Annotated in this window: 52 protein-coding genes (2 of these 52 running past the window's edge); 18 read left to right on the top strand and 34 right to left on the bottom strand. The window is 61.0% G+C overall.

Features of this window, described 5'->3' with window-relative positions:
* The 4 genes in view from CK627_RS04100 to CK627_RS04085 are tightly spaced (each overlapping or abutting the next) and all read right to left on the bottom strand, a layout consistent with a single transcriptional unit that may run on beyond the window.
* A protein-coding gene (locus tag CK627_RS04100) for an ExbD/TolR family protein (RefSeq protein ID WP_011707897.1) crosses the window boundary here: on the bottom strand, positions 1-328 show its 5' portion. Its footprint begins 74 nt before the window's first position; the window shows 328 of its 402 coding nt (coding positions 1-328); it begins with the start codon at positions 326-328; its stop codon lies beyond the left edge, outside the window.
* Positions 325-855 (bottom strand): MotA/TolQ/ExbB proton channel family protein, encoded by a 531-nt coding sequence (locus CK627_RS04095; RefSeq protein WP_005307253.1) that lies wholly within the window; start codon positions 853-855, stop codon positions 325-327. The genes CK627_RS04100 and CK627_RS04095 overlap by 4 nt, the downstream gene beginning before the upstream one ends.
* A complete protein-coding gene (locus CK627_RS04090) occupies positions 852-2159 on the bottom strand; it encodes a MotA/TolQ/ExbB proton channel family protein (protein WP_095591740.1) in 1308 nt (435 codons plus the stop codon). Before CK627_RS04090 ends, CK627_RS04095 begins: the two co-directional genes overlap by 4 nt.
* Positions 2156-2917: a DUF3450 domain-containing protein gene (locus CK627_RS04085; protein WP_167385265.1), complete on the bottom strand. Its 762-nt coding sequence runs from the start codon at positions 2915-2917 to the stop codon at positions 2156-2158. Before CK627_RS04085 ends, CK627_RS04090 begins: the two co-directional genes overlap by 4 nt.
* Positions 2918-3126: 209 nt before the next feature.
* Here CK627_RS04085 and CK627_RS04080 point away from each other — a divergent pair, with 209 nt between their 5' ends.
* Positions 3127-3903 (top strand): helix-turn-helix transcriptional regulator, encoded by a 777-nt coding sequence (locus tag CK627_RS04080; protein WP_016352388.1) that lies wholly within the window; start codon positions 3127-3129, stop codon positions 3901-3903.
* Between the two features lie 69 nt (positions 3904-3972).
* Here the strand turns inward: CK627_RS04080 and glmS are convergent, their stop codons facing one another.
* Positions 3973-5805, bottom strand: coding sequence for a glutamine--fructose-6-phosphate transaminase (isomerizing) (glmS, locus tag CK627_RS04075; RefSeq protein ID WP_017785154.1), 1833 nt, complete (start codon positions 5803-5805; stop codon positions 3973-3975).
* A 51-nt stretch (positions 5806-5856) separates the two neighbouring features.
* On the bottom strand, positions 5857-6630 hold the full coding sequence (locus tag CK627_RS04070; RefSeq protein ID WP_005307234.1) for a DeoR/GlpR family DNA-binding transcription regulator: 774 nt from the start codon (positions 6628-6630) through the stop codon (positions 5857-5859).
* A 122-nt stretch (positions 6631-6752) separates the two neighbouring features.
* Here CK627_RS04070 and blrA point away from each other — a divergent pair, with 122 nt between their 5' ends.
* The 4 genes from blrA (at position 6753) to creD (ending at position 11233) form a co-directional block, all read left to right on the top strand.
* Positions 6753-7427 carry a beta-lactam response regulator transcription factor BlrA gene (gene blrA, locus CK627_RS04065; protein ID WP_095591739.1) on the top strand — a complete coding sequence of 225 codons (675 nt, stop codon included), beginning with the start codon at positions 6753-6755 and terminating at the stop codon, positions 7425-7427.
* A gap of 34 nt (positions 7428-7461) precedes the next feature.
* Complete coding sequence (blrB, locus tag CK627_RS04060) at positions 7462-8883, top strand: beta-lactam sensor histidine kinase BlrB (RefSeq protein WP_095591738.1); 1422 nt, start codon at positions 7462-7464, stop codon at positions 8881-8883.
* A 75-nt stretch (positions 8884-8958) separates the two neighbouring features.
* The gene (gene blaOXA / locus CK627_RS04055) at positions 8959-9753 is read left to right on the top strand and encodes an OXA-12 family class D beta-lactamase (protein WP_095591737.1); all 795 of its coding nucleotides are present in this window, start codon (positions 8959-8961) and stop codon (positions 9751-9753) included.
* Positions 9754-9871: 118 nt separating this feature from the next.
* Positions 9872-11233 carry a cell envelope integrity protein CreD gene (gene creD / locus CK627_RS04050; RefSeq protein ID WP_095591736.1) on the top strand — a complete coding sequence of 454 codons (1362 nt, stop codon included), beginning with the start codon at positions 9872-9874 and terminating at the stop codon, positions 11231-11233.
* A gap of 50 nt (positions 11234-11283) precedes the next feature.
* On the opposite strand, the gene glmU is transcribed toward creD, so the two are convergent.
* From glmU to mioC, 15 genes are all read right to left on the bottom strand, one after another.
* A complete protein-coding gene (gene glmU / locus CK627_RS04045; RefSeq protein ID WP_095591735.1) occupies positions 11284-12645 on the bottom strand; it encodes a bifunctional UDP-N-acetylglucosamine diphosphorylase/glucosamine-1-phosphate N-acetyltransferase GlmU in 1362 nt (453 codons plus the stop codon).
* A gap of 94 nt (positions 12646-12739) precedes the next feature.
* On the bottom strand, positions 12740-13168 hold the full coding sequence (locus CK627_RS04040; RefSeq protein ID WP_005307217.1) for a F0F1 ATP synthase subunit epsilon: 429 nt from the start codon (positions 13166-13168) through the stop codon (positions 12740-12742).
* Positions 13169-13186: 18 nt separating this feature from the next.
* On the bottom strand, positions 13187-14575 hold the full coding sequence (gene atpD / locus CK627_RS04035) for a F0F1 ATP synthase subunit beta (RefSeq protein ID WP_005307215.1): 1389 nt from the start codon (positions 14573-14575) through the stop codon (positions 13187-13189).
* A gap of 33 nt (positions 14576-14608) precedes the next feature.
* Positions 14609-15475 carry a F0F1 ATP synthase subunit gamma gene (gene atpG / locus CK627_RS04030; protein ID WP_005307212.1) on the bottom strand — a complete coding sequence of 289 codons (867 nt, stop codon included), beginning with the start codon at positions 15473-15475 and terminating at the stop codon, positions 14609-14611.
* A gap of 43 nt (positions 15476-15518) precedes the next feature.
* Positions 15519-17060, bottom strand: a complete 1542-nt coding sequence (gene atpA / locus CK627_RS04025; protein ID WP_005307210.1) for a F0F1 ATP synthase subunit alpha — start codon at positions 17058-17060, stop codon at positions 15519-15521.
* A gap of 15 nt (positions 17061-17075) precedes the next feature.
* Entirely contained in the window at positions 17076-17609 is a 534-nt protein-coding gene (gene atpH, locus CK627_RS04020; protein WP_010635592.1) for a F0F1 ATP synthase subunit delta, read from the bottom strand.
* Positions 17610-17622: 13 nt separating this feature from the next.
* A complete protein-coding gene (gene atpF, locus CK627_RS04015) occupies positions 17623-18093 on the bottom strand; it encodes a F0F1 ATP synthase subunit B (protein WP_005307207.1) in 471 nt (156 codons plus the stop codon).
* A gap of 52 nt (positions 18094-18145) precedes the next feature.
* Positions 18146-18388: a F0F1 ATP synthase subunit C gene (gene atpE, locus CK627_RS04010; RefSeq protein ID WP_005307205.1), complete on the bottom strand. Its 243-nt coding sequence runs from the start codon at positions 18386-18388 to the stop codon at positions 18146-18148.
* Positions 18389-18446: 58 nt separating this feature from the next.
* Positions 18447-19229 (bottom strand): F0F1 ATP synthase subunit A, encoded by a 783-nt coding sequence (gene atpB / locus CK627_RS04005; RefSeq protein WP_005307200.1) that lies wholly within the window; start codon positions 19227-19229, stop codon positions 18447-18449.
* 8 nt (positions 19230-19237) lie between these two features.
* A complete protein-coding gene (locus tag CK627_RS04000) occupies positions 19238-19648 on the bottom strand; it encodes an ATP synthase subunit I (RefSeq protein ID WP_024942393.1) in 411 nt (136 codons plus the stop codon).
* A 190-nt stretch (positions 19649-19838) separates the two neighbouring features.
* On the bottom strand, positions 19839-20753 hold the full coding sequence (locus CK627_RS03995; protein WP_017766621.1) for a ParB/RepB/Spo0J family partition protein: 915 nt from the start codon (positions 20751-20753) through the stop codon (positions 19839-19841).
* A complete protein-coding gene (locus CK627_RS03990; protein WP_005307193.1) occupies positions 20750-21553 on the bottom strand; it encodes a ParA family protein in 804 nt (267 codons plus the stop codon). Before CK627_RS03990 ends, CK627_RS03995 begins: the two co-directional genes overlap by 4 nt.
* Positions 21554-21579: 26 nt before the next feature.
* Positions 21580-22206 carry a 16S rRNA (guanine(527)-N(7))-methyltransferase RsmG gene (rsmG, locus tag CK627_RS03985; protein ID WP_095593452.1) on the bottom strand — a complete coding sequence of 209 codons (627 nt, stop codon included), beginning with the start codon at positions 22204-22206 and terminating at the stop codon, positions 21580-21582.
* Between the two features lie 20 nt (positions 22207-22226).
* Complete coding sequence (gene mnmG / locus CK627_RS03980) at positions 22227-24116, bottom strand: tRNA uridine-5-carboxymethylaminomethyl(34) synthesis enzyme MnmG (protein ID WP_095591734.1); 1890 nt, start codon at positions 24114-24116, stop codon at positions 22227-22229.
* A gap of 509 nt (positions 24117-24625) precedes the next feature.
* Positions 24626-25075 carry an FMN-binding protein MioC gene (gene mioC, locus CK627_RS03975; protein WP_167385264.1) on the bottom strand — a complete coding sequence of 150 codons (450 nt, stop codon included), beginning with the start codon at positions 25073-25075 and terminating at the stop codon, positions 24626-24628.
* 383 nt (positions 25076-25458) lie between these two features.
* Between mioC and CK627_RS03970 the strand changes: the two genes are divergently transcribed.
* The 5 genes from CK627_RS03970 to fhuB all read left to right on the top strand — a co-directional run bounded on the left by CK627_RS03970 (position 25459) and on the right by fhuB (position 32990).
* A complete protein-coding gene (locus CK627_RS03970) occupies positions 25459-27567 on the top strand; it encodes a TonB-dependent siderophore receptor (RefSeq protein WP_167385263.1) in 2109 nt (702 codons plus the stop codon).
* Between the two features lie 79 nt (positions 27568-27646).
* On the top strand, positions 27647-29305 hold the full coding sequence (locus tag CK627_RS03965) for a multidrug ABC transporter permease/ATP-binding protein (RefSeq protein WP_095591731.1): 1659 nt from the start codon (positions 27647-27649) through the stop codon (positions 29303-29305).
* Between the two features lie 22 nt (positions 29306-29327).
* Entirely contained in the window at positions 29328-30092 is a 765-nt protein-coding gene (locus CK627_RS03960; RefSeq protein ID WP_095591730.1) for an ATP-binding cassette domain-containing protein, read from the top strand.
* 34 nt (positions 30093-30126) lie between these two features.
* Positions 30127-31011: an ABC transporter substrate-binding protein gene (locus CK627_RS03955; protein ID WP_095593451.1), complete on the top strand. Its 885-nt coding sequence runs from the start codon at positions 30127-30129 to the stop codon at positions 31009-31011.
* On the top strand, positions 31008-32990 hold the full coding sequence (gene fhuB, locus CK627_RS03950) for a Fe(3+)-hydroxamate ABC transporter permease FhuB (RefSeq protein WP_095591729.1): 1983 nt from the start codon (positions 31008-31010) through the stop codon (positions 32988-32990). Before CK627_RS03955 ends, fhuB begins: the two co-directional genes overlap by 4 nt.
* 70 nt (positions 32991-33060) lie before the next feature.
* On the opposite strand, the gene mnmE is transcribed toward fhuB, so the two are convergent.
* The 8 genes from mnmE to CK627_RS03910 all read right to left on the bottom strand — a co-directional run bounded on the left by mnmE (position 33061) and on the right by CK627_RS03910 (position 39411).
* Entirely contained in the window at positions 33061-34422 is a 1362-nt protein-coding gene (mnmE, locus tag CK627_RS03945) for a tRNA uridine-5-carboxymethylaminomethyl(34) synthesis GTPase MnmE (RefSeq protein WP_029302505.1), read from the bottom strand.
* 109 nt (positions 34423-34531) lie between these two features.
* Positions 34532-36178: a membrane protein insertase YidC gene (yidC, locus tag CK627_RS03940; RefSeq protein ID WP_010635604.1), complete on the bottom strand. Its 1647-nt coding sequence runs from the start codon at positions 36176-36178 to the stop codon at positions 34532-34534.
* A gap of 5 nt (positions 36179-36183) precedes the next feature.
* Positions 36184-36432, bottom strand: a complete 249-nt coding sequence (gene yidD, locus CK627_RS03935; protein ID WP_010635605.1) for a membrane protein insertion efficiency factor YidD — start codon at positions 36430-36432, stop codon at positions 36184-36186.
* Positions 36399-36758: a ribonuclease P protein component gene (gene rnpA, locus CK627_RS03930; RefSeq protein ID WP_005307159.1), complete on the bottom strand. Its 360-nt coding sequence runs from the start codon at positions 36756-36758 to the stop codon at positions 36399-36401. Before rnpA ends, yidD begins: the two co-directional genes overlap by 34 nt.
* Positions 36758-36892, bottom strand: a complete 135-nt coding sequence (rpmH, locus tag CK627_RS03925; protein WP_005307156.1) for a 50S ribosomal protein L34 — start codon at positions 36890-36892, stop codon at positions 36758-36760. Before rpmH ends, rnpA begins: the two co-directional genes overlap by 1 nt.
* A gap of 269 nt (positions 36893-37161) precedes the next feature.
* Positions 37162-37896 carry an amino acid ABC transporter ATP-binding protein gene (locus tag CK627_RS03920; RefSeq protein ID WP_005307149.1) on the bottom strand — a complete coding sequence of 245 codons (735 nt, stop codon included), beginning with the start codon at positions 37894-37896 and terminating at the stop codon, positions 37162-37164.
* A gap of 87 nt (positions 37897-37983) precedes the next feature.
* Positions 37984-38652, bottom strand: coding sequence for an amino acid ABC transporter permease (locus CK627_RS03915; protein WP_005307147.1), 669 nt, complete (start codon positions 38650-38652; stop codon positions 37984-37986).
* Complete coding sequence (locus CK627_RS03910; protein ID WP_005307144.1) at positions 38653-39411, bottom strand: amino acid ABC transporter substrate-binding protein; 759 nt, start codon at positions 39409-39411, stop codon at positions 38653-38655. It abuts the gene before it with no gap.
* Between the two features lie 313 nt (positions 39412-39724).
* Between CK627_RS03910 and dnaA the strand changes: the two genes are divergently transcribed.
* The 4 genes from dnaA to gyrB all read left to right on the top strand — a co-directional run bounded on the left by dnaA (position 39725) and on the right by gyrB (position 45796).
* Complete coding sequence (gene dnaA / locus CK627_RS03905) at positions 39725-41095, top strand: chromosomal replication initiator protein DnaA (RefSeq protein WP_005307141.1); 1371 nt, start codon at positions 39725-39727, stop codon at positions 41093-41095.
* Between the two features lie 83 nt (positions 41096-41178).
* Positions 41179-42282 carry a DNA polymerase III subunit beta gene (dnaN, locus tag CK627_RS03900; RefSeq protein ID WP_005307138.1) on the top strand — a complete coding sequence of 368 codons (1104 nt, stop codon included), beginning with the start codon at positions 41179-41181 and terminating at the stop codon, positions 42280-42282.
* 2 nt (positions 42283-42284) lie between these two features.
* On the top strand, positions 42285-43388 hold the full coding sequence (gene recF, locus CK627_RS03895) for a DNA replication/repair protein RecF (protein ID WP_095591728.1): 1104 nt from the start codon (positions 42285-42287) through the stop codon (positions 43386-43388).
* A complete protein-coding gene (gene gyrB / locus CK627_RS03890; protein WP_017766631.1) occupies positions 43385-45796 on the top strand; it encodes a DNA topoisomerase (ATP-hydrolyzing) subunit B in 2412 nt (803 codons plus the stop codon). The genes recF and gyrB overlap by 4 nt, the downstream gene beginning before the upstream one ends.
* A gap of 102 nt (positions 45797-45898) precedes the next feature.
* Here the strand turns inward: gyrB and CK627_RS03885 are convergent, their stop codons facing one another.
* Together CK627_RS03885 and CK627_RS03880 are read right to left on the bottom strand one after the other, a co-directional pair.
* The gene (locus CK627_RS03885) at positions 45899-46276 is read right to left on the bottom strand and encodes a VOC family protein (protein WP_095591727.1); all 378 of its coding nucleotides are present in this window, start codon (positions 46274-46276) and stop codon (positions 45899-45901) included.
* A 66-nt stretch (positions 46277-46342) separates the two neighbouring features.
* Complete coding sequence (locus CK627_RS03880; protein ID WP_095591726.1) at positions 46343-47047, bottom strand: helix-turn-helix transcriptional regulator; 705 nt, start codon at positions 47045-47047, stop codon at positions 46343-46345.
* Positions 47048-47283: 236 nt separating this feature from the next.
* On the opposite strand from CK627_RS03880, the gene CK627_RS03875 reads away from it, so the two are divergent.
* Both CK627_RS03875 and CK627_RS03870 read left to right on the top strand, forming a co-directional pair.
* Positions 47284-47697 carry an Hsp20 family protein gene (locus CK627_RS03875; RefSeq protein WP_010635612.1) on the top strand — a complete coding sequence of 138 codons (414 nt, stop codon included), beginning with the start codon at positions 47284-47286 and terminating at the stop codon, positions 47695-47697.
* A 93-nt stretch (positions 47698-47790) separates the two neighbouring features.
* Positions 47791-48231, top strand: coding sequence for an Hsp20 family protein (locus CK627_RS03870; RefSeq protein WP_017766633.1), 441 nt, complete (start codon positions 47791-47793; stop codon positions 48229-48231).
* A gap of 74 nt (positions 48232-48305) precedes the next feature.
* Here the strand turns inward: CK627_RS03870 and CK627_RS03865 are convergent, their stop codons facing one another.
* Complete coding sequence (locus CK627_RS03865; RefSeq protein ID WP_095591725.1) at positions 48306-49556, bottom strand: valine--pyruvate transaminase; 1251 nt, start codon at positions 49554-49556, stop codon at positions 48306-48308.
* A 281-nt stretch (positions 49557-49837) separates the two neighbouring features.
* Here CK627_RS03865 and CK627_RS03860 point away from each other — a divergent pair, with 281 nt between their 5' ends.
* Positions 49838-50071, top strand: coding sequence for a hypothetical protein (locus tag CK627_RS03860; protein WP_042051608.1), 234 nt, complete (start codon positions 49838-49840; stop codon positions 50069-50071).
* On the opposite strand, the gene CK627_RS03855 is transcribed toward CK627_RS03860, so the two are convergent.
* A complete protein-coding gene (locus CK627_RS03855) occupies positions 50001-50825 on the bottom strand; it encodes an AraC family transcriptional regulator (RefSeq protein ID WP_042051607.1) in 825 nt (274 codons plus the stop codon). The two genes, CK627_RS03860 and CK627_RS03855, sit on opposite strands and share 71 nt — an antisense overlap.
* 92 nt (positions 50826-50917) lie before the next feature.
* Here CK627_RS03855 and CK627_RS03850 point away from each other — a divergent pair, with 92 nt between their 5' ends.
* Positions 50918-52045, top strand: a complete 1128-nt coding sequence (locus CK627_RS03850) for a multidrug effflux MFS transporter (protein ID WP_095591724.1) — start codon at positions 50918-50920, stop codon at positions 52043-52045.
* Positions 52046-52049: 4 nt separating this feature from the next.
* On the opposite strand, the gene CK627_RS03845 is transcribed toward CK627_RS03850, so the two are convergent.
* Positions 52050-52622 carry the 3' portion of a response regulator gene (locus tag CK627_RS03845; protein WP_095591723.1) on the bottom strand. The gene runs 111 nt beyond the window's last position, so only the last 573 of its 684 coding nucleotides appear in the window; its start codon lies off the right edge, out of view; it ends in the stop codon at positions 52050-52052.

The following is a 52622-nucleotide window of genomic DNA, read 5'->3' as shown; positions in this document are numbered from 1 at the left end:
TGCCGTGGGGAACCCGCTCGTCGGCCTGGATCACCAGGCTGGCATCGGGCTGTTCCGCCAGCAGGCGGGCGACGCTGGCCTGCACCCGCTCCACGTCGATCTGCTTGCGGTCGAGGAAGATCTGCCCCTGGGCGCCGATCGCCAGCATGATGCTGGAGGACTTCTGCGCCTTGGCCTGACTGGCCTGGGGCCTGTGCACCTCGAGCCCGGCTTCGCGCACGAAGGAGGTGGTGACAATAAAGAAGATCAGCATGATGAACACGATATCCAGCATGGGGGTCATGTCGATCTGCACTTCGTCACGCTGGCGTTTGGATTGCCGTCTCATTGCATTACCTTCTCTTCTCGCAGGCCGTCCCGGGTCTTGGCCAGCGCACGCTTGGCCTGGCTCTCGAGCCGGCTGAGTAACAACACGCCGGAGAGCGCGACCACCATGCCAGCCATGGTGGGGATGGTGGCACGGGAGATCCCGCCCGCCATGCTCTCCGGGTTAAAGCGGTTGGCCGCGGCCAACGCATCGAATACGCCTATCATGCCGGTCACGGTACCCAGCAACCCCAGCATGGGGCAGAGCACCACCAGGGTGCGGATGAAGATCAGATGACGGTTGAGCTCAAGCTCGGCCTCGGCCAGCCAGCGCCCGCGAATCGCCCGAGCGTGCCAGCTGTGACGCTCGCTGCGGGCCTGCCAGCGGCCGAGCAGCTGGCGCTGCAGCGGGGCAAACCCCAGGTTGAGGTAGAGCAGCCGCTCGATCATCAGAATCCACATCAGCACCAGCAGGGCCAGAATGACCCAGAGCACCGGGCCGCCACGACCCATGAAGCTCTGCAGCTGTTGCCAGATGTCGAGCATCATGCCGCCCGCTCCATCCCGTCACGGTTGCTTTCGGCCCGCTCGGCCAGAATGCCGGCCACCTGCTGCTCCAGCACGTTGGAGAGCTCGGTGAAGCGGGATTGCAGCAGGCTGTGGGCCAGGATCAGCGGAATGGCCGCGACCAGACCCTGTACCGTGGTGACCAGTGCCATGGAGATGCCGCCCGCCATGATCTTGGGATCGCCGGTGCCGAACTGGGTGATGGCCTGGAAGGTGCCGATCATCCCGGTCACGGTGCCGAGCAGCCCCAGCATGGGGGCAATGGCCGCGATCACCTTGACCATGCCGATGCCGCGCTCCATGCGAGGGGTCTCCTGCAGGATCGCCTCGTCGAGACGCAGTTCGAGGGTCTCCATGCTCAGCTCTGGATGCTTGTCGGCCACCGTCAGCACCCGGCCGAGGGCGTTGTCGGCATGATATTCACCGCTCTTGAGCTGGCGACGAACCCGACCCAGTTCACGGGAGAGGCTCCACAGCCGCCCCCCGGCGATCCCCAGGCCGATGGCGGCCAGCAGCACTATGATGGCGCCGACCTGGCCGCCCTGCTGGACTTGCTGCCAGAAGGTAGGGGCTTGCGCCAGCATTGCCAGCAGGGTGCCGTGGGAGGGATCCAGCGGCAGCGCTTCCCCTTCCTGGCCCTGATAAGCGGCCGCGGCGGAGAGCACGTTGCCGGGCAGGCCCAGCACCGGGCTCAGGCCTTCGGCGGTTGGTTGCAGGAACCCCTGCTCGCCAAACAGCGCGAAGCTGCCGATCCGGGTCAGCGACTGCTCGCTGGCCGCCCCCTGGGCATCCAGCACCTTGCCGTTGAACTGGGCAACCCGGCCCGACTCGCGGATCTCCTGCAGCAAGGTGGCAGGCAGCAGGGCGAGGGCGGCGCGATCCGGTACCTGCTTCTCCTGTGCCATCGCCTTGAGCGGCGCGAGGCGCTCGGGGTACTGACCTTCGACCGCGGATTCACTCAGCAGCTTGACCGCATCGCTGGCCCCCTGACGGGTGACCGCAAAGATCTCGTTCATGTCGCCGGAGGCCTGCTCCCACTGGGCATTGAGCTCCGCCAGCTGCTTCTCATTGGTAGCGAACTGGCTGGCCAGCTCCTTGCTCAGGCGCTGGGCCTCGGCCAGCTTGGCGCGGGCACTGTTCAGCTCCTTGGAAACGGACGCCAGATCCTGCTGCGCCTGCTGTTCACGGGCCTGTTCCTGCTGCTGCCAGGCTTCGTCGGCCACGGCGGCAGTGGTGCCCAGAGCGAGGGCGAGGGCGAGGGGGAACCACTTCATGGTGACGCTCATGACTGGGCCTCCTGACCACGGCTGACGGAAAGGGGGACATTCAACAACTGGGGAACCTTCTTGTCGGCGGCCATCTCCAGTGCCTCGGCGACGGGGGAGAGCCACTGGCTGTCGAGGGGCTGCCACTGCTTGTTCTGCCCGGACCAGCGCCACGCCTGGGAACGATCGGCGGTCATCGCCAACAGGGAGACCCGACCCACCGCCAGCACGTCGACCCGGCGCGCCGCGCCGTCCAGCACCAGTTCGGCGGCATAGCTGTCGAGCCGGCTGCCGTATTCCGCTTCGATCTGGTAGGCCTGCAGCAGCTGGCGGAACTTCTCCGCCTCGCTCACGTCGGCTCGGGCCAGGGTGGCTTTCAGCTGTTCAACCCGCGCCAGGCGATCTTCCTTGCGCAGCGGAATGTCGCTCTCCACCAGCTGTTCCAGCTCGGCCTGCATCTGCAGCATCAGCGGGATCAGGCCCTGCCGGGTCTCCTGTACCGCCTCCAGCTGCTGATTCAGCTTGCCCAGCTCATTTTGCTGATCGGCCACCAGAGACTGCATGTAGCGGTTGTAGGCTTCCAGATCGCGCAGTTGCAGCTGCGCATTCTGCAGCTCCAGCCTGGCGGCAACGGCCGCATCGGCGGCTTTCTCCACGCGCTGCTGGGAGGCTTTCCCGGCAGCTATGCTGTTTTTCAGTGCCGGCGCGACCAGCTCGTCGGCGCCGGCAGCGAAGTGGACTGACAGTGGCAACAAGGCCAAACCCCAAAACTTGTTCATGATATAAATCTTAACAATGATAACTATTCTCATTGTCTCAGAGTGGAGGGTCAGTGGCAATCAGATGATTTTGTTGGCCTTCGGCTGAAAAAACAGGATAATTTTTAAGCAAGCACGGGAGTCACTGGCGTTGTTCGTCACAACACCAAATTAATAAATAAAAAATATCTTTTCGATCAATGTGATAGAGATCGAAAAAGGAGAAGTTCATGTTCAACGATGCGATCTGGGAACATATCGATCGGTTCACCAAGGCCAAGAAGACCAGCGATATCCAGCAGCAGCTGGAGCGCTTCAGTCACCAGATGGGCTTTGATTACTTTCGTTTGCTGATTATTTTCCCCATCAGCATGCAGAAATCCCATGTGGCGTTGTTCAACAACTGCCCCACCAGCTGGTTCGATGCCTACTCGGAGCGGCACTACCTGACCCAGGATCCGGTCGTCTTCCTGGGACTGAAGCAAACCCAGCCCATCTTCTGGAACAAGCTCGACTGCGACTCCCCCTGGCTGCCCAGCGCCAGCCGGGAGGTGATGAACCTGGCCGCCGACTTCGGGGTGAGAAACGGCGTCTCCTTCCCGCTGCACACGCCGCAGGGGGAACACGGCATCCTCTCTTTCATCAGCAAGGAGAAGTCCAATTCCGATCTGATGTTTGAAAACGTTCCCTTGCTGTCGTTCTGCGCCAGCTACATCTTCAACTCGGCGCTGCAGCTGATAAAGAGCAGGCCGGATCTGATGAAGTACCTGACCGAACTGTCCGATCGGGAGAAGGAGTGCCTGTTCTGGGCCAGCGAGGGCAAGACCTCCTGGGAGATCGCCACCATCCTCGGCATCAGCGAGCGGACCGTGAACTTCCACCTCAATCAGGTTACCAACAAGACCGACTCGAAGAACCGCAACCAGGCGATCGCCAAGAGCATCTCCAGCGGCATCATAGTACCTTCGCTGGACGACGTGACTATCACCAACCTGCGGTTGTCGTGACGCCAGCCCGGCAGCACAGCCAATAAAAAAGAGCCGCAATGCGGCTCTTTTTTCATTTCCGGCGACGGCTTATTCCACGGTCACGGATTTCGCCAGGTTGCGCGGCTGATCCACGTCGGTGCCCTTGATGAGGGCAACATGGTAGGAGAGCAGCTGCAGCGGCACGGTATAGACGATCGGCGCGATCACCTCTTCCACGTGGTTCAGGCTCATCACCCGCATGGTCTCGTCGCTCTTGAAGCCGGTATCGGCATCGGCGAAGACGTAGAGGATACCGCCACGGGCACGCACCTCTTCCACGTTGGACTTGAGCTTCTCCAGCAGATCGTTGTTCGGCGCCACCACTATGATGGGCATCTCGGCATCGATCAGCGCCAGCGGACCGTGCTTCAACTCACCGGCGGCATAGGCCTCGGCGTGGATGTAGGAGATCTCTTTCAGCTTGAGCGCCCCTTCCATGGCGATGGGGTACTGGCTGCCGCGACCCAGGAACAGGCTGTGGTGCTTGTCGGCAAACTCTTCGGCCAGGGCCTCGATATCCTTGGCCAGCGCCAGGCTCTCCTTGATGCGCAGCGGCAGGGCCTGCAGCGCCTTGACCAGCTCGGCTTCGGCGGCGGTGCTCAGGTGGCCGCGGCAACGACCGATGGAGGCCACCAGCATCAGCAGACCGGCCAGCTGGGTGGTGAACGCCTTGGTAGAGGCCACGCCAATTTCAGCCCCCGCTCGGGTCATAAAGGCCAGATCCGATTCGCGCACCAGGGAGGAGCCCGGCACGTTGCAGATGGCCAGCGAGCTCATATAGCCGGACTCCTTGGCCAGGCGCAAGGCGGCCAGGGTATCGGCGGTCTCGCCACTCTGGGATAGGGTCACCAGCAGGCTGTTGGGGCGCACCACCGACTTGCGATAGCGGAATTCGGAGGCGATCTCCACGTCGCAAGAGACGCCGGCGATCTCTTCGAACCAGTAGCGAGCCACCATGCCGGAGTGATAGGAGGTGCCGCAGGCGACGATCTGCACGTGATCGACCTTGTCGAAGATGGCACGCGCACCGTTGCCGAACGACTCGACCACCACGTGATCACCACCCAGACGCCCTTCCAGGGTGTTGGTGATGGCCTTGGGTTGCTCGTGGATTTCTTTGAGCATGTAGTGGCGGTACTCGCCCTTGTCACCGGCGTCGTGGGAGAGTTCGGACTCCTGCTCTTCACGCACCACGGCCTCGCCGTGGGTATCGAAGATGTGCACGTCGCGACGGGTCACTTCGGCCACGTCACCCTCTTCCAGGAAGATGAAGCGACGGGTCACCGGCAGCAGCGCCATCTGGTCGGAAGCGATGAAGTTCTCGCCGATGCCGCGGCCGATCACCAGCGGGGAGCCGGAACGAGCCACCACCACGCGGCTGTCGTCACGGCTGTCCATCACTACAGTGCCGTAGGCGCCACGCAGCTGCTTCACCGCCACCTGCATGGCAGCCAGCAGGCTGGGGGCGGATTTCAGCTCGTGGTGCACCAGGTGGGCGATCACCTCGGTATCGGTGTCGGAGCTGAACACATAGCCCAACGCCTTCAACTCTTCCCGCAGCTCTTCGTGGTTCTCGATGATGCCGTTATGCACCACCACGATATGCTCGGAGACGTGAGGGTGGGCATTGCGCTCGGACGGTTCGCCGTGAGTGGCCCAGCGAGTGTGGGCGATGCCGGTACCGCCATGGACGGACTGCTCGTCCAGCGCCTTGGCCAGCTCGGCCACCTTGCCGAGGCGACGCACCCGCTGCAGCGGCTGACTGGCGCTGAACACGGCCACACCGGCCGAATCGTAGCCGCGGTATTCCAGACGGCGCAGACCCTCTACCAGAATTTCAGCCACATCACGTTGGGCGACGGCCCCGACGATGCCACACATACACTTCTCCTTAAGACGCTATTGATTCGGTTGGATATTTATTTGTTCAGGTCAGACTGCCACGGGGGCGCAGATCAGCTGGATCCCCTTGGCCTGAATTCGTTCTCTGGCCGAGATGGCCAGCCCCTCGTCGGTCACCAGGGTATGGATGCTGGACCAGGGCAGTTCGAGATTGGGGATCTTGCGACCGATCTTTTCCGACTCCACCATGACGATGACCTCCCGCGACACCTCGGCCATCACCCGGGACAGGCCCACCAGCTCGTTGAAGGTGGTGGTACCGCGTTCCGGATCGATGCCGTCGGCGCCGATGAACAGCTGGTCGAAGTCATAGGAGCGCAGCACCTGCTCCGCCACCTGACCCTGGAAGGATTCGGAGTGGGGGTCCCATGTGCCTCCCGTCATTAACAGGGTAGGCTCGTTTTCCAGCTCGCGCAGGGCGCCGGCTACATTGAGGGAGTTGGTCATCACGATGAGACCGCGCTTGTTGCCGAGCAGCGGGATCATGGCGCTGGTGGTGGTGCCGCTGTCGATGATGACGCGGTTGTGATCGCGGATCCGTTCGGCCGCCGCCTTGGCGATAGCCAGCTTTCGTTTCGAAACTTGCTCTGGATTGCCGTCCACCACCATCTCGCTGGGCAGGGGCACGGCGCCACCGTAACGACGCAGCAACAGGCCACCGGTCTCCAGCACGGCCAGATCTTTGCGAATGGTCACCTCGGAGGTGGAGAAGTGCTTGGCCAGGGCATCGACGCTCACTTCACCCTGCTCCTGCACCAGGCTCACTATGGTGTGACGGCGCTGCTGAGTATTACGTTTGGTCATCTTAAAGTTTCGATTCGAAAGAATATCGAAATATTAATGCCTTTTCTGGAAAAATCAAACGGCAAATAGGATCCGATATGGTTCGATGCCAGAATGGGGGGCTGATTTGCGACGAGGATGCCATGCAAAAACGAACCATCTGGCTGGTAGAAGATGAAGCCAGCATCGCCGACACCCTGATCTATGCCCTGCAAACCGACGGTTTCGAGGTGGAGTGGTTTTCCCTCGGCCAGCCGCTGCTGGCACGACTGGAACAGACGCGCCCCGACTTCCTGATCCTGGATGTGGGTCTGCCGGACATCAGCGGCTTCGAGCTGTGCAAGGAGGTACGAGCCCGCTGCGACGTTCCCCTGATGTTCCTCACCGCCCGCAGCGAAGAGATAGACCGGCTGATCGGGCTGGAGATAGGCGCCGACGACTACGTGGCCAAGCCCTTCTCGCCCCGCGAGGTGTGCGCCAGGGTGCGGGTCATCCTGCGCCGCAGCCAGCCAGCCGCCCCCCAACCGAGCCAGACCCTCACCCTGGACGAGGAGCGAGCCCGCATCAGCTTTCACGGCCAGCCGCTAGCGCTCACCCGCTACGAATACCTGCTGCTCAAGACCCTGATGCTGACGCCGGGCCGGGTCTACTCCCGCCAGCAGCTGATGGATCTGGTGTGGAGCGGGGCGGAGGAGAGCCTGGATCGCACCGTCGACACCCACATCAAGACCATCCGCGCCAAGCTGCGAGAGCGTGATCCGGACGCCAACCTGATCCTGACCCACCGCGGATTGGGTTACAGCCTGGAGCAGGCATGAACAGACGGTTGCCGGGTCACGGCCGGGGGATGACATGAGAATCGGACTGCAACTGCTGTGCGGGCTGGTGCTGATCTTTGCGCTGGCCGCCTGGTTCGTGCTGGAGATCTTCGTCGAGGAGATCAAACCCGGGGTGCGCAGCGCCACCGAAGATACCCTGGTAGACATGGCCCAGATGCTGGCCCCGCTGGCGCTGGATGACCTGCAGGAGGGGAAGATGGCCGACGGCCGGCTGGCCAGCGCCTTCGCCCGCCTCAACCAGAGCCCCATCAACGCCCTCATTGACGGCCACCTCAAGCAGCAGGCGGAGTACCGCATCTATGTGGTCGATCGCTGGGGCAAGGTGGTTTACGACTCGGACGGGGTGGACCTGGGCAAGGACTACTCGCGCTGGAACGATGTCTACCTGACCCTGCGCGGCGAATACGGCGCCCGCAGCACCCGCAGCGATCCCGACGATCCCACCAGCTCGGTGATGCACGTCGCCGCCCCGCTACGGGAGGGGGACGACATCCTCGGCTCCCTCACCGTCGCCAAACCCAACCGCACCCTGCTGCCCATGATAGAACGCAGCGAGCACCAGCTGCTGCAGGGGGCAGCCTTGCTGCTGTTCATCTCACTGCTCATCGGTGCCCTGCTGGTGTGGTGGCTCAACCGCGCCATCGGCAAGCTGGTGCACTATGCCGATGCGGTCAACCAGGGCCAGCCCGCCACTCTGCCACGCCTCTACAGCCCGGAGCTGGATCGGCTCGGCCGCTCCCTTGAGACCATGCGCCGCCAGCTGGACGGCAAGGCCTACATCGAAGCCTATGTACACAGCCTGACCCACGAGCTCAAGAGCCCGCTGGCCGCCATCCGCGGGGCAGGGGAAATACTGACCGAGGCGCCGCCACCTGACGTCGCCACTCGTTTTATCGGCAACATCAATCTGGAGACGGCCCGCATGCAGCAACTGATCGAGCGGATGCTGCAGCTGGCCAAACTGGAGTCGGGGCAGGGGCTGGACAGACAGGCGGTCGAGCCGGCCAGACTGGGCAGACGGGCGCTCGACGCCCGCCAGATCCTGGCCCAGCGCCGCCAGATAACCCTGCACGCCGAGCTGGGGGAAACCCAGAAACAGAAGTGGGATCCCCTGCTGGTGGAGCAGGCCCTCGGCAACCTGCTGGACAACGCTCTCGACTTCTCCCCCGTCGGCAGCACCCTCAGGCTGAGCGGCGCCATGGAGGAGGGGGGTTACTGCTTCCGGGTGCGGGATCAGGGGCCCGGCATTCCAGACTACGCCCTGCCGCGCATCTTCGAGCGCTTCTATTCGCTGCCCAGACCCGACAAGGGCAAGAGCAGCGGCCTGGGGCTCAGCTTCGCCACCGAGGTGGCCCGCCAGCACGGTGGCCGGCTGACCCTCGCCAACCAGCCTGACGGCGGGGTGCTGGCCGAACTCTGGTTGCCGGCGGGCTGACACTTCACACTGGCCACATAAAGCGGCGCTATGCTGGTGTTTTCCCAGCGAACTTTATGTGCTCAAGGAGCCCCCATGTCCCGCCTTCTGTTATCCGGCCTGCTCGGCGCAGGCCTGCTGTTTTCGCTGCCGGCCAGCGCCGCCACCGGCTGCTTTCTCTATGCCGACGGCAACGGCCAGACCCTCTCCAGCGAAGGGGATTGTTCAAGCCAGCTGCCACCCGCGTCCACCTTCAAAATCCCGCTGGCGCTGATGGGTTATGACAGCGGCTTTCTGGTAGACGAGGAGCACCCGGCACTGCCCTTCAAGCCGGGTTACGACGACTGGCTGCCCGCCTGGCGGGAGACCACCACCCCGCGCCGCTGGGAAACCTACTCGGTGGTCTGGTTCTCCCAGCAGATCACCGAATGGCTGGGGATGGATCGCTTCCAGCAGTACATCGATCGTTTCGACTACGGCAACCGGGATCTTTCCGGCAACCCCGGCAAACACGACGGTCTGACCCAGGCCTGGCTCAGCGCCAGCCTGGCCATCAGTCCAGAGGAGCAAGCCCGCTTCCTCGGCAAGATGGTGGGCGGCAAGCTGCCGGTGTCGGCGCAGACCCTGCAGTACACCGCCAACATCCTCAAGGTGAGCGAGATCGACGGCTGGCAGATCCACGGCAAGACCGGCATGGGTTATCCGAAGAAGCTGGATGGCAGCCTCAACCGGGATCAGCAGATCGGCTGGTTCGTCGGCTGGGCCAGCAAACCGGGCAAGCAGCTCATCTTCGTCCATACCGTGGTGCAGAAACCCGGCAAGCAGTTCGCCTCCCTCAAGGCCAAGGAAGAGGTGCTGGCCGCCCTGCCGGCCAAACTGAAAACCCTGTGATACCCAGACCGGCGCTCTGCGCCGGTTTTTTTATCCCCCTTCACCCCCGCTTCACACTGCCCCATCTCCCCTTCACCCACGACCGCCACACTCGGCTCCATCAACAAGGAGACGTGTCATGGTCAAACAGATATTCAGCCACAAGATCTTTCTGCTGCTGTTGCTCAGCCTGCTGCTGATGGTGCCGGTGCAATCCATCATGGAGCTGAACCGGGAGCGCCAGGCCTATCGCAGCCAGGCCATCCACAGCATCATGGCCAGCAGCAGCGGTCCGCAGCGACTGCTTGGGCCGGTCGTGGTGCAGCCTTATACCCGCACCGTCACGGTGGAGCAGGATGGCAAGCGCTTCGAGCGCAAGCTGCAGCTCTACCGCTACCTGCTGCCGGAGCAGCTGGACGTGCAGGCCAGCATGGAGGTGACCCCGCGCAAGCTCGGCATCTACCAGGCCCAGGTCTATCACACCCGGCTCTCCCTCTCCGGGCGACTGCCTGCCGAACTGAACGGTAAAACCCTGATCAGCGGCGAACCGGATCTGACCGTCGATGGCGCCGATCCCGCCCTGGTGGCAGGCAAACCCTATCTGAGCCTGGTGCTGTCCGATGCCCGCGGCATCAACCGGGTACCCGAGCTGCAACTGGGGGAGCAGCGCATCCCGTTCGCCCCCGGCGCCTTGCTGGATGACGGACTGGCCGGCATCCATGCGCCGCTCGCGGCCCTGCCGGGGGAGGGCGGCGCTTTTCACATCGAACTGGACCTGCAGGGGATGAACCAGCTGGAAGTGGTGCCGCTCGGCCAGGACAGCAGGCTCAACCTCGCCAGCAACTGGCCCCACCCCAACTTCATCGGCGACTTTCTGCCGGGCAGCCGCACCCTTACCGCCAGCGGTTTCGAGGCCAGCTGGCAGAGCAGCTGGTTTGCCACCGACATGGAGAGCCGTTTCAACCGGATGATGAAGGGTGCCAGCGGCGATCTGCCCGCCTTCAGCGTCAGCCTGGTGCAGCCGGTGGATCACTATCAGCAGAACGAGCGGGCCGCCAAGTATGCGCTGCTGTTCATCGGCCTCACCTTCCTCAGCTTCTTCATGTTCGAGCTGCTCAAGGGGCTGCGGGTGCACCCGATCCAGTACGCGCTGGTGGGCATGGGGCTGGCCATCTTCTATCTGGTGCTGCTGGCACTGACCGAACACCTCGGCTTTGCCTGGGCCTATCTGATTGCCGCCCTGGCCAGCGTGACCCTCAACGGCTTCTACCTCAGCCATGTGCTGGGCGGCCCCAAACAGGGGCTCGGCTTCGCGGCCCTGCTGGGGCTGGTCTACGCCATCCTGTTCGGCTTGCTGCAGGCCGAGGAGATAGCCCTGCTGCTCGGCGCCCTGCTGCTGTTCGCCATCCTGGCGCTGGTCATGGTGCTGACCCGCAAGCTGGACTGGTATCGGGTGATGGGGAATGCCCCGACGCCCCCTGCCAGCGGGCAGGAGAGCTGAAAACAAAACCGGCGCCATCAGGCGCCGGTTTGCATTTCATTGATCGGGCATCACTTCTTCTTGACCGGGCGAGGCCAGTTCGGAATATGACGCTGAGCCACCCGGGTGATCACCAGCTCGTTCTCGGCCACGTCCTTGGTGATGGTGGAGCCGGCCCCCAGGGTCGCCCCCTTGCCGATCCGCACCGGCGCCACCAGCTGGGTATCGGAGCCGACGAAGACGTCATCCTCGATGATGGTCTGGAACTTGTTCACCCCGTCGTAGTTGCAGGTGATGGTGCCGGCCCCGATGTTCACCTTGGCACCCACCTCGGCATCCCCCAGATAGGTCAGATGACCGCACTTGGAGCCAACCCCGAGGCGTGCCTTCTTCATCTCGACGAAATTGCCGACGTGGGCATCCTGCTCCAGTACGGCACCCGGGCGCAGGCGAGTAAAAGGACCGACCGAGCACTGGTCGGCGATTTGCGCGCCTTCGATGACGGAGTAGGGTTTCACCTCGGTGTGATCGCCGATCACGCAATCCTTCAGAACGCTGCCGGCACCGATGCGGACGTGGTTGCCCAGCACCACCTTGCCTTCAATGATGACGTTGACGTCGATCACCACCTCTTCCCCGATCTCCAGGGTGCCACGCAGATCGAAGCGGGCCGGGTCGATCAGGGTGGCACCGGCGATCATCAGCTTCTCGGCCTGCATCTGCTGATAGCTGCGCTCGAGCTGGGCCAGCTGCACCCGGTTGTTGGCCCCTTCCACCTCCATGGCGCTGTCCGGGTGAACCGCGGCGATGGGGCAGTTGTCGGCGTGGGCCATGGCGATCACGTCAGTCAGATAGAACTCGCCCTGGGCATTCTTGTTGTCCAGACGGGAGAGCCAGCTGCGCAGCTGGCCACCGTTGGCCACCAGCACGCCGGTGTTCACTTCGCGGATGGCCAGCTGCTCGGCGTTGGCATCCTTCTGCTCGACGATGCCGACCACCTGGCCATTGCTGCGCACGATGCGGCCATAGCCGGTCGGGTTGTCCAGCACCACGGTCAGCAGCGCCATGCCGTCGTCGGCCTTGGCGGCCAGCAGTCGCTGCAGGGTCTCCGGCTGGATCAACGGGGTGTCGCCGTACAGCACCAGCACGTCGTCTTCATCGTTCCAGAACGGGATGGCCTGGGCCACCGCATGACCGGTTCCCAGTTGCTGGGCCTGCAGCACCCAGTTCAGGTCGGATGCCTGGATCCGCTCCTTCAGCAGTTCGGCACCGTGGCCATAGACCAGGTGCAGCTGCTCGGCACCCACCTGGCGGGCAGTCTCGATCACATGGGAAACCATGGGCTTGTTGGCGACCGGGTGCAGCACCTTGGGCAGGGAGGAACGCATACGGGTACCTTTACCCGCAGCAAGGATCACGACGTTGAGGGACATAATTCGACCTTTGGAACATGAAGAAATACTCGGCGGAGTCTATCCAACGAGTAAAAAAAAAGCGACCCGCAGGTCGCTTTTTACCTCACCGTTATTAACGGTAATTCTTTTTGACGATATCGATGACCCGCAGTTGAGCCATCGCCTTGGCCAGCTCGGTAGCGGCCTGGGCGTAGTCGATATCACCATGGGAGCTGTGAATCCGCTCTTCCGCCGCGCGTTTGGCTTCCTGGGCTTTCGCCTCATCCAAATCGTCGGCACGAATCGCGGTGTCCGCCAGCACGGTCACGGCTTCGGGTTGCACTTCCAGCATGCCGCCGGAGATGTACAGCACCTCTTCAGTTCCGTTCTGCTTCACCAAGCGGACCAGGCCCGGCTTGATGGCAGTCAGCAACGGAGCATGACCGTGGCGGAGACCCAGCTCACCTTCGGAGCCTGATACCTGAGCGGACTGCACGCGACCGGAAAACAGTTTTCCTTCGGCACTCACCACGTCCAGGTGAAAGGAGATCATCTCAGCCATGGGCCCTCCTATCGAGGCTTACAGTTTCTTGGCTTTCTCGACAACTTCGTCGATGCTGCCAACCATGTAAAACGCCTGCTCCGGCAGATCGTCGTACTCGCCTTTCAGGATGCCCTGGAAACCACGGATGGTCTCTTTCAGCGGCACGTATTTGCCCGGGGAACCGGTAAACACTTCGGCCACGAAGAACGGCTGGGACAGGAAACGCTCGATCTTACGGGCACGGGCTACGGTCAGTTTGTCTTCTTCTGACAGTTCATCCATACCCAGGATGGCGATGATGTCCTTCAGCTCTTTGTAGCGCTGCAGTACGGTCTGAACGCCACGAGCAGTCTCGTAGTGCTCCTTGCCAACCACCAGCGGATCCAGCTGACGGGAGGTGGAGTCCAGCGGGTCAACGGCCGGGTAGATACCCAGTGCCGCGATCTGACGGGACAGTACCACGGTCGCATCCAGGTGGGCGAAGGTGGTCGCCGGAGACGGGTCGGTCAAGTCATCCGCAGGCACGTAAACGGCCTGTACGGAGGTGATGGAACCGGTCTTGGTGGAGGTGATGCGCTCCTGCAGAACACCCATCTCCTCGGCCAGGGTCGGCTGGTAACCTACTGCGGAGGGCATACGGCCCAGCAGTGCGGATACTTCGGTACCGGCCAGGGTGTAACGGTAGATGTTGTCCACGAAGAACAGCACGTCACGACCTTCGTCACGGAACTTCTCGGCCATGGTCAGGCCGGTCAGCGCCACGCGCAGACGGTTTCCGGGCGGCTCGTTCATCTGACCGTAAACCAGAGATACTTTGTCCAGTACGTTGGACTCCATCATCTCGTGGTAGAAGTCGTTACCCTCACGGGTACGCTCACCTACACCGGCGAACACGGAGTAACCGCTGTGTTCGATCGCGATGTTACGGATCAGCTCCATCATGTTTACGGTCTTGCCTACACCGGCACCACCGAACAGACCAACCTTACCACCCTTGGCGAACGGGCATACCAGGTCGATAACCTTGATACCGGTCTCCAGCAGGTCGTTGCTGTTGGACTGATCTTCGTAGCTGGGAGCCGCGCGGTGGATGGACCAACGCTCTTCTTCACCGATCGGACCCTTTTCGTCGATCGGATCGCCCAGTACGTTCATGATCCGACCCAGAGTCGATACACCGACCGGCACCTGGATGGATTTACCGCTATTCACTACTTCCAACCCACGACGCAGACCGTCGGAGGAGCCCATGGTGATGCAACGAACGACGCCGCCACCGATCTGCTGCTGAACTTCCAGCACCAGACCCTGGCCTTGACCTTCGCTGACAACCTTCAGTGCATCGTACACCTGGGGCACGGCATCTTGCGGGAACTCGATGTCCACCACAGCGCCGATGATTTGGACGATGAAACCGTTACTCATGTCAAATCCTCTAAACCTTTGATAACCCTTGCCTTACACCGCAGCAGCACCGGACACGATCTCTGTCAGTTCCTGGGTAATACTGGCCTGACGGGCCTTGTTGTATACCAGTTGCAGATCGTTAATCAGGTTACCGGCGTTGTCAGTCGCGGCTTGCATGGCAACCATTCGGGCTGCCTGTTCACTTGCCAAGTTTTCCACTACCCCCTGGTAGACCTGGGATTCGACGTAGCGAATCAGCAGGGTATCCAGCAGTTGCTTGGGATCCGGCTCATAGAGGTAATCCCAGTGGTGTTTCTTGGCGAGCTTGCTGTCTTCAGTTACGGGCAAAGGCAGCAGTTGATCGACTCGTGGTTGCTGAACCATGGTGTTGACGAACTTGTTGTACACCAGATACAGCCTGTCAATCTCACCGTTGTCGTAAGCCTTCAGCATGACCTTGACTGAACCAATCAGGTCATTGACGCTCGGGTTATCGCCCAGTCCTGCGACGTGAGCTTTCACCTTGGCGCCGTGCCGTTCAAAGAAGTTGGAGGCCTTGTTGCCGATCAGAGCCAGGTCAACCTTGGCTCCTTTCGCGCTCCATTGCTTCATGTCATTGAGGGCAGCCTTGAACAGGTTGATGTTCAGACCACCACACAGGCCACGGTCGGTGGAGACGACGATGTAACCCACTCGCTTGACCTCACGTTCGATGAGGTAGGGGTGCTTGTATTCCAGGTTCCCCTGAGCGATATGGCCGATCACCTTGCGCATGGTTTCAGCGTACGGACGGCTGGCAGACATGCGATCTTGCGCACGGCGCATCTTGCTTGCTGCCACCATTTCCATAGCGCCGGTGATCTTCTGAGTGTTTTTCACACTCGCGATCTTGTTACGTATCTCTTTTGCGCCGGCCATCTCTTACTCTCCATCAGGTGGCAGCTCGCGCTGCCACACACGCTTACCAGGTCTGGGTTGCCTTGAAGTTGTCCAGCAACGCAGTCAGCTTGCCAACGATCGCGTCGTTGTAGTCGGCCTTGGCATTGATTTCAGCCATCAGCTCGGCATGCTGGGTATTGGCGTAAGAGAGCAGAGCGGCTTCGAAGTCGACGATCTTGTTCAGCTCGACATCGGAGAGATAGCCTTTTTCCGCGGCGAACAGCACCAGAGACTGGTGAGCCACGCTCAGCGGAGAGTACTGCTTCTGCTTCATCAGCTCGGTCACTTTCTGACCGTGGTCCAGCTGCTTGCGGGTCGCATCGTCCAGGTCGGAAGAGAACTGGGCGAATGCAGCCAGTTCGCGATACTGGGCCAGCGCGGTACGGATACCACCGGACAGCTTCTTGACGATCTTGGTCTGAGCGGCACCACCTACACGGGATACGGAGATACCCGGGTCAACGGCCGGACGGATACCGGAGTTGAACAGTTGTGAAGTCAGGAAGATCTGGCCATCGGTGATGGAGATCACGTTGGTCGGAACGAACGCGGATACGTCACCGGCCTGGGTTTCGATGATCGGCAGCGCGGTCAGAGAACCGGTCTGGCCTTTCACTTCACCGTTGGTGAACTTCTCTACGTACTCGGCGTTGACGCGAGCTGCACGCTCCAGCAGACGGGAGTGCAGATAGAAAACGTCGCCCGGGTAGGCTTCGCGTCCTGGCGGACGGCGCAGCAGCAGGGAGATCTGGCGATAAGCTACGGCCTGCTTGGACAGGTCATCATAGATGATCAGCGCGTCTTCACCGCGGTCACGGAAGTACTCACCCATGGAGCAGCCGGCATACGGAGCCAGGTACTGCAGGGCAGCCGCTTCGGAGGCAGAGGCAACCACCACGATGGTGTTGGCCAGGGCGCCGTGCTCTTCCAGCTTGCGTACCACGTTGGCGATGGTGGAGGCCTTCTGGCCGATCGCAACGTAGACACACTTAATGCCGGAGTCTTTCTGGTTGATGATGGTGTCGATGGCGATGGCAGTCTTACCCACCTGACGGTCACCGATGATCAGCTCACGCTGGCCACGACCGATAGGGATCATGGCATCGATGGCTTTCAGACCGGTCTGGACCGGCTGGTCAACAGACTTACGCTCGATAACGCCCGGTGCAATCACTTCGATCGGCGAGAAGCCGTCGTTGTCGATTGGACCTTTACCGTCGATCGGCTGACCCAGGGTGTTCAACACCCGGCCCAACAGACCACGACCGACCGGCACTTCCAGAATGCGGCCAGTCCCTTTTACTTTCATTCCTTCTGACAGACCGTCATAGGAACCCATGATCACCGCACCGACGGAGTCACGCTCTAGGTTCAATGCCAGAGCGTAGCGGTTGCCCGGCAGCTCGATCATCTCACCTTGCATGGCATCGGCCAGGCCGTGAATACGAATGATACCGTCGCTCACAGAGACGATGGTACCTTCGTTACGCGCTTCGCTCTTTACATCAAACTGCGCAATGCGCTGCTTGATCAGCTCGGCGATTTCAGTGGAATTCAGTTGCATGCTCTAATACCCCAATCAAGATTGCAGCGCGTCAGCCATGCGATCCAGCTTACCGCGGACCGTGCCGTCGATAACCAGGTCACCGGCCTTGATGAGCACCCCGGCCATCAAGGACGCATCCATGCTGCAATTCAGCTTCACTTTGCGCGCGAGACGTTGTTCCAGAGAAGCCTGAATATTGGCTTTCTGCTGGTCGGTCAGTTCGATCGCCGAAATCACGTCAGCCTGAACTTCTTTATCCAGTTCAGCCTTGAACGCGATGAATTCGGCAACGACCGCCGGCAGCACACCCAAGCGACCATTCTCGGCCATCACCCGGATCAGGTTCTGACCATGCTCGTCGAGTTGCTCACCACAGATGCCGACAAACAACTTTGCCAGCTCTTCGGCAGCCACAGAGCCGTTTACCAGGTTGTGGATGGTCTCGTTCTCCGCTACTTGTGCAGCGAAGCCGAGCATCCCCAGCCACTGGTCAACCGCCTTGTGCTCAACGGCAAACTCGAAAGCAGCCTTGGCGTAGGGGCGAGCGATTGTAGTCAGTTCAGACATAGCCCCGTTCCCGTTACAGTTCTGCTACCAGCTTGTCGACGATGTCGCTGTTGGCAGCCTGGTCGATTTGGCGCGCCAGGATCTTCTCTGCACCAGCAATGGCAAGAGCAGCAACCTGCTTACGCAGTTCTTCTTTGGCACGATGACGTTCAGCTTCAATCTCGGCACGGCCCTGAGCCAGGATTTTTTCCCGCTCAGATTGGGCACCGGCAGCAGCTTCATCAATGATCTGGGCCTTGCGTTTGTTGGCCTGTTCAATGATTTCTGCAGCCTGGAGCTTGGCTTCTTTCAGCTGATCGGTGGCGTTGGCCTTGGCCAAATCCAGATCTTTCTTGGCACGCTCGGCAGAAGAGAGGCCGTCAGCAATGGTTTTCTGACGGGCTTCGATGGCAGCCATCAGCGGCGGCCACACGTACTTCATGCAAAACACTACGAAGAAGAAAAAAGCAACTGCTTGGCCGAGGAGGGTGGCGTTGATATTCACAGCCTGTGTCCTCTTAGTTAGTTAATGGGTTATGTCCGGAGGTCGCTATGACTTAGCCGGCAACCGCAAACATCACGTACAGACCCAGACCAACGGCGATCATCGGGATCGCATCCACCAGACCCATCACGATGAAGAACTGGGTACGCAGAACAGGGATCAGGTCCGGTTGACGAGCTGCACCTTCCAGGAATTTGCCACCCAGGATACCGATACCGATGGAAGCGCCGATAGCCGCCAGACCCATCATCATTGCAGCAGCGATGTACAGCAGGTCCATGTTCAAGTTTTCCATGAGGATCTCCATTTATTTAGATGTAATTGATTGTATAAAAAGGATTATTTGAGTTGCATCAACCATGGTCTTCTTGAGCCATCGACAGATAGACGATGGTCAGCACCATGAAGATAAACGCCTGCAAAGTGATGATCAGGATGTGGAAAATTGCCCAAGGCACGGACAGGATCCACTGAGACCACCAGGGTAGCAAACCCGCAATCAGGATAAAGATCAGTTCGCCAGCATACATGTTGCCGAACAGTCGAAGACCCAGAGAAACAGGTTTGGAAATCAGCGTAACAGTTTCCAGGATGAGGTTAACCGGGATGGCCGCCGGGTGGTTGAAAGGCTGAAGCGTCAGCTCCTTCACAAACCCGCCGATACCCTTGACCTTGATGCTGTAGTACAGGATCAAGAAGAACACGCCCAAAGCCATGGACATGGTGATGTTAACGTCAGCAGAGGGAACCACACGCAGATAGGGAACACCCATCAACTGTGCAGCGTGGGGGATAAAGTCAACGGGGATCAGATCCATCAGGTTCATCAGGAAGATCCACACAAACACCGTCAGGGCCAAAGGTGCGATGACCTTGTTGCGACCGTGAAAAATGTCCTTGACGTTACCACTCACAAACTCGACCAGCATCTCCACAAAGCACTGCAGTTTACCGGGCACACCACTGGTAGCGTTGACGGCTACGCGGCGGAACAACCAGATAAACAGAGCGCCCAACAGAACAGAAAATATCATTGAGTCGACATTGACTGTCCAGAACCCAGACCCGACTTGCAGATGGGTCAGATGGTGGGAGATATATCCCTGAGGAGTCAGGACTTCTCCGGTTGCAGACATGAGTTTTCCTAATAGTGGTTGTTAAGCGTGAATGAGACTATCCACTGTACAACGAGGGCGAGGATATAAGTGGCAAAGAACGAGACGGTATCGACCTCGATCCCGGCGCCAAACATCAGGGCGAAAAGTCCTGTTGTAGTAATGAGCTTAATCCCTGCCCCACCATAAAAGTCCCGCAGAACCAGGCCCACGCTCTCTTTCGTCACCTTGCGGCGCAGAACCCAGAGCGTGAACAGGGCTTGAGGAACCCAGTACATGCTCCCCCCGTAGAGAGAGGAGCGTCCGGCAAACGCACCGCTCTGGTAAAACCAGACGGTACTGATCGCCAGGATCAGGACGAGCTGACAAACGAGCATAGCCAAGGCCAGCGTTAAACCTTCCAAGGCTATTTTCTGCTTCACCAACCTACCCCTGAACATTACAGAACTGTAAAAAATCGGGATCCGAAGACCCCGCGTTTACAGCCCAAAAAGCCGGTCAAATTATACCCTTGAAGACAGCTATTGCAACATGGCAAAAATCCTTAATTTTTGCGGCTTTCCGCACAGAATTAAGGTTATGTTCATATCAAAAGGAATGGATGTTTTATTACTACAAAAAGCGTAAAAATCACGATTCTGACAGGCCAAAATAGCTCAATACCCGGTCCAAATCCGCCAAGTTCTCGTAACTAATTACTAACTTGCCGCTATCCTGTTTTCCCGGCTGAAGTTGTACCTGATTGCCAATTTTTTCTGAGATCTGGCGCTCGAGATAACCAAACTGGGGATCGCGGACGGGCTCGACCCTGGCTTTTGCCGGTTCCAGCGCCTTTTGCACCAACTTCTCGGTATCTCGCACTGTCAGCCCCTTCTGGGCTACCAGTTTGGCCAGTTCGGACTGGGCCTGGCCGCTCAGGGCCAGCAGGGCACGGGCATGGCCCATGTCGAGGTCACCGTGTTCAACGAAGCGCTTCACGTCGTCGTTGAGCTGGTTGAGGCGCAGCAGGTTGGTCACCGTGGTGCGGGACTTGCCCACCGCATCGGCCACCTGCTGGTGGGTCAGTTCGAATTCGGTCAGCAGCCGCTGCAGGGCGACCGCCTCTTCGATGGCATTGAGGTCTTCACGCTGGATGTTCTCGATGAGCGCGATGGCGACGGCCGCCTCGTCAGGCACATCCTTGACCAGGCAGGGCACCACCTCGAGGCGGGCCAGCTGGGAGGCGCGCCAGCGCCGCTCACCGGCGATGATTTCGAAGGATTGCTCGCCGAGGGGACGCACCACGATAGGCTGGATCACCCCCTGGGCACGGATGGAATTGGCCAGCTCTTCCAGCGCATCCTGCGACATGTCCTTGCGCGGCTGGTACTTGCCGGACTGCAACCACTCCACCGGCAGCTTGCGCAGTTCGCCCTGATTGGTCAGGGTCGGGGCCATGGCCTGCTCGGTGCGCTGATCGCTCATCACCTGCTTCTGGCGCGCGGCCGTGCTGGTGCTGAGCAGAGCGTCCAGCCCCTTGCCCAGCCCACGTTTTTTCGGCGTCATATGCTCTCTCGGTCTGCGATGGTCACCTGACGCTCCTGCTCCTGGCGACGCAGGATCTCGCCAGCCAGAGCCAGATAGGCCTTGGCGCCCACCGATGATTTGTCATAGTGCATGGCCGGGGCGCCGAAACTCGGTGCCTCCGCCAGTCTTACGTTGCGGGGAATGATGGTGCGATAGACCTTGTCCCCGAAGTGCTGTTTAAGCTGATCGGACACATCATTGGCCAGCCGGTTGCGGTGATCGAACATGGTGCGCAGCACCCCTTCGATCTTCAGATCCGGATTGACCACGGCTGCCAGCTTGCTGATGGTGTCGACCAGGGCGGTGAGCCCTTCCAGCGCATAGTATTCGCACTGCATGGGCACCAGCACGGAGTCGGCGGCGGCCATGGCGTTGACGGTCAGCATGTTGAGAGAAGGCGGGCAGTCGATGAAGACGTAGTCGTATTTGTCCCGCACCGCGGCCAGCGCGTTGCGCAGGCGGATCTCGCGGGCGAAGAACTCCATCAGACGAATTTCGGCCGCGGTCACGTCGGCGTTGGCGGCGATCAGGTGATAGCCCCCGGAGGTTTCGGGGATGATCACCTCGCCGATGGGGGCGTCCTCGATCAGCAGCTCATAGGCGGTGCGCTCGACTTCGTACTTGTCGACACCGCTGCCCATGGTGGCATTGCCCTGCGGATCCAGATCGATCACCAGCACCTTGCGGCGGGTAGCGGCCATGGAGGCGGCCAGATTCACACAGGTGGTGGTTTTACCCACTCCACCCTTCTGGTTGGCTATGGCGATGACTTTTCCCACACTGTCCCCTAAATGAAACTGCGACCCTATTCGGGCTGGATATGTTTGAATTCCAGCAGATGACGTTCGCCTTCCAGCTCCGGCACCACCAGTTGATGGGAGGCGACCAGATGGATGTTGGCGGGCAACTGGGCCAGCTCCTGCTCGGGATACTGTCCCTTGAGCGCGAGGAAGCTGCCCTGGGCCGACGGCAGATGGTGACACCAGCCCAGCATGTCCTCCAGCGAGGCGAAGGCCCGGCTCAGCACGCCGTCAAATCCCACCTCGGGCTGATACTCCTCGACCCGGGATTTGACGGGAGTCACGTTGGTCAAGCCCAGCTCCAGGATCACCTGGCGGATGAAGTTGATCCGCTTGCCCAGACTGTCCAGCAGCACGAACTGCTTGTCCGGATTGATGATCGCCAGCGGCAGTCCGGGCAGACCCGGGCCAGTGCCCACATCGATGAAGCGCTCACCGTGCAGGTGCCGGCTCACCACCAAGCTGTCGAGGATGTGCTTGACCAGCATGGCGTCCGGATCTCGTACCGAGGTGAGATTGTAAGCCTTGTTCCACTTGTGCAGCAACTCGACAAGCCGAACCAACTGGGTCTTTTGGGTCTCGGTGATAACAATTCCGGCCTGCATGAGCAGGCCGTTCAATCTTTCCAGCATGTTTTGCAACGGTAGGATCCTCAGGCGGTTTTACGCAGCAGGCCGTGTTTTTTCAGATGAACCAGCAGGATGGAGATGGCCGCCGGGGTGATGCCGGAGATGCGGGACGCCTGACCTATGGTCTGCGGCTTGGCATCGTTGAGCTTGGCGATCACCTCGTTGGAGAGGCCGTTGACGTCGCGGTAGTTCATGTCCAGCGGCAGCAGGGTGTTCTCGTTGCGCAGCTGCTTCTCCACTTCGTCGTGCTGGCGTTCGATGTAGCCGGCGTACTTGATCTGGATCTCCACCTGATCGGCGGCGGCCGAATCGCTCAGCGCAGGCCCGACCCCCTCGATGGCCATCAGCGCATCGTAGGTCACCTCGGGGCGACGCAGCAGCTCTTCTAGACTCTGCTCGCGGGTCAGCCGGGTGTTGACCAGGGCGTTGACCGCCTCCAGCGACGGATGTTGCGGGTGGATCCAGGTCGAGCGCATGCGCTGACGCTCCTGCTCCACCTGTTCCATCTTGGCGTTGAACTTGCTCCAGCGCTCGTCATCCACCAGGCCCAGCTCGCGGCCGATGGCGGTCAGGCGCAGATCGGCGTTGTCTTCCCGCAGCAGCAGGCGATATTCGGCACGGCTGGTGAACATGCGATAGGGTTCGCGGGTTCCCAGGGTGGAGAGATCGTCCATCATCACGCCGATGTAGGCCTGATCCCGGCGCGGATGCCAGGGATCCTTGCCCTGTGCACGCAGGGCGGCGTTCAGACCGGCCAGCAGGCCCTGGGCTGCCGCCTCTTCATAGCCGGTGGTGCCGTTGATCTGGCCGGCGAAGAACAGGTTGCCGATGCACTTGCTCTCCATGTTGGCCTTGAGATCCCGCGGATCGAAGAAATCGTACTCGATGGCATAACCTGGGCGGGTGATATGCGCATTCTCGAAGCCGCGCACGGAGCGGACGATCTGCACCTGCACGTCGAACGGCAGGCTGGTGGAGATCCCGTTCGGGTAGAGTTCGTGGGTGGTCAGGCCTTCCGGCTCGACGAAAATCTGGTGCGCCGTCTTGTCGGCAAAACGGGTGATCTTGTCCTCGATCGACGGGCAGTAGCGCGGGCCAATCCCCTCGATCACCCCGGCGTACATGGGGCTGCGATCCAGGTTGTTGCGGATCACCTCGTGGGTGCGCTCGTTGGTATGGGTAACGTAGCAGGGCACCTGACGCGGATGCTGGCTGGCATCGCCGATGAAGGAGAAGACCGGACGCGGATCGTCACCGTGCTGGGCCTGCATCACCGAGAAATCGACGCTGCGGGCATCGATGCGGGGCGGCGTACCCGTCTTGAGGCGATCGATGCGCAGCGGCAGTTCCCGCAGGCGCTGGGCGAGGGCGATCGAGGGAGGATCCCCGGCGCGGCCGCCCTTGTAGTTTTCCATGCCGATGTGGATCAGGCCGTTGAGGAAGGTACCCACGGTCAGCACGACCGTCTTGCCGCTGATGCGGATCCCGCTCTGGGTGACCACGCCGGCAACCCGATCCCCGTCCATGATGAGATCGTCACAGGCCTGCTGGAAGATCTTCAGGTTGGGGTAGTTCTCCAGCATCTGGCGCACGACTGCCTTGTAAAGCAGACGATCCGCCTGGGCGCGAGTGGCGCGAACCGCCGGGCCCTTGGAGGAGTTGAGGGTACGGAACTGGATCCCGCCAAGATCGATGGCACGCGCCATGATCCCGCCGAGAGCGTCAACTTCCTTGACCAGGTGTCCCTTGCCGATCCCGCCGATCGCTGGGTTGCAGGACATGTGTCCCAGCGTATCGATATTGTGGGTCAGCAACAGGGTATTGAGGCCCATCCGGGCTGCCGCTGTTGCCGCTTCGGTTCCTGCATGACCGCCACCGACGACGATCACATCAAATTGTTCATGGTATTGCATTGGGGATCACCTTGATCTGCACGCCTGAAGATCTTTGTTTGCCTGTGCTCGAGGGCGGAACATTCTATCTGTTTAGCGTCCTGAGGGGAACGTCTACTTAACGTTCAGTATGGAGGGAGGATCCACTAAATAGATCTTAAGGATCTTTAGATCGATCTTTTATTGGATCTTTTATTAGGATCCGCCGCTTCTGTTGATAAGCACTTTTTGATCATAAAGATCATTGTCTTAAGAGCGATCTCTGGTTGTGGAAAAGCTTGGATCCTGGCCCCGTGAACTGGGGGATAACAAGGGTTTTTATACACAGACACCCTTTGGTTTAGATCTAATACATGGATAACTATAGGTTTTACAGAGTTTCACACAGGAGTTATTCACAATTTCTCGGAGCATTCTAGGGGAGCCCTTGGAACAACTTCTCCGGATCCACCTGTTAATAACCTGGTGGATAGCGATCTGGGGATAAGCGGGGAGATCGAGCCGTTCATGCCGGATCTCCCGCTTCCGGTTCAGGCGATCAGGGCCAACCAGTCCCGGATCCAGATTTCGGCTGCATCTTCCGGGATCTCGTGCCGGGTCACGTCGATGTCGAGACGATCCCCAATTCGGCTGGCGCCGCACTCGGCCAGCAGTCGATCCAGCGTCTTGCCGCCCTGGCAGAAGGTGTCATAACTGCTGTCTCCCAGCGCGATCACCCCGTATTTCCAGCCATCAAGATCCGGACGCTGCTCGGCAAGATCCTTGGCGAAAGGCTGCAGATTGTCGGGCACATCGCCGGCACCGTGGGTGGAGGTGACCACCAGCACAACGGCCTCCGGCTCGGCAAGCACCTTGGCCAGGCTGGCGGGGTTGTGGATCTCGGTTTGGTGGCCCGCTTGTTCCAGCAGGCCGGCGACGTGGTCCGCGACATATTCAGAGGCGCCCAGCATGGAGCCGACGACGAGATTGAGTTTGGCCATGGAATGGATCCTGATTTCAGACGAAGCAAGAGAAAGCCGGATTCTACCGCCAAAGGGTGTGGATAAATATGGATAAAGCTTGGGGATAATGGATCCTCGCTGCTTTTGTACGGAAAAAAGGGATCCCCGCCCGCCGATCCTGCCCAATCTTGCGATCGTGTCGAAAAAGGGTCGTTTCCTCCTCTTGTGTGTTCTCCGCTCGGCTCCTGATATGTTAAGTAACAATACGGATGCAAATGATTAGCAATTATTGAATCGATTCGATCATGGCTCCTGTAGTAGCATGTCGCTGCTTTATTCGCCTGAGGAACCGGGCTACCGGCATGACCGGCTACCAATAATAAGAAATCAGAAACAACTCATTGATATTTGAGACACTTACTATGATTGCGCAAAAAAACACCCCCATCGCAGCGATGCGAAAGAGAGGGGCACAGCAACTGCTGCCGCTCTCCTGCCTGTTGGCCAGCCTGCCCGTGCTGGCGGCCGAACAACCGAAAGAACTGCCCAAAGCCAGCGAGACCATGGTGGTCACCGGCACCGCCATGAAGGTGGAAGTGCCCATGGCCGAGACGCCTCGCTCCGTCTCCGTGGTCAACCGCGAGGAGCTGGATCAGCGTGCCGTGCAGCAGCTTGACGAGTCCCTGCGCTACCGCTCCGGCGTGCTCACCGGTCTCTATGGCTCCGACAACAATACCGACTGGTTCAAGGTGCGCGGCTTCGATGCCGCCTCCTATCTGGATGGCAACCGCCTGTTCGGCACCGGCTATTATCTCTGGACGCCGGAGCCGTTCGGCCTGGAGAGCGTGGAAGTGCTCAAAGGCCCGGCCTCCATTCTGTATGGCGAGGCGCCTCCCGGCGGCGTGATCAATGCCATCAGCAAGCGGCCGACCGCCACCCCGCAGGGGCTGCTGGATCTGCAGCTGGGCAGCCGTGATCATCGCCAGATCGGGGTGGATGTCTCCGATGCACTGACCGACAACAGCCGCTACCGCATGGTTGCTCTTTATAAGGAGCGTGACGGCGTGCTGGACGGCACTTACAACGATCGCGTCTATCTGGCGCCGAGCGTGACCTTCGATCTCTCGGATCGCACCAGCCTGACCCTGCTGGCCAGCTTCCTGCACGACGAAGGGGTGCCGACCAACGGTTTCTTCCCGGTTTACGGCACCCTCAATACCAGCGGTGGCCAGATCGATCCCAGCACCAACCTGAGCCAGCCGGATTACGATCGCAACCGCAACACCCAGCTCTCCACCGGTTACGAGCTGGCCCACCAGCTCAACCAGACCTGGGAGTTCAAGCAGAACGTCCGCTTCAACTACAACGATCTGCTGCTGCGCCAGACCTATATCTTCCCGACCTATGAAGGCACCACCGCCTTCCGCGGCCTGATCTATCGCGACGGCACCACCAAGAGCGCCACCATGGACAACCAGATGGTGGGTTACTGGAACACCGACAGTACGGAGCAGACCCTGCTGCTGGGGGTGGATCTGCAGCGCCATGTCAATGAAGGCCAGGAAGCCGACAACTACGGCATGGGCTCCATCAATACCATGAACCCGGATTACAGCGGCTTCCCCGGTTTTGATGAATCCACCGCTACCCACCAGAAGAGCACCAAGGGCCAGAGCGGCCTCTATGCCCAGCACCAGATCCGCTGGGACGATCGCTGGTTGCTGACCGGCGGCGGTCGCTTCGACTACGTGGAGACCCACAACATCAGCGAAGCCAAGGGCAAGAACGAGAAGCAGTATGATCACGAGCTCTCCCTCTCCGGCAGCCTGATGTACCTGGCCGACAATGGTCTCTCTCCTTATGTTGCCTATGCCGAGTCGTTCGAGGTGCTGCCTGGGATCGACCCCAACACCAGCGAATCCTACAAGCCGCTCAAGGGCACCCTGTACGAGACCGGCGTCAAGTACGCGCCGAGCTTCCTCGATGGCTACATCAACCTGGCCCTGTTCGATCTGGAGCAGACCAACTCGCTGGTTTCCACCGGTTCCGGCCAGCAGACCCAGGCCGGCGAAGTAACCTCCCGGGGTGTCGAGCTGGAAGGGAGCGTGCAGGCCACCGAGGCGCTGCGCCTGACCGCCGCCTACACCTATACCGATGCCAAGACCAACGACACCGGCAATGGCGATCGCCGTGCCAGCCTGATCCCGCGCCACCAGGCCTCCTTCTGGGGCAACTACAAGGTGCAGCAGGGGCCGGTCTCCGGTCTCGAGCTGGGGAGCGGCGTGCGCTACGTCGGCTCCAGCGTCGGCATCGGTGCCGTGAATGCGGATTACACCCCCATCTACGGTTCGGCCCAGGTGCCGGCCCATACCGTGTGGGATGCGATGATCGGGTATGACTTTGCCAAGAACTGGCGGGCTCAGCTCAACGTCAACAACCTGCTGGGTGATACCTACGTGGCCAGCTGCGACTACTACTGCTACTACGGCGAGCCGCGCAGCGTAGTGGGCAGCATCAACTATCGCTGGTAATCGAAGTGGGGCGGGAACCGGGTTCCCGCCCTTCTTTTCACCTGCAGTTGCTCTGATCTCTCTGGAATACCGGTCCGTTATGGAACTCTTGTCTCTGGTTTATCGCCAATATCGTTGGCCCTTCATCGCCATTACCCTGCTCAGCCTGCTCAGTGCCGTCAGCGGGATTGGTGTCATTGCCTTTATCAATCAGTCTCTCGTCGAATCAGTCGGCGATCCGCTACCGGTGCTCGGTCAGCTGATCGGCCTCATCTTATTGCTGCTGGTGATCACGCTCGGCTCTCAGCTGGCGCTGACCACCCTCGGCCATCATTTCGTTTACCGGCTGCGCGGCCGCCTGCTCAAGCAGTTGCTGGATACCGATGTCACCCGCCTGCGCCAGATTGGCCAGGGGCCGCTGCTGGCCTCCCTTTCCAGCGACATCGGCCAGATCACCATCGCCTTCGTGCGCCTGCCCGAGCTGGTGCAGGGTCTGGTGCTCACCCTGGGCTCGGCCCTCTACCTCGGCTGGCTGTCGCCGGCCCTGCTCGGCGTCACCACGCTCTGGGTTACCTTCACCATGGTGGTGGGCTGGCTGCTGGTGAACCGGGTCTATCGCCATCTCTCCCACATGCGTCAGGCCGAGGATCGGCTCTATCAGAACTATCAGGCCATCATCGCCGGCAGCAAGGAGCTGGCGCTCAACCGCGAGCGGGCCCACTTCGTCTACCACCAGCTTTATCAGCAGAATGCGCAGGAGTACCGCCAGCAGATCATCCGCGCCGACACCTATCACCTGAGCGCGGTGAACTGGTCGAATATCATGATGCTGGGGGCCATCGGCCTGGTCTTCTTCCTGGCCAACGGGCTGGGCTGGGCCGACACCCAGGTGGCCGCCACCTTCGCGCTGACCCTGCTGTTCTTGCGTACCCCCTTGTTGCAGGGCATTGGCGCGCTGCCGACCCTGCTCTCGGCCCAGGTGGCGTTCGACAAGATAGCGGCCCTCAATCTGGCCGCGCCGGACGCCGAGTTCCCGCTGCCGTCCGCACCCCGCGCCTGGCAGCGCATCGAGCTGGAGCAGGTGAGCTTTCACTATCAGGGGGAGGGCGGTTTCGCAGTGGGTCCCATCAACCTGGTGATCGAGCGGGGGGAGCAAATCTTCATCATAGGTGGCAACGGCTCCGGCAAGTCGACCCTGGCCATGCTGCTGACCGGCCTGTATCAGCCGGTAGCGGGCCGGATCCTGCTGGATGGGGAGACGGTCACCGATCGCAACGCCTATCTGGCGCTGTTCTCCGCCATCTTCACCGACTATCACCTGTTCCAGCACCTGCTGGGGCCGGAACCCAAGGATGAGCTGGTGGCCGAGTGGCTGGAGCGGCTGCAGATGGGCAGCAAGCTCGCCATCGAAGATGGCTTCATCGCCGATATCGACCTCTCCCAGGGGCAGCGCAAGCGGGTCGCCCTGCTGCTGGCGCTGGCCGAGCAGCGCGAGGTGATGCTGTTCGACGAGTGGGCCGCGGATCAGGATCCCCAGTTCCGCCGCATCTTCTATCAGCTGCTGCTGCCGCGCCTCAAGGAGATGGGCAAGACGGTGATCGCCATCAGCCACGACGATCTCTACTTCTCCCAGGCCGACCGGCTGCTGGAGATGCGCCAGGGCCGGCTCAGCGAGCTGACCGGCGAGCGGCGCGAGCAGGTGAGCCGCGATGCGGTCGCCCATCTGGATTGTGACTTGAATGCAGAGGTGCCGGTTTGAACCCGGCCAACAGGAACCGCTTATGTTTGAGATGAAATCAGCCAGCTTCGTGGTCAATGACCGCACGCTGCTGCACCCTACCGATCTCTGTTTCGAGCAGGGCAAGGTCTATGGCCTCATAGGCCACAACGGTTCGGGTAAATCCACCTTGCTCAAGCTGCTGGCACGCCAGCAGCCGCTCAGTGACGGCGAGATCCGGTTCGATGACAAGCCGCTGCCGGCGTGGGGCGCGCGCGACTTCGCCCGTCAGGTGGCCTATCTGCCCCAGCATCTGCCGAGCGCCGAAAACCTGCTCGGGCGGGAGCTGGTGGAGATGGGCCGCTACCCCTGGCGCGGCCTGCTGGGTCGGATGGGGGCGGAGGATCACCGCCAGGTCGAACGGGCCATCGCGCTGACCCATATCGAACGCTTTGCCGACCGGCTGGTGGATACCCTCTCAGGCGGCGAGCGGGGGCGGGTGTGGCTGGCCATGCTGCTGGCCCAGGAGAGCCGTTTCATCCTGCTGGACGAGCCGCTGGCCGCGCTGGACGTAGCTCATCAGGTAGAGGTGCTCACGCTCGTCAAGCAGTTGAGCCGCCAGCTCAAGCTCGGGGTCATCATCGTCATTCACGACATCAACATGGCCTCCCGCTTCTGCGATCGGCTGGTGGCGCTGCACTCCGGCCGCCTGCTGACCCACGGCGAACCCGAGCAGATCATGACCGGCGAGACCCTGCACGCCATCTATGGCATCCCGATGGAGGTCATTCGCCACCCGGCCCATGATCACGCCATCGCTATCGTCTGACCGGGGGCCTTTCTTGAACCGTTTATTGAAGAAGATGGCGTCCTGCCTTGTCGGCCTGCTGCTGCCGCTTGCAGTGCAGGCTGACACATCCCCGACCGCCTCCGCGCCGGTACCCCGTATCGCCACCGTCGACTGGACCATAGCCGAAACCCTGCTGGCGCTCGGGGTGACACCGCTGGCGGTGGGGGATGTCGGCTCCTACCGCGCCTGGGTCGGCGAACCGCTGCTGCCGGCCGCCGTGGTGGACATCGGCCAGCGTGCCCAGCCCAACCGTGAGCTGCTGGCCGAGCTCAAACCCGATCGCATCCTCATCTCGCCGCTGGCGGCCCCGCTGGCGCCGACCCTCTCCCGCATCGCGCCGGTGCAATCCATCGCGCTCTACGAGCCGGATGCCGATCTGTGGCAGCGGCTACACGAGGCGACCCTGACCATTGCCGCGCTGGTGGACAAAACCGCCGAGGCCGAGCAACTGCTGGCCAGGCTGGACCAGGATCTGGCGCAGATGCGGGCGGCGTTGCCTGCTGATCTGCCGCCCCTGCTGGTGGTGCAGTTCATCGATGAGCGCCATGTGCGGGTATTTGGCCGTCACAGCCTGTTCGAGGCGGTGATGCAGCGGCTTGGCCTGCGCAATGGCTGGCAGGGGGAAACCAATGCCTGGGGCTTTGCCGTGGCCAGTCTGGAGCAGTTGATGGCGCTGCCGCAAGCGCGGCTGGTGGTGGTCGATCCGATCCCGGTCGGGGTGAGCGAGCGGCTACAGGAGCCCGGTCTGTGGCAGCAGCTACCACAGGTGAGGGCGGCGGCCGTGCTGCATCTGCCTGCGGTGTGGAGTTTTGGCGGCGTGCTGGCGGCGCGCCGCTTTGCCGTGCAGCTCAGTACTGCGCTGCAGAGGGATGGGCAAAGCGGGGAGGGGCTGCAATGAACCAGATTTTTCCGTCGCCGCTGCGACTACCTGTCAGCCTGCTGCTGGGGCTCACGCTGGCGCTCGCCGGTTGGGAGCTGGCCGGTCAGTTGCCGGTGGCGCGTTGGCTGGCGACCCTGTTGTCGCCGGATCTGACCGATGCCAGCCAGGCGGTGGTCCACTTCAGCTGGCTGCCGCGTCTTGCCGTCTGCCTGCTGGCCGGCGCCGCCCTCGGGCTGGCCGGCACCCTGATGCAGCAGGTGCTGCGCAACCCGCTGGCCTCGCCCACCACCCTGGGGGTGGCTTCCGGCGCCCAGTTGGCGCTGATGATGGTGACCCTGTTTGCCCCCTCCTGGCTGCTGCTGGGGCGGGAGTGGATCGCCATGGCCGGCGGCAGTCTCGCCATGGGGCTGGTGTTTGCCCTGGCCTGGCGTCGCCAGCTCAATCCTGTGGTCATCGTCTTTGCCGGGCTGGTGATCAACCTCTATCTGGCGGCCATCAGCATGGGGCTCCTGCTGTTCTTTCAGGAGGAGCTGAAAGGCTTGCTGGTGTGGGGCAGTGGCTCGCTGGTGCAAAACAGCTGGAGCGGGGTGAGCTACCTGCTGCCCCGTCTGCTGCTGGCTGGCGTGCTGGCCGCGGTGCTGGTGCGCCCGCTGGCGGTGCTGGAGCTGGATGATGCCAGTGCCCGCAGTCTGGGGGTCTCCCTTCAACATCTGCGTTTCGCCGGACTGGGGCTGGCGGTGTTCGTCACCGCCTGCGTGGTGAGCGTGGTGGGGCTGATCGGCTTCATCGGGCTGGCGGCGCCCGCCCTGGTGCGCTTGCTGGGGGTGAGAAAACTGGCCCTGCGACTGCTGTGGGCCCCGCTATTGGGCGCTCTGCTGCTGGCGGCCACCGATCTGTTGCTGCAATCCCTGAGCCGCAGCGGCTCTGTACTCATTCCGACCGGCGCCATGACGGCCCTGTTGGGAGCTCCGCTGTTGTTGTGGCTGATCCCGCGCCTGGGTATCAAGTCGGGCACGCCGAAGGCGAATGCCGCCCTGCTGGTGGCCCGCCACCCGGCGCCGGCCCGCCTTGTCGGCCTGATGTTGATGGGGCTGGTATTGGCGGTGATCGCCTCCCTGCTGGTTGGACAGGGGATTGACGGCTGGCACTGGCCGAGCTGGCTGCGCTGGCAGGCCCAGCTGGAGTGGCGGCTGCCGCGCACCCTGGCGGCCGGTGCGGCGGGCATGCTGCTGGCGCTGGCGGGCACCCTGCTGCAACGGGTCAGCAGCAACCCCATGGCGAGCCCCGAGCTGCTGGGGGTGAGTGGTGGCACCTTCATGGGGGTGATTGCCACGGCGCTGCTGCTGCCCGCCCTGCCGTTGCCCATGATGCTGGCCGGCGGCCTGTTAGGTGCCTTCGGTTGTCTGCTGCTGTTGCTGCTGGTCAATCGCAGCCACGGCTTCCAGCCGGAGCGGCTGCTGCTCTCCGGCATCGCCATCACGGCGCTGTTCGAGCCGCTACAGGCCATCGCGCTGGCCAACGGTGACCTGCGGGTGCAGCAACTGCTCTCCTGGATGTCCGGCTCCACCTATTACGTCACCCTGCCGCTTGCCGGCGGGTTGGTCGTGCTGGCACTGACGCTGCTGGCAGCCTGCCTGCTGCTCAGCCGCTGGCTCGATCTGCTGCCGATGGGGCCGGCGGTGGCCGCCGCGCTCGGCATTCGGCTCAACCAGGCTCAGCTCGCCATCCTGCTGCTGGTGGCCGTGCTGACCGCCAGCGCGACCCTGGTGGTGGGGCCGCTCTCCTTCGTCGGCTTGCTGGCACCGCACATGGCCAAGCTGATGGGGCTGGTGCGGGCACGCTGGCATCTGCTCGGTGCCGCCGTCTCCGGCGCCCTGCTGATGGTGTCGGCGGACTGGATCGGCCAGCAGATCCTGTTCCCGCAGGAAGTGCCGGTGGGGCTGGTCTCCACCTTGTTAGGGGGCGCTTACTTCATGTGGTGCCTGCGCCGCCTCTAGGTTGGTGGATGAAAAATGCACAAAAAAAGCCCGGGATGAACCCGGGCTTTTTATTGCCTGCCGTGCGGCGTTATTTGCCGATGCAGAAGCTGGAGAAGATGCGGCCCAGCAGATCGTCGGAGCTGAACTCACCGGTGATCTCACTGAGTGACTCCTGCGCCAGGCGCAGCTCTTCGGCCACCAGCTCGCCGGCCACGAATACCTCCAGCTGCTCCTTGGCCACCAGCAGCCGCTCGGCGGCGCGCTCCAGCGCATCCAGATGGCGGCGGCGGGCCATGAAGCCCCCCTCGGTGTTGCCCTGGAAGCCCATGCAGGCTTTCAGGTGCTCGCGCAGGGCGGGCAGCCCCAGCTCGGTCTTGGCGGAGATGCGGTAGACGGCGTGGCCTTGCTCCTGACTCGGCGCCAGATCCTCGCCGGTCAGGTCGGCCTTGTTGCGCACCACGGTGAGGCCGATCTTTTTTGGCAACCGATCAACAAATTCCGGCCAGATCTCCCGCGGGTCGACCGCAGCCGTGGTGGTGCCATCCACCATGAACAGCACCCGATCGGCCTGCTCAATCTCGGCCCAGGCACGCTCGATGCCGATCTGCTCCACCTTGTCCTGGGTGTCGCGCAGGCCGGCGGTGTCGATGATGTGCAGCGGCATGCCATCCAGATGAATGTGTTCGCGCAGCACGTCGCGGGTGGTGCCGGCGATCTCGGTGACGATGGCGGACTCGCGGCCGGCCAGGGCGTTGAGCAGGCTCGATTTGCCGGCGTTCGGACGACCGGCGATCACCACCTTCATCCCTTCCCGCAGCAGGGCGCCCTGCTTGGCCTCGCCGCGCACGTCGTCGAGCTCCGCCATGATGGCGTAGAGATCCCCCGCCACCTTGCCGTCGGAGAGAAAATCGATCTCCTCGTCCGGGAAGTCGATGGCGGCCTCCACATAGATACGCAACCGGGTGAGACTCTCCACCAGCTGCTGGATCTTGCCGGAGAACTGCCCCTGCAGGGAGTGCATGGCACTGCGGGCGGCCTGCTCGCTGGACGCCTCGATAAGGTCGGCGATGGCCTCGGCCTGGGCCAGATCCAGCTTGTCGTTCATGAAGGCGCGTTCGCTGAACTCGCCGGGGCGGGCAGGGCGCAGCCCTTTTATCTGCAGGATGCGGCGCACCAGCATGTCCATGATCACCGGGCCGCCGTGGCCCTGTAGCTCCAGCACGTCTTCGCCAGTGAAGCTGTTGGGGGCCTTGAACAGCAGGGCGATGCCTTGATCCAGCGGCTGGCCTTGCTCATCCCTGAACGGCAGATATTCGGCATAACGCACCCGGGGGAGCTTGCCGAGCACTATCTCGGCGACCTGTTCGGCGGCGGGGCCGGAGACGCGGACTATGCCGACGCCGCCACGGCCGGGGGCGGTGGCCTGGGCCACGATGGTATCAGTAGTCATCTTGCTTGGCTCATTTGTTCGCTGATGGTTCACAGCAGTGGGGTCATTGTAATAAAAAAGGCGACCCGAAGGCCGCCTCTTTTGTCATTCATCTTGCCATCGGGAGCGATTAGCTGCGGGTATGCAGGCCTTTCTTCTCCAGCTGACGATAGATGATGGTCTGCTGGGTAATGGAGATGACGTTGCTCACCAGCCAGTACAGGGTCAGACCTGCCGGGAACCAGAGGAACATGAAAGTGAAGATGATCGGCATGAACTGCATCACTTTCTGCTGCATCGGGTCGGTAATGGTGGTCGGGCTCATCTTCTGCAGATACCACATGGAGGCACCCATGAGGATCGGCAACACGAAGAAGGGGTCCTTCACCGACAGGTCGGTGATCCACAGGGCGAACGGCGCGTGGCGCAGCTCGACGGACTCCATCAGTGCCCAGTAGAGGGCGATGAAGATCGGCATCTGCACCAGGATCGGCAGACAGCCACCCAGCGGGTTGACCTTCTCCTTCTTGTACAGCTCCATCATGCCCTGAGACATCTTCTGGCGATCGTCGCCGAAGCGCTCGCGCAGGGCGGCCAGCTTGGGCTGCAGCATGCGCATCTTGGCCATGGAGGTGTACTGGGCCTTGGTCAGCGGGAACATGACGCCACGCACCAGCAGGGTCAGCATGATGATGGCCAGACCCCAGTTCTGGACGAAGCCGTGGAACACGGTCAGCAGCCAGTGCAGCGGTTGGGCGATGAACCAGAGCCAGCCGTAGTCGACGGTCAGGTCGAGGTGGTTGGCTACCTTGGCCATCTGATCCTGCAGCTTGGGACCGACCCACAGCTTGCTGGTCACTTCGGCCTGCTGGCCGGCAGCGATGTCAACCAGCGGTGCCTTGTAGCCGATGATGGCCTGGTCTTTGCCAGGGATCACGCGGCTGTAGAAGCTGTTGGTGTCGTCGGCATTCGGTGCCCAGGCAGAGACGAAGTAGTGTTGCAGCATGGCGACCCAACCACCCTTGGTGGTCTTGTTCAGGTCGGCATCCTTCATCTCGTCGAAGGTGTACTTCTTGTAGCGGGTATCTTCGCTGGAGAAGGCACCACCGCGGTAGGCGCTGGCCACCATGGCGTGACCCTGCTGGTCTTTCGGCGTGGCCACGGTCTGCTTCAGCTGACCGTAGAACTGCACCTGGACCGGCTCGGCAGACTTGTTGTCGATCTTGTAGTCGACGCCGACTGCGTAGTCACCACGCTTGAGGACGAACTCCTTGGTGAAGACCACGCCCTTGCTGTCGGTCCAGGTCATCGGGACGACGACTTGATCCTGACCGTCGGCCAGCTGGTAGCTGGTCTGGGCGGCTTCGTAGGTGGGACGACCCTGGGGCTGGCTGTCCGGGCCATTGCGACCAACCAGGCCGCTCTGGGCAACATAGAGGTGCTCAGGCTGACTGGTCAGCAGTACGAACGGTTGATCCTTGCCTTCTTCCAGCTTGTGGGCCAGCAGCTCGGCAGAGACGATGTCACCACCCTGGGTATCCAGGGTCAGCTTGAGCACGTCGGAGGTGACGGTGATCAGCTTGCGTGCGGTGTTCGCGTTGGCTTGCTCGGAAACCTGAGGAATATCACCGGTCTGACCGGCTTCAGGTACGAAATGTTCGGTTTGGGCCACGGTAGTCGGGGCCGGCTTCGGAGCCTTGTCGGACTCCCACTGTTGCCAGAGCAAAAAGCTCACGAACAGCAAACCGATCAGGATGAGATTGCGTTGTGATTCCATAGTCTTCAGTTTCTTCGCTTTGGTTGCGGAACCGGGTCATAACCACCCTCGGATAAGGGATGGCATTTTAATAGACGTTTGCTGGCTAACCAAACGCCTTTTATGAAACCGTGAAGTCGGATTGCTTCTATCGCAAATTGGGAACAAGTCGGGGTGAAACGGCAGCGCGGCCCGAGCAGAGGGCTAATGATTAGCTGATACAGGCGTATCAGTTTGACAGCTACCCATTGCAACGGCGTGACAGAGTGCGCCATAGCTTTTCCAGTAACTTGAACAGTTCCTCGTTATCCATCTCCTTCACACCGGCCTTGGCGATCACGACGATGTCGATAGCGGGCAGATTGGCTTGATTGAGGCGGAAACTTTCCCGAACCACCCGTTTTACACGGTTGCGCCAGACGGCACGCTTGAGTGCTTTTTTGGGCACGGCGAGACCAAGGCGAGGGTGTTCGAGCGAATTGGGAGAGGCGAGAAGTGTAATCTGCGGAGAAGCGGCCCGGACAGGCTCGGCGAAAACGCGTTTGAAGTGTTCGGGAGTTAACAGACGTAACTCCCGAGAAAAGGCGTGCTGGGTAGGCATTAGACTACCAGGCGGGCACGACCCTTGGCACGACGAGCGGCCAGAACTTTACGACCGTTGGCAGTTGCCATGCGGGCGCGGAAACCGTGAGAGCGCTTGCGCTTCAGGTTGGACGGTTGAAAAGTACGTTTCATGATTCGATTCCGTATTTCTGTACAGTTTTGATTGTCACACTTAGCCGACGCGCCAGCTATAGCGTGTGACGACTAGCAAAAGAGGCCGAATTCTAAACAGAGTTCGGCTTTTAGTCAATCCGCCGTTCCCTCCCATCCTGCCCCGACCTCGAAAAGGTCTTGGGCGAACGTGAGGATCCGAAGGATCAAGGGCTCCGGATTATACTGGCAACCCGGGGTTTAACAAGGATCCTCCAATAAAAAAGGCGGCAGAGCCGCCAAAGAGAGAGCTATTTAAGCACTTTGCGCAGGAACTCCCGGGTACGGGGATCCTGCGGATCGACCAATATCTGATCCGGCGGGCCCTGTTCCACGATCCGGCCCCCCTCCATGAAGATCACCCGATCGGCAACATCTCTAGCAAATTCAATCTCATGGGTCACCACCACCATGGTCTGGTGCTGGCGGGCCAGCTCCTTCATCAGGCCCAGTACTTCGTCGACCCATTCGGGATCGAGGGCCGAGGTGGGCTCGTCAAACAGGATCACCTTGGAGTGAGCCGCCATGGCCCGGCCAATACCGACCCGTTGCTGCTGACCGCCCGATAATGAGGCCGGATAAGCGTCCTGCTTGTCGGCGAGACCTATGTCCTTGAGGATGCCGAGGGCGGTGGCACGGGCCTCGGCCTTCGGCTGTTTCCAGACGGTGATCAGCCCCTCGGCGATGTTGTCCAGCGCCGTTTTGTTGGCAAACAGGGCGTAGTTCTGGAACACGAAGGAGGCGCGCTTGCGCAGCTCGATGGCTTGCTGCTCGCTGGCCTTGGCCAGGTTGAGCTGCAGATCGTCGATGGCGAGGGTGCCCGTATCGGGAGTCTCCAGCAGGTTGAGGCAGCGCAGCAAGGTGGACTTGCCGGTGCCGGAGGGGCCGATGATGACGACGATTTCCCCCTTTTTCACCTCCAGATCGATGCTGTTTAGCACCTGATTGCCGTCATATGCCTTGGAGAGGCCGGTTAGCTTGATCATGATGGCCCTCCTTTAAACAGGCGCAGAGTTAAAACGGACTTCCGGCGTGCATTGCAAGCGGGTCGGTTGCGTTGTCATGGCAAACCCCTAATAGGCACGGTTGAGCCGCACTTCCAGCAGATGCTGCAGGCGGGTAAAGAAGATGACTACCACCCAGTAGACCAGCGCCACCGCCATGAAGCTCTCGAAGAACTTGAAGGAGGAGGAGGCTTCCATCTGCGCCTTGCCCATGATCTCGGCCACCCCCAGGGTGAAGGCCAGCGAGGTGCTCTTGATCATGTCGATGAAGTAGTTCATCAGGGACGGCGTGGCGATGCGGGCCGCCTGCGGCAGTATGATCCGCTGCATCGCCTGGTAACGGCTCATGCCGATGCTGAGGGCGGCTTCCATCTGGCTCTTGTGGATGCCAATGATGGAGGCGCGGATCGACTCGGCCATGTAGGCGGCAAAGTGCAGGGTCAAACCGACGATGGCGGCGGTGAAGGCATCCATTCCCACGAAGATGGGGAACAGCTGCGGCAGCCCGTAGTAGAGCAGGAACAGCTGGACGAGCAGCGGTGTACCCCGAAAGAACGAGATATAGAGCATCGCCAGCCAGTGGATCACGGGAACGCGAAAGACCCGTACTATCGCCAGGGCCAGCGACAGTACGAGTGCCAATGCGAATCCCCACAGGGCCATTTCCATCGTGGTGCCCAGATACTTGAGCAGGATGGGAAACAGCCCCAGTGTGTATTCGAGGTCAAATTCCATCATTTATTTGTCGGTGATGTCGGAAGCGAACCATTTTTCAGAGATCTGACGCAGGGAACCATCCTTGCGCATGGCGGTGAGGGCGTCATCGACCTTCTTCAGCAGTGCCTGCTTTTCCGGGGTCTTCAGGAAGGGCAGGGCGTTCTCGATGGTTTCGAACGGTGCGCCGGCCTGTTGCAGCGGCAGCTTGGATTCCTTGATCAGCTGGGCGGTGGAGACGCGGTCCATCACGAAGGCGTCGATGCGGCCCAGGGCAACGTCCTGCTCGAAGGCGGAGTCATAGGTGCGGATGTCGATCTTCTTGTTGGGGTCGTTCTTGCGCAGCAGCTCTTCGAAGTTGGAGCCCAGGTTCACCGCGACCTTCTTGCCTTCCAGATCCTTGATGCCGTGAATGGTGCTGTTGCCCTTGCGCACCACGATCTGGGCGCCGTCATAGACATAGGGCTGGGAGAAGGCGTACTTGGCCTTGCGCTCGTCGGTGATGGTGATCTGGTTGGAGATGGTATCGACGCGGCCGGTTTCCAGCATGCCGAACAGGCCGGAGAAGCTGGCGGTCACGAACTCGACCTTGTAGCCGGTGCGCTCGCCGATCTGGTTCCACATGTCCACTTCAAAGCCCTGCAGCTTGTCCTGCTTGACGAAGGTGAACGGGAAGTACTTGCCGGACATGCCGACCTTGATGGTTTCCTGGGCGATGGCTTGACCGGACAGGGCGGCCAGCAGAATGGCTGCGCCGGAGACCAGCTTGATGGATGACGTCATGGTGATTCCTCTCTCTCTGTAGTTCTGTATTTTTAGTTGTAAACGCTGGGGTTGCGCTGATGTTATTGGAATAAAACCTAAAGAATAAATGATATTTGGTTATATAAAATAACCGCTTCAGGTCTGGATCTTTGGTGCATCGGTGACGGGATCGGGCTGTGGGTAACTTTGGGGATGAAATCAGATCCACGGCTGCTGGATCCTTGAAAGTCAAGGATCTTATTTGCTGGATCCGCGAGGTCGCGGCTAGAGATCCAGCCGCTAAAAACGTAGAATAGCCGGTCTTTAGTTAATCAATCGACGGGAGTTTAGAGTGACTGCTTCGCTATGGCAGCAGTGCCTTAACCGGCTGCAAGATGAGTTGCCCTCGGCAGAATTCAGCATGTGGATCCGGCCGCTTCAAGCGGAGTTGAGTGACAATACTCTGACCCTGTATGCACCGAATCGTTTCGTTCTGGACTGGGTTCGAGACAAGTATCTCATCCGGGTGAACGGCATCATCAATGAGCTCTGCGGGGTCGATGGCCCCACCCTGCGTTTTGACATCGGCAATCGTCCCCATCCCGTCGCGGTGGCCAGGGCGCCGGCACGGGGTGCGGATCCTGTGAATAACTCGCAGAAGAGCTGGGAAAGCAAGGCCGAGGCCAAGCCCGAACCGAACCACAAGAGCAACACCAACGTGAACTATACCTTCGAGAATTTCGTCGAGGGTAAGTCCAACCAGTTGGCCCGTGCGGCTGCCCGTCAGGTTGCCGACAATCCGGGCGGGGCCTACAACCCGCTGTTCCTCTATGGCGGCACCGGTCTGGGCAAGACCCACCTGCTGCATGCCGTCGGCAACGCCATCAAGGAGCGCAAGCAGGACGCCAAGGTCATCTACATGCACTCCGAGCGGTTTGTGCAGGACATGGTGAAGGCGCTGCAGAATAACGCCATTGAAGAGTTCAAGCGTTATTACCGTAGCGTCGATGCCCTGCTCATCGATGACATCCAGTTTTTCGCCAACAAGGAGCGCTCCCAGGAGGAGTTCTTCCACACCTTCAACGCCCTGCTCGAAGGCAACCAGCAGATCATCCTGACCTCGGATCGCTATCCGAAGGAGATCAACGGGGTGGAAGATCGTCTCAAGTCCCGCTTCGGCTGGGGCCTGACCGTGGCGATCGAGCCGCCTGAGCTGGAGACGCGTGTCGCCATCCTGATGCGCAAGGCGGACGAGAACCAGATCCACCTGCCGGACGAAGTGGCCTTCTTCATCGCCAAGCGGCTGCGCTCCAACGTGCGCGAGCTGGAAGGGGCGCTGAACCGGGTGATCGCCAATGCCAACTTCACCGGTCGCGCCATCAACATCGACTTCGTGCGCGAAGCGCTGCGCGATCTGCTGGCGTTGCAGGAGAAGCTGGTCACCATCGACAATATTCAGAAGACGGTGGCGGAGTACTACAAGATCAAGCTGGCGGATCTGCTCTCCAAGCGCCGTTCCCGCTCCGTTGCCCGTCCACGCCAGCTGGCGATGGCGCTGGCCAAGGAGCTGACCAACCATAGCTTGCCGGAGATAGGTGATGCCTTTGGTGGTCGTGACCACACTACCGTGCTTCATGCCTGCCGCAAGATCGAGCAGTTGAAGGAAGAGAGTCACGACATCAAGGAAGACTATTCCAACCTGATCCGTACCCTTTCTTCCTGATGACGGAACTGAGTGCACAGATGCAGCTTGAACATGCCAACCTGATCCGAAACCTTTACTCCTAATCACAACGGAGAGCACAGATGCAGCTCGAAATTAGCCGTGAGGCCCTGTTACGTCCTCTGCAACTGGTGTCCGGTGCCCTCGGTGGCCGGCCGACCCTGCCGATCCTCGGCAACGTGCTGCTTGATGTCAGCAACGGTCTGTTGTCACTGACCGGTACCGACCTCGAAGTGGAGATGATCGGTCAGGTCTATCTCAACAGCGACAGTCAGGATGGCCGCACCACAGTACCGGCGCGCAAGCTGCTGGACATTTGTCGCGGTCTGCCGGAAGGGGCGGACATTCGCCTCAATACCGAAGGCGAGCGCCTGATCATCCGCTCCGGCCGTTCCCGCTTCAACCTGTCGACCCTGCCGGCCACCGAATACCCGAACATCGAGGATTGGGAATCCGTGCTCGAGTTCGACATCGGCCAGCTGGAGCTGAAAAAACTCATCGACGCGACCCAGTTCTCCATGGCGAGCCAGGACGTGCGCTACTACCTGAACGGCATGCTGTTCGAGAGCGAGGGCCACGGCCTGCGTACCGTGGCCACCGATGGCCACCGGCTGGCGACCTGCCGCCGCGAGGTGGTGAGCGAATCGCTGCCCGATCATCAGGTCATCCTGCCGCGCAAGGGCGTGCTGGAACTGGTGCGTCTGCTGGAAGCGGAAGACAAGCCGGTGCGGCTGCAGATCGGCCGTAGCAACCTGCGCGCCGCCCTCGACGGCTTCATCTTCACCTCCAAGCTAGTGGATGGCCGCTTCCCGGACTGGCGCCGCGTCATTCCGCGCAACAGCGACAAGGCCCTGATCGCTGGCCGTGAGGATCTGCGCCAGGCCTTTGCCCGTGCCGCCATCCTCTCCAACGAGAAATTCCGTGGGGTGCGTCTCAATCTGCAGGAAAACCTGCTGCGCATCACCGCCAACAACCCGGAACAGGAAGAAGCCGAAGAGCTGCTTGACGTACAATACGAAGCCGGCGAGATGGAGATTGGTTTCAACGTCTCTTATGTGCTGGACGTGCTGAATACGTTAAAATGTGACCAAATCCGGATCAGCCTGAGCGATTCCATCAGCAGCGCCATTATTGAGGATTTTGACAGTCAGGATGCTCAGTATGTGGTAATGCCGATGCGGATCTAGTCGTGTCCCTGGTCAAACTCCAGCTCAGCGACTTTCGCAATATCCAGCAGGCCAGTCTCGCGCTGTCACCCGGCCTCAATATCCTGGTCGGGTGCAACGGCAGCGGCAAGACCAGCGTGCTGGAAGCCATTCACTACCTCGGTCTTGGTCGCTCCTTTCGCACTCACCTGACCGGGCGGGTCATCCGCCAGGGGGAGAGGGCGTTTACCCTGTTCGCCCAGTGCGAACTGGAAGGGCGCCAGGTGCCCATCGGCCTCGCCAAGGACAAGAGTGGCGAGACCCAGCTCAAGATTGCCGGTGCCCAGGCCCTGCGCCTGGCCGACCTGGCCGAGCTGCTGCCGGTGCAGCTGATCCACCCGGATGGCTTCAACCTGCTGACCGGCGGGCCCCAGGCTCGCCGAGCCTGGCTCGACTGGGGTGTTTTTCATCAGGAACCGACCTTCTTCTCCCTGTGGGGACGGGTACGGCGGCTGCTGAAACAGCGCAATGCACTGCTGCGCCAGAGCACCCAGTATCGCCAACTGGCGTTCTGGGATCAGGAGCTGGTGCGGTTGGGGGGAGAGCTGGCCGAGTTTCGCGCCAGTTATTGTCAGGCCATTACCCCCCTGATCAAGGAGATGACGGCGGACTTTTTGCCGGAATTCGACATCAGCCTTGGATTCTATCGAGGCTGGGAAAAAGATACCCCGCTCAATGAATTGCTGGAGGCGGGATTTGAGCGGGATCGGACGCTGGGTTACACGGGCGTTGGTCCACAGAAGGCCGATGTGCGCCTCAAGGCGAACGGCGTGCCCGCTCAGGATATTTTGTCCAGGGGTCAGCTGAAGTTGTTGGTCTGTGCTATGCGACTGGCCCAAGGGCTCTATTTGAATCAACATAGCAGCCGTGGCTGTATTTTTTTAATTGACGATTTTGCCTCTGAACTGGATGTCGACAAGCGCCGCTTGCTGGCCGCAAGGCTGAAGCAGTGTGCGTCCCAGGTGTTCATCACCGCCATCGACACCGGTCAGCTCGCAGACATGATGGATGCGAATGACTGCAAGTTGTTCCACGTGGAACAAGGCAAGATCTCCGAAACGTTAGAGAAGGCAGAGAGTAAGCTATGAGTGAAAATACTTACGACTCCTCGAATATCAAGGTACTGAAGGGCCTGGATGCGGTCCGCAAGCGCCCGGGGATGTATATCGGCGATACGGATGATGGCTCGGGCCTGCACCACATGGTGTTCGAAGTGGTCGATAACTCCATTGACGAGGCGCTCGCTGGCTACTGCTCCGATATTCAGGTCAAGATCCACTCCGATGGTTCCGTCTCCGTCCGTGACAACGGCCGCGGCATTCCTGTCGACATTCACCCGGAAGAGGGTCGCTCCGCCGCAGAGGTCATCATGACCGTGCTGCACGCCGGCGGCAAATTCGATGACAACTCCTACAAGGTGTCCGGCGGTCTGCACGGCGTGGGCGTTTCCGTGGTGAACGCGCTCTCTGACAAGCTGTTGCTGACCATCCGTCGCAACGGTCACGTCTACGAGCAGACCTATCACCTGGGTGAGCCGCAGGCTCCGCTCAAGCAGATCGGCGATGCCACCACCACCGGGACCGAAGTGCGTTTCTGGCCGAGCCCGACCATCTTCAGCGACACCTTGTTCCACTACGAGATCCTGGCCAAGCGTCTGCGCGAGCTCTCCTTCCTCAACTCCGGCGTCTCCATCCGTCTGATGGACGAGCGTGACGGCCGCGAGGCGCACTTCTGCTACGAAGGCGGCATCAAGGCGTTTGTAGAGTACCTGAACCAGAACAAGACCCCGATCCACCCGAAGGTGTTCCACTTCACCACCGAGCAGGATGGCATCGGCGTCGAAGTGGCGATGCAGTGGAACGACGCCTATCAGGAAGGGGTCTACTGCTTCACCAACAACATTCCGCAGCGTGATGGTGGCACCCACCTAGTGGGCTTCCGTACCGCGCTGACCCGTACCCTCAACTCCTACATGGACAAAGAGGACTACAGCAAGAAGGCCAAGTCTGCCGCCAGCGGCGATGACGTGCGTGAAGGTCTGATTGCCGTTATCTCCGTCAAGGTGCCGGATCCCAAGTTCTCCTCCCAGACCAAGGACAAGCTGGTCTCTTCCGAAGTGAAGACCGCTGTCGAACAGGCGATGGGCGAGAAGCTGGCCGACTTCCTGCTGGAAAACCCGGGCGATGCCAAGATCGTGGTCAACAAGATCATCGATGCGGCCCGTGCCCGTGAAGCGGCCCGCAAGGCCCGCGAACTGACCCGCCGCAAGGGTGCGCTGGATATCGCCGGTCTGCCCGGCAAGCTGGCCGACTGTCAGGAAAAAGACCCGGCGCTCTCCGAACTCTACATAGTGGAAGGGGACTCTGCTGGCGGTTCCGCCAAGCAGGGTCGCAACCGGAAGAACCAGGCCATCCTGCCGCTCAAGGGCAAGATCCTGAACGTAGAGAAGGCCCGTTTCGACAAGATGATCTCCTCCCAGGAGGTGGGCACCCTGATCACCGCACTGGGCTGCGGTATCGGTCGCGACGAGTACAACCCGGACAAGCTGCGCTATCACAACATCATCATCATGACCGATGCGGACGTCGATGGTGCGCACATCCGTACCCTGCTGCTGACCTTCTTCTATCGTCAGATGCCGGAAATCATCGAGCGTGGCTATGTCTACATCGCCCAGCCGCCGCTCTACAAGGTGAAGAAGGGCAAGCAGGAGCAGTACCTGAAGGACGAGGATGCGCTGCTGCAATACCAGACTGCCATGGCGCTGGATGGTGCGACCCTGCACGTCAACGAGTCTGCTCCGGCCATCGGTGGTGAGGCTCTGGAGCGTCTGGTCAACCAGCATCGCGCCGTGACCCACCTCATCACCCGCATGTCCCGTCGTGCGCCGGAAGCGGTATTGACCCAGCTGATCTATCAGCCGGAACTGAACGAAGCACTGCTGACCAGCGAGAGCGATCTGCAGGCTTGGTGCCAGAGCATGGAAGCCGTGCTCAACGAGAGCAACCACGGTATCCAGTACCAGATGCAGGTGCGCCGCGATGAAGAGCGCCGTCTGTTCGTGCCGCATGCCGTGGTACGTCAGCACGGTGTCGACCGCGAATACCCGATCAGCTACGACTTCCTGCAATCCTCCGAGTACCGTCAGCTGGTCTCGCTGGGCAAGGAGATCGCCAACCTGATCGAGGAAGGCGGTTACATCAAGCGTGGCGAGAAGGTGAAGCCGGTCGCCAGCTTCGTCGAAGCGGTCGAGTGGCTGATGGGCGAAGGCAAGCGCGGCATCTACATCCAGCGCTATAAAGGGCTGGGCGAGATGAACCCGGACCAGCTGTGGGAAACCACCATGGATCCGGAAGCCCGTCGCATGCTGCGCGTTACCATCGACGATGCCGTCGGTGCCGACCAGCTCTTCTCTACCCTGATGGGTGACGCAGTAGAGCCGCGTCGCGACTTCATCGAGACCAACGCCCTGCGCGTGGCCAACCTCGACGTCTAATTCGACGCTGTCAGTACGATATAAAAAAGCCGCTCCCTGTGAGCGGCTTTTTGTTTTTCTGGCGGAGGAGGTGGCACGTTCCACGTGAAACATTGAACCCGATTACCCAAGCTCAGGTGCAGGGCAGTAGAGGAGCAGGCGATGGCCGTCCGGATCGAGGGCCATACAGGTGTAGCCAAACTCCATCCGGGTCGGTGCCTGGATCAGGGTGAGCCCGCGCGCCTGCCACTCCGCAGACTGGCGATCGACAGCGGCATCATCGGGGAGGGCGAAGGCCAGCTCCATGGCCCCGGCCGTTTGGGTCACGGCGGGTTCGACCGTGGCGCGGGACCAGAGTGCCAGTCTGGCGCCTGACTCGAACACGAACATGGTAAAGGTGGGGGACTCTTCTACCGGTGGGCGGCCGAACAGCTCGCGGTAAAAGAGGGCGCTGCGGGTCGGGTTGGCAACGTAGAGGATGGTGAACTGGGGGACTAACATGGTGATGCTCCTTGCTGATGAGATGGCGCATCGGCGCCGACCCCATCAGCATGGCGCCGCCTGCTGTCAGTTTCTGTCAGCAATGAATCTGGGTTGCGGGAGCTGCTGGCTGGCGCGCCACTCCTTGAGCAACCGTTCCCGATTGCCAGGATAAGGTTCCGCCTCCAGCCGCATCGCGCTGATCCTGTCCACCCGAAAGTGGCGAAAGCCCTGGCGCAGCTCGCACCAGGCCACCAGAATCCGCACCTGGTCGAAGTAGCCGAGGTCACAGGGCCAGACGGTGCGCTCCGAACTCGCTTCCTTGAGATCCCGATAGCTCAGGGTCACCTTGCGCTGCTGGCGGATGGCGCTGCGCAGCGGAGCCTCGTCGACGGGGCTGTCACCGCGAGCGGTGCCGATCAGAAGGGCATTGGCATGCAGCTGTTGGCGATAATCGGCGGGCAGCACGGCCTCTATCTTGGCCAGCACGCTGCTGGCGGCGGTGCTGAGGGCATGATCGGCATGGGCCGCCACCCAGCGTGAGCCCAGTACCAGCGCATCCAGTTCCTCTTTGCTGAACATCAGCGGCGGCAGCATGAAGCCGGGGCGCAGCACATAGCCGATACCCGCTTCCCCCTCGATGTGGGCGCCCTGTGCCTGCAGGGTGGCGATATCCCGATAGAGAGTGCGCAGACTGATGCCAAGCTGGCTGGCCAGCTCGCTGCCGGTGATGGCGTAGCGGTGGCCGCGCAGCAGTTGCAGCAGGGCCAGCAGGCGTTCGGAACGGGACATGATGTGACTCCTCAAGATCTCCGCTCAGGGTGCCATGTTTGTGACTGGGGGAGGAAGCCCAATGAGGGAAAAGCCTGCAAATGGGCGGAGAGAAGATTTTTCGATCAGAGCCCTTGAAAGCCGAAAGCGGGCCCCTATATAGATAACAAGGCCGGAACGCTCGACAGAGGTTTCGACCAGGCGCCCGTCCATCAGGAGGGCAAACAATCGGTTATCGCTCAAAAGAGGATAATACTATGCGTTCTATCGACTTTTCTCCGCTCTATCGTTCTGCCATCGGTTTCGATCGTCTGGCCAATCTCATCGAATCTGCCGCCAGCAATGGCAATGCCGGTTATCCCCCCTACAACATCGAACAGCTGGGTGACAGCGACTACCGCATCAGCATGGCGGTGGCGGGCTTTACCCAGGAAGAGCTGGAGCTGAGCTTCCAGGAAAATCTGCTGACGGTGAAGGGCAACAAGCAGGCCGATACCGAGCGTAACTACCTCTATCAAGGCATAGCCGAACGCGGCTTCGAGCGTCGCTTCCAGCTGGCCGACTATGTGCGGGTGAAGGGCGCCGATCTGAAGAACGGTCTGCTGCACATCGACCTGGTGCGCGAAGTGCCCGAGGCGATGAAGCCCCGCAAGATCGAGATCAACGGCTGACAGTCTGACCTCGTTGCATTGTTGATGTTTCCCGGGTGCCGATTGACGGGCCCGTGGAGAGTAAACCCTGTTGCTTTATAGAAGGATAGGATCATGCGTAACCTCGATTTTTCTCATCTCTATTCCAATGCCGTCGGCTTCGAGCGGATGGCCCGTGAGCTGGAAGGCCTGTTCGATCAGAAGACCTCGGCCTACCCCCCGTACAACATTGAAAAGCGCGATCACGACAGCTACCTCATCACGGTTGCCGTGGCCGGTTTCGAGCGCAATGAGCTGGAGCTGGAGACCGAAAACGGCACCCTCAAGGTGAAGGGGCGCAAGGTCGCCTCCATGGGCGAGCGCCAGTTCCTCCATCAGGGGATCGCCGAGCGGGACTTCGAGCTCGCCTTCAAGCTGAGCCAGCATGTAGAGGTGCAAGGTGCCAAGCTGGAGCATGGCCTGCTGACCATAGAGCTGGCCCGCGAGCTGCCGGAGGCGCTCAAGCCCCGCGCCATCCCCATCGGCAAGCCCGAGCAGCTGGCGCTGCCCGGCTAAACAGTACCGCTGACCAGCTGATAGAAGAGAGGCCTGCATTCGCAGGCCTCTCTGTTTTTGTATCGCCGAGCGGATTAGTCGGCGTAGAGGGCGTTGATCTCGTCGGCCAGGATGGCGATGCCGCGGCGCACCAGCTCCTCGCTCTGGGAGTAGTTGAGGCGGATGCACTCCCGGCTGTGACGCCACTCCGGATCGTCGATGCCAGGGAAGAAGTAGTGGCCCGGCACGATCAGCAGGTTCTTCGCCTTCAGTCGCTCGTAGAGTGCCTGGCAGTGGATCGGTAGGTCTTCGAACCAGAGCCAGAGGAAGAGGGCACCTTCCGGCTTGTGGATATGGAAGCGCGGATCGGGGATCGCCTCGCGCAGCAGCTGCACCGCCAGCTCCGCCTTCTGCCGATAGAAGGGTTTCACCATCTGTTCGCTGAGGGCGATGATCTCGCCGCTCTCGATCATCGGAATGGTGATGGCTGGGCCCAGACTGCCCGGTGCCAGATTGATGATGCCGCTCAGGTTGGTGATGGCCTGAATGATCTTCTCGTCGGCGATGACGATGCCGCAGCGGGTGCCCGGCAACCCCAGCTTGGAGAGGCTCATGCAGAGGATGGTGTTGGCGTTCCAGAACGGCTTGGCCTCGCTGAAGATGATGCCAGGGAAGGGGACGCCATAGGCATTGTCGATCAGCAGCGGAATGCCCTTGTCGCGGGCGATCTGATCGAGGTGCTCGATCTCTTCGTCGGTCAGCACGTTGCCGGTCGGGTTGGTCGGCCGGGAGACGCAGATCACCCCGATGTCGTCACCCACCTGCAGGCTCTCGAAGTCCACGTGGTACTTGAACTGGCCATCGGCCAGCTTCTCGATGGTGGGCTTGTAGGCCACGAAGTAGTCGTCCGCCAGTGCCGAGTCGGCATAACCGATGTACTCGGGGGCGAGCGGGAACAGCACCTTCTTCTTGCGGCCATCGGCAAATTCGCCCGCCAGCAGGTTGAACAGATAGAAGAAGGCGTTCTGGCTGCCGTTGGTCAGGGCGATGTTGCGGGCGGAGATCTCCCAACCCAGCTCCTTGCTGAGCAGGGCCGCCAGCGCCTTGGTGAACCTGTCCTTGCCCTGGGGGCCATCGTAGTTGGCCATCGCCTTCACCAGCTCGCCGTTGTCGAGCAGGCTCTTGGCCTCGGCCTGAAAGCGTTCCAGCATGACAGGGATGGGGGCCGGATTGCCGCCACCCAGCATGATGGCGTCCGGATTGGTCAGCCCCTGATTAAGGTCATCCATGAGTTGGGTAATACCGGCATGGCGAGTGAACTTCTCGCCGAACAAGGAAAATTCCATTCGGTGACAGATCCAGAGTCAGTTACGGGGGACTAGCACCATAGCTCAGTTTAAAAGCGAGTGTCGATCAAAAAGATGGGACGTTCCACGTGGAACAGCAGGCAAAATCTAGTGTGGTTAAAATGACCACTTGTTGGTTCAATCCTGACTACAGGATGCTTTTCAACTGGCGCCACTTTTCATCTGAAAACAATTAATTCTAGTAAAATCATATCGTTATAGATGTGGCACGACAATTGGAATAGTTATCTGGTCATCTCAACCACACCGGAGCACACCAGATGAAAATCCTGATCGCAACCTTGATTGCCAGCAGCCTGAGCCTGAACGTCATGGCCGACGAGTACTCCAGACCCGAACTGGACAGCGTGAAGCTGGAGCAGGAAGTATTGGCCCAGCAGCAGCAGGCCTCCCATGCGGTGGTGGAGGAGGCGATCCACAACCTCAAGCCGCTGGCGCTGGAGACCCTGGTGGTGGAGGCGAGCTCGGCCGATGCGACTCATCCCGAGAGTTGAGATAGCGCAAGGGGGTCTGCCCCGTGTGTTGCCTGAAGAAGGCGATGAAGGCGCTGTCGCTGGCGAACTCCAGCGCAGCCGCCACCCGACTGATGGGCTCGGCTTCTGCCAGCAGCTCCAGCGCCCGCAGCAGTCGCCACTGCTGACGCCAGGCCTGGTAGCTCATGCCGGTCTCCCGCATGAAGATGCGGCCTATGGTCTTGTCACTGGCACCCACCCGTTCGGCCAGCCGGTTGAGCCGATCGGGCAGGGCGTCACCCTGCTTCACCTCCTGCAGCCAGCCGGCCAGACGCACGTCTGACGGCAGCGGCAACTGCCAGGATTCCCGCGGCGCTTGCGCCAGCTCCTCTTTCAATAATGCCAGTGTGCAGGTCTGCTCTGCCTCCGGCTTGTCCCACGGCCAGAGCGCCATCCGTTCGATGATCTCTCGCAGCAGCGGGTTGACCGCCAGCACCGCCATCTCGGCCAGCAAGCCGGGTTCGGGTTTGAAATAGAGGGAGCGATAGGCCACCACCCCGCGCATCAGCACCCGATGGGGCAGACCCGCCGGCAACCAGGCGGCCCGCGTCGGCGGCAGCAGGCAGACCTGATCGTCCAGCTCTATGGTCATGCAGCCGGCCTGGGCGAACAGCAGCTGATGGCGCCTGTGCTGGTGGCGGCCAGAGTCGTGCCAGCCGAGGGCGGCGGCGATACCGATGGCACTGCCGTCGTGCTGGTCCGGATCAAAAGGGTGATCGGGAAGAATAAAGGCCATGTGTCCGATTCTTGATGTTTATAGTCCTGCTTATTGTAATCGGACAATCGGCGTCACTCTAGAATGACGGCCTCTAGTGAAGGAGGTTTGTCATGAACAACAAGTTGCCACCGCTCTGGCTGGTGGTCGGACTGATGATGTTTCCGCAGATAGTGGAGACCATCTACAGCCCGGTACTGACCCATATCGCCACTGAGTTTCGGGTGAGCGAGGGGCAGGCATCCCAGACCCTGTCGGTCTATTTTCTGGCGTTTGCGGCGGGAGTGGTTTGCTGGGGCAGACTGTGCGATCTCATCGGGCGGCGTCCCGCCATGCTGGCGGGGTTGCTGACCTATGGCGCCGGCACCCTGCTGGCGTTGCTGGCCACTGAGTTTGAAACCCTGCTGCTGGCTCGGGTCATTGCGGCCTTCGGTGCCGCCGTGGGATCCGTGGTGACCCAAACCATGCTGCGCGACAGCTATCAGGGCAGCGATCTGGCGCGGGTCTTCTCGGTGATGGGCATCGCGCTTTCCCTCAGCCCGGTGCTGGGGCTGGTGAGCGGCGGCCTGCTGGCTGATGGTTTTGGTTATCTCGGGGTATTTGGCGCCCTGCTGGCGCTGGCAGTCGGCTTGTTGTTGATGGCCTGCCGGCAGTTGCCGGAAACCCGGCCGATCACCACCCAGCGAGTGGCACTCTGGCCGCTGGCATGCCGGATGGTGCGTGATACCGGCTTGTGGCGCAGCGCCGCTCTGGTGGCCCTGTTCAACACCATGCTGTTCGGCTACTACAGTCTGGCGCCATTTCTGTTTGCCGAGCTGGGGCTGAGCGCGGGTGAGTTTGGTTACTCCGGTATCGTGCTGGCACTGGCGACCCTGGGGGGCAGCCTGCTCAACAAGCGTCTGCTGGGGCTTGGCTGGTCGCCTGCCTCCCTGATCCGGCTCGCCGCCGTGTTGGCGCTGGGCTCGGGTTGGCTGGTGTGGGCCAGTCAGGCGTCGCTCTGGTTTCTGCTGCCCATGACGGGAGTGGTAGTGGCATTCGGGCTGGCTATCCCCAATGTGCTGAGCCAGGCGCTGCTGGCCTATCGAGAGGTGGCAGGCAGTGCCGGTGCCCTGTTCGGGCTCGGTTACTATCTGCTGCTCAGCCTGGGGCTCGCCATCGCCGCCTGGCTGCAAGATCTCGGTCTGCTGCTCGGTGGCTGCGGTCTGTTGGCCCTGTGTTGTTGCTGGCGTCGTTCCACGTGAAACATCAGCTGCCGATAAAGCGGTAGCCGATGCCGGATTCGGTCTCGATGAGGGTGGGTTGCTGAGGGTTATCCCCCAGCTTCTTGCGCAGGCTGGCGATGACGATGCGCAGGTAGTGGGTGTCCTCCTTGTGGCTCGGCCCCCAGATGTCGTTGAGCAGCTGGGTCTGCAGCACCAGCTTGCCGGGGTGGCACACCAGCGCCTGCAGCAGGGCGAACTCCTTGCGGGAGAGGGCCACCTCTTCCTCCCCCAGGGTGACCCTGTGGCTGCTGCTGTCCAGGGTCAGCCCACACTGGGGGAAGTGGCGGCACTCACCGCTGCTGACCCCGGCCCGCTGGCGCAGCAGCACCCGGATACGGGCCATCATCTCGCCAACGCCGAACGGCTTGCTCATGTAGTCATTGGCTCCCGCATCCAGCAGGCGCACCTTCTCCTGCTCCGAATCCCGCGCCGACAGCACCAGTACCGGATGCTGATGGTGCTCGCGAATGGCCTGCAACACCTGGAGGCCATCCCCGTCCGGCAGGCCCAGATCCAGGATCACCAGGTCGGGGTTGAGGTGGCGATACTGCGCCAC

This window comes from Aeromonas dhakensis, assembly GCF_002285935.1.
In the GTDB taxonomy this organism is placed as follows: domain Bacteria; phylum Pseudomonadota; class Gammaproteobacteria; order Enterobacterales; family Aeromonadaceae; genus Aeromonas; species Aeromonas dhakensis.
The sequence above is the reverse complement of the archived record's forward strand: the minus strand, read 5'-3'. Positions and strand labels throughout refer to the sequence as shown.

Coding starts and splice junctions, on each gene's coding strand:
- CK627_RS04095 (WP_005307253.1), bottom strand. CDS start 855: ATGATGCTCGACATCTGGCAACAGCTGCAGAGCTTCATGGGTCGTGGC.
- CK627_RS04090 (WP_095591740.1), bottom strand. CDS start 2,159: ATGAGCGTCACCATGAAGTGGTTCCCCCTCGCCCTCGCCCTCGCTCTG.
- CK627_RS04085 (WP_167385265.1), bottom strand. CDS start 2,917: ATGAACAAGTTTTGGGGTTTGGCCTTGTTGCCACTGTCAGTCCACTTC.
- CK627_RS04080 (WP_016352388.1), top strand. CDS start 3,127: ATGTTCAACGATGCGATCTGGGAACATATCGATCGGTTCACCAAGGCC.
- glmS (WP_017785154.1), bottom strand. CDS start 5,805: ATGTGTGGCATCGTCGGGGCCGTCGCCCAACGTGATGTGGCTGAAATT.
- CK627_RS04070 (WP_005307234.1), bottom strand. CDS start 6,630: ATGACCAAACGTAATACTCAGCAGCGCCGTCACACCATAGTGAGCCTG.
- blrA (WP_095591739.1), top strand. CDS start 6,753: ATGCAAAAACGAACCATCTGGCTGGTAGAAGATGAAGCCAGCATCGCC.
- blrB (WP_095591738.1), top strand. CDS start 7,462: ATGAGAATCGGACTGCAACTGCTGTGCGGGCTGGTGCTGATCTTTGCG.
- blaOXA (WP_095591737.1), top strand. CDS start 8,959: ATGTCCCGCCTTCTGTTATCCGGCCTGCTCGGCGCAGGCCTGCTGTTT.
- creD (WP_095591736.1), top strand. CDS start 9,872: ATGGTCAAACAGATATTCAGCCACAAGATCTTTCTGCTGCTGTTGCTC.
- glmU (WP_095591735.1), bottom strand. CDS start 12,645: ATGTCCCTCAACGTCGTGATCCTTGCTGCGGGTAAAGGTACCCGTATG.
- CK627_RS04040 (WP_005307217.1), bottom strand. CDS start 13,168: ATGGCTGAGATGATCTCCTTTCACCTGGACGTGGTGAGTGCCGAAGGA.
- atpD (WP_005307215.1), bottom strand. CDS start 14,575: ATGAGTAACGGTTTCATCGTCCAAATCATCGGCGCTGTGGTGGACATC.
- atpG (WP_005307212.1), bottom strand. CDS start 15,475: ATGGCCGGCGCAAAAGAGATACGTAACAAGATCGCGAGTGTGAAAAAC.
- atpA (WP_005307210.1), bottom strand. CDS start 17,060: ATGCAACTGAATTCCACTGAAATCGCCGAGCTGATCAAGCAGCGCATT.
- atpH (WP_010635592.1), bottom strand. CDS start 17,609: ATGTCTGAACTGACTACAATCGCTCGCCCCTACGCCAAGGCTGCTTTC.
- atpE (WP_005307205.1), bottom strand. CDS start 18,388: ATGGAAAACTTGAACATGGACCTGCTGTACATCGCTGCTGCAATGATG.
- atpB (WP_005307200.1), bottom strand. CDS start 19,229: ATGTCTGCAACCGGAGAAGTCCTGACTCCTCAGGGATATATCTCCCAC.
- CK627_RS04000 (WP_024942393.1), bottom strand. CDS start 19,648: ATGTTCAGGGGTAGGTTGGTGAAGCAGAAAATAGCCTTGGAAGGTTTA.
- CK627_RS03995 (WP_017766621.1), bottom strand. CDS start 20,753: ATGACGCCGAAAAAACGTGGGCTGGGCAAGGGGCTGGACGCTCTGCTC.
- rsmG (WP_095593452.1), bottom strand. CDS start 22,206: ATGCTGGAAAGATTGAACGGCCTGCTCATGCAGGCCGGAATTGTTATC.
- mnmG (WP_095591734.1), bottom strand. CDS start 24,116: ATGCAATACCATGAACAATTTGATGTGATCGTCGTCGGTGGCGGTCAT.
- mioC (WP_167385264.1), bottom strand. CDS start 25,075: ATGGCCAAACTCAATCTCGTCGTCGGCTCCATGCTGGGCGCCTCTGAA.
- CK627_RS03970 (WP_167385263.1), top strand. CDS start 25,459: ATGATTGCGCAAAAAAACACCCCCATCGCAGCGATGCGAAAGAGAGGG.
- CK627_RS03965 (WP_095591731.1), top strand. CDS start 27,647: ATGGAACTCTTGTCTCTGGTTTATCGCCAATATCGTTGGCCCTTCATC.
- CK627_RS03960 (WP_095591730.1), top strand. CDS start 29,328: ATGTTTGAGATGAAATCAGCCAGCTTCGTGGTCAATGACCGCACGCTG.
- CK627_RS03955 (WP_095593451.1), top strand. CDS start 30,127: ATGGCGTCCTGCCTTGTCGGCCTGCTGCTGCCGCTTGCAGTGCAGGCT.
- fhuB (WP_095591729.1), top strand. CDS start 31,008: ATGAACCAGATTTTTCCGTCGCCGCTGCGACTACCTGTCAGCCTGCTG.
- mnmE (WP_029302505.1), bottom strand. CDS start 34,422: ATGACTACTGATACCATCGTGGCCCAGGCCACCGCCCCCGGCCGTGGC.
- yidC (WP_010635604.1), bottom strand. CDS start 36,178: ATGGAATCACAACGCAATCTCATCCTGATCGGTTTGCTGTTCGTGAGC.
- yidD (WP_010635605.1), bottom strand. CDS start 36,432: ATGGCGCACTCTGTCACGCCGTTGCAATGGGTAGCTGTCAAACTGATA.
- rnpA (WP_005307159.1), bottom strand. CDS start 36,758: ATGCCTACCCAGCACGCCTTTTCTCGGGAGTTACGTCTGTTAACTCCC.
- rpmH (WP_005307156.1), bottom strand. CDS start 36,892: ATGAAACGTACTTTTCAACCGTCCAACCTGAAGCGCAAGCGCTCTCAC.
- CK627_RS03920 (WP_005307149.1), bottom strand. CDS start 37,896: ATGATCAAGCTAACCGGCCTCTCCAAGGCATATGACGGCAATCAGGTG.
- CK627_RS03915 (WP_005307147.1), bottom strand. CDS start 38,652: ATGATGGAATTTGACCTCGAATACACACTGGGGCTGTTTCCCATCCTG.
- CK627_RS03910 (WP_005307144.1), bottom strand. CDS start 39,411: ATGACGTCATCCATCAAGCTGGTCTCCGGCGCAGCCATTCTGCTGGCC.
- dnaN (WP_005307138.1), top strand. CDS start 41,179: ATGCAGCTCGAAATTAGCCGTGAGGCCCTGTTACGTCCTCTGCAACTG.
- gyrB (WP_017766631.1), top strand. CDS start 43,385: ATGAGTGAAAATACTTACGACTCCTCGAATATCAAGGTACTGAAGGGC.
- CK627_RS03885 (WP_095591727.1), bottom strand. CDS start 46,276: ATGTTAGTCCCCCAGTTCACCATCCTCTACGTTGCCAACCCGACCCGC.
- CK627_RS03880 (WP_095591726.1), bottom strand. CDS start 47,047: ATGTCCCGTTCCGAACGCCTGCTGGCCCTGCTGCAACTGCTGCGCGGC.
- CK627_RS03875 (WP_010635612.1), top strand. CDS start 47,284: ATGCGTTCTATCGACTTTTCTCCGCTCTATCGTTCTGCCATCGGTTTC.
- CK627_RS03870 (WP_017766633.1), top strand. CDS start 47,791: ATGCGTAACCTCGATTTTTCTCATCTCTATTCCAATGCCGTCGGCTTC.
- CK627_RS03865 (WP_095591725.1), bottom strand. CDS start 49,556: ATGGAATTTTCCTTGTTCGGCGAGAAGTTCACTCGCCATGCCGGTATT.
- CK627_RS03860 (WP_042051608.1), top strand. CDS start 49,838: ATGAAAATCCTGATCGCAACCTTGATTGCCAGCAGCCTGAGCCTGAAC.
- CK627_RS03855 (WP_042051607.1), bottom strand. CDS start 50,825: ATGGCCTTTATTCTTCCCGATCACCCTTTTGATCCGGACCAGCACGAC.
- CK627_RS03850 (WP_095591724.1), top strand. CDS start 50,918: ATGAACAACAAGTTGCCACCGCTCTGGCTGGTGGTCGGACTGATGATG.